This window comes from uncultured Winogradskyella sp., assembly GCF_947495255.1.
In the GTDB taxonomy this organism is placed as follows: domain Bacteria; phylum Bacteroidota; class Bacteroidia; order Flavobacteriales; family Flavobacteriaceae; genus Winogradskyella.
Genome location: NZ_CANLYI010000002.1, coordinates 288,357 through 346,027 on the forward strand (window position 1 = coordinate 288,357; position 57,671 = coordinate 346,027).

Sequence of the window (57,671 nt, forward strand, 5' to 3'; positions counted from 1 at the left end):
GGAAAATCATAACCAATTTGTCGTTTAGAGATTTCTAATAAACGCTTTGATACAAAAAATATATTTGAAGCTTTTTCACAAATCACTTTAATACTTTTAGCCACCTCAAAACCAAAATAACGATCTTCTGGATTTACATGTATTATTAAGCTAAATGGTATATTTAGATTATTAAAAAACTTTTGGTATAGTTTTATTTCTAACTCCGAAAAACTCCCCATACTTATCAAAATATGATTCGGTTTTGAGGTTTTTAATAGATGTGACAGTTCTAAAGGTGAAAAAAGGTACTTATTCAAAAGACCAATCGGTTTCTTATATAGTGTTGAATAATTTATCCGTCGTCGCTTAAAAGATTTAATCCCTAAATCCTCTAATGCTTTTATTTCTATAGGCTTACTCTGCCATCTGTAATAACTAATAAAAACGTCATGCTGTCCTTTTAGTGCTGTCTTTGCTAGTTCGCACCATAGATGCTCACTTCCACCCCAAGGATTTCCCCCCATCGTTGTCATTAAAAGTAATCTCATTTAGAAATATTTAATTTTTAAAGCTTCTAATTTATTCTTCAACTGAGCAACTTTAGACTCAATTATTTTATCATTTGACAAATAAAATTGATCTGCTTTTATTATTTGTTGAATTTTTCTCTTATAACTATGCACTCTAAATTTAGAAACTATTGGTGCTAAAAATTTCGCTATAAATGCTATTTTTATTTTATCCTTTATTATTTTCTCAAAAAAACTAATATCATGAAGTTTAGGAAGCTGATTAAATTTAAAGTTAGTTATTTCCATGGAACTTGTAAAATCACCCCACTTAAAATCATTAATAAAAGGATAACCTTTTGTAGGAATCCAGGGAACCCTAAAGGCATCTGCAACTATCGCACCATGCATAGCGTCAGTGATAACTTTCTCAGATTGGGCTAATTCTTTTAATACTTTTTTATAGGGATCTGCAGGACTAATAAATTTTATACCTAAGTCTGCAAAAACCTTTTTTAACTCTCTATACATGTCTTCACTTTTATGATGTGGCATGTAAGCATATTTGTATTTCTTCTTAACTGAGAAATCATAAAAATCATTAAGCAGGTAGGCACCATCACATACAGCATAAGAATTATTTATCCCTAAAAGTTCTGCAGTTTTTGGTCCTCTTACACAAAAAACATCATACGATTCATCTATTAATGGAGCTTTACCATAGGTGCCGTCATTACCTTTTGTAGCGCCAGAAGAAAATACAATTTTTAAAGCCTCTATTTTTTTAAGTCCAAGAATAGTACCTATTCCAATTAATTTCACATCTCCCGTTTCCGAGAAATTATCACCCAAATAATTTTCAAATATAAATGGATTTAAGGCATCCCCAAAGTTTTGTCCTTTATGATAAACGAGTTCAACTGTTTTTTTCATGGTTATTTTTTATATTCTGGAGTGCTTTCTCTCCCTTATTTTTTATACTATCCTTATTTTTTATGATATCGAGCACAATCTGATTTAATTCTTTTTTTACTGTTGAAGCAAATACAGTACGCTCATTTTCGGTAGCTAATGCACCATTTCTATCCTCATCCTTTGGCACTGTAATAACCCACCCCATTTCATTAGAGTTAATTTCTGGTATAGCTCTTATATCCGTTGTAATCACCGGACAACCGCAAGCCTGAGCCTCTAGAATAGAATACCCAAATGAATCCGCCCAAGTAGGTAATAAACCTACATGTGATGCTTTAAACAACTCCAAAACATCATCATTTTTTAAACGCTTAAAATGCTTAATATTATCTGGAAATTTTTCAATAATATTTTGAGCTCTTTTTAAATGACGTGTCTCTGTTCGTGTTGCATAATCCCCAAAATTCATGGTGCTTACAATATTAAGAAACAACTCCTTGTTTGATGGTATTAAGTTTTCGAAAACTTGCAAAACCTCTAAACCTCCTTTTCTAAAAAAATCTGAACCTACAATGGTAAAAATGATTTTATTGGTACTCAATATTTTCTCATTATAAGTTTTAATAAGACTTTTTTGAGGTGGTAACTGAACAATCATTTTACTTTTAATTACCTCTAAATATTGAGGGTAATTTTTTTCTAAATACTTTATTTGCAATTTATACGTACAAGTTGAAAGTGCTATTATTTGTTCACAATTTTTTGACGCCAATTTTTTAATAGCCACATCATAAACAAATTTAGGTGCATCACCTAATCTTGGCAATGTTGTTTCAAAATGAACTTTCCAAGGATTACGTCCTAAATTTATGGTATTAAAAAAGTGACAGCTTGTTTTGGAATCTAAAGGATTAAAAAAAAGCCCTTTCCAAAACGGGTGATAGCCCTTACCTGTAAATTTATGCATTAGTTTTAGACCTAAACTAAAAATATCCTTTTTGTGAATATAATTATGTTCAGTCGTAATTATATTTCTAACTTCAGCATAACCGTCAGGGTAATTATTAATAATATTTTTCATATTTATGGTACTATAACTTTTCCAAATAAAATGGTAGACATCATAAAATAGTAATTTTTTAACGATAAGTGCCAAGGCTTACAATACTTAAAAAAGTATTTAAACCCTTTTAATACATGTCTCTTTTTAAAATTTCTTAGTACAACAAATTTAAATATAAAATGAGTTCTTCCTTTAGTTGAGAGATAGTTTCTATACTGTTTAAACCAGTTTAAAGAATAAATCCATGTACCACCTTTATAATCTATATTATTTTCTTCCCAATGCACAATTACTGTAGGCTCTTTAGACCAAGCAAATTCGGCTTTAGCATGCTCTAGTTGTAAAAGAAAATCATAATCTTGGTGCCGTATTAAATCTTCATTAAATAAACATAATTTAGCCATTTCAGTTTTAACCATTAAACCAGAAGTTTGCATAAATCCCTCATCTGCAAAAAGGTATTCTCCGATATTTTTACTCGTTTTTAGAGCTTTTTTGGGAGTAGTGTAAGAAAACCTGTTCGCACTTAATACAGTACATGTTGTATAAACCGCCTCTGGTGATTCTGTTTTCAGTACTTCTATTAAATTATTTAAATGATTAGGCAACCATTCGTCGTCTGCATCTAAAAAAGCAATATACATTCCTTTACTTGCTTTTATTCCTGTATTCCTCGCGGCTGCACCATTTTTGTTTTTTTGATGAGTTAAGGTTTTTATTCTAGCATCTTTAAAACTTTCTATAATTGGTAAAGCTACATCCCAATCTGGAGAAGCATCATTGATAATTAATATTTCAAAATCTTGAAAAACCTGAGATATAACACTATTTAAAGTGTTTTCAATATTTTTCGCATTTTTAAAATAAGGTATTACTACTGAAATTTTCATTTATTTCCAATTCTTTTCATTTCTTAACACGCATCAGAGTGCTATAAAAATCGAGGCTATAATTAATATTTACTAGTTTGATTAAAATGCGGAAAATTTGCTTGTATGGGTGTTTTACCTAAAAACAATGCTAATTTCTCAAAACCTGTTTTATCCTTGACATCTAAAACTATAAATTGGTCCTTAGGGTGCGCCTTAAAATAATCAAGTACAAATGCCTCATGCTTTTTATAAGCCTCCCAACCTTCCTCTACATCTGGATATGCTCCCTTTGTTTTATATGTCCATTTGTAAAATGATTTTTTCCACGCGTGTTCTTCCCTCGTTAAATATATAAATTTACTCCCAGGAAAAGCCTTGTCTAACACAGGAATCATATCCTCTTTTAGCCAAGGTAAATCATCAAAGGATTCAAACTTTGATGTATAGTCTATTATTTTATTATACTTTGATTTTAAATAATACTTTCGATATATTTTTCTATCAAAAGAACTATGCTTATAACCCAACATTTTTAATGATTTACCTAAAGTAGTTGTTCCCGTTTTGTTGTAACCGATACAAAATATTTTAGGGCCGTATCTAGATTTACTAAAAAGTAATACCAGTAACTTTTTCCAATATCTTACTTTATTTATTGTTCGTCTAACTATTAGTTTTCTTTTCAAAATTCAAATTTTTCTATTATAATTATATTTTTTGGATAACCAATACAATTGTGACCGTAAGGATTAATTAAAAAACATAATTTCACTATTAAAAAGCTAAAAAAGTTACACTAAAAATAATTTTACAGCTATTAAAGAGAATCATATATTAATCTCAAACATTATTCTCAAACGTTTTAAGTTCGATATTTTGCATTATAGTCATAGAATTCTTAACTTTAATTTTACTCAGTAAGGTTCCATATGCAATTATACATTTATCGCCTATTTGAGTATCTTTTAAAATAACTACACTTTTTCCAATCCAATTGTCATCACCAATTAAAACTTGTTTTGTGTTCGGTTTTTCGTACTCATATCCAGAATGATATGATATAGTTAATTCTCTTCTCTTTTTTGCAGAATAAATATTATGCGTGTTTGTATCCCAAATCATGGTATCATAAGATATTTGATTAAAGTTACCAATAATTATTTCTTCATCACAACGAATTTGGCTACCTTTATTAATAACATTATAATTACCAATAATTAAATTAGAATGAAATCTTAATAGCATTGAACTTTCAACCTTATTATTATGGCCTATCCTTACAGAACCACTTATTAAATAGTTTATTTTTTGAAAATTATTTTTAACACCAATACTATTGTTTTCTCCAACAAAACATCTACCATTAACAACTAAATTCACATTAATTAACATACTATTGTCTCCAATTATTAATTCCGAATTAGGTCCAACAAATATATTTGAATTCCTGATTTTTACATTATTTCCAATTTCACACCTACTGTTAACAGCAATTCTTATCGTGTTTTTTTTAAATAAAAACTTGCGGTTAATTTTATAAAACCAAAAAAATCTATTTGATATTTTAGACGATAAACTCACTTCTTTTGTTTTAATAATAATGATTTTATTTTCGAAACCCCTAACTTTCTTTCATTTTTAGAAAAGGAAAATAAAAATGAACTTATCACAAAAATAATTGCTCCCGAGATAACAGTATAAAAAAATCGATACTCAAAATCTATTTTCATTTTAAATAATACCATCCATACTACAGTAATTATTGTTGGTATAGCAACTGGAATTATGACTGTTTTCACAAAATTAACCTTCTCAAATTTTATTAGTCCCTTAAAAATTTTATATCTTATTAATCCAACAATTATATCCACGAGTAAATATGAAAACATAATATATATAATAGTCAATTCAAAATATAATATAACGTACGCAATTGGAATTAACAAAAATTTTAAAAGCCCTCCAACAAGCATATACTTTCTTATATCTCCTATAGCATGTATTGCCGCATCCAGTCCTATCGTTATTTGATTAGTTAGCAAAGATAATATTAAACCAGTACAAATTATTACCGTAAATCTCGGTACTTCACCTAGCCAAAAAAGCAATACTTGATACATTTCAAATAATACTGGTATTGCAGCAAATGCCAATAACAAGTAACTAAATTTGCACAACACCAAAGACATAGAAATCATTTCAGTTCTCTTTCCTGCTCCTTCGTTTTTTACAATTTGTGGTCGAAACGTATTGAATATTGTCTGTGAAAAAAAATTAACTTGGTTTGACAATTGCCGAGATATTCCATATGCTGTATTTGCAACCGTTCCTAAAAATAAATTTAAAACAACACCAACCCCTTGACTTCTTGCCAAAAAACTAATCGTACCTAACAAATTCCATCTCGCAAAAGCAAACATTTCTTTAAACATAAAATGTTCTTTGAATTTATTAAAACTCAACTTCGATTCATTGTAATTTAATTTACAAAATACACTCCTAATAATTCGAGACAGAATAATCAAGAGCATATTTAAAAATCCAAAAGTTAACAATTTATCTTGAGAAGAATAAGTAATAAAAATTGCAATTCCTAATGTTACAAGTGTTTCAAAAACTCCTACAATAGCTAAAAATTTCATATCCTCATGTGCTTTGATTAGCGCATCATAAGGTGCCGCATTTATAGAGAAAAAAGTACTTACAATCACAAATTGAAAAATAACTTTAGCCGATTCTATTCTATCAATTGGAATATTTAAAAATCCATCAAATAAAAATAATCCAATAATCTCCAGTATAATAACTAAACAAATTGCTATTATTAAATGAAACAATACAGTCGTATGAAAAATAGAATTCAACTTATTATATTGACCTTTTCCTAAGAATATAGAAATGTACCGTTGAGTTGCTGAAGACATTGCCAAATTCAAGAAAATGAGCATAGAAATCACACCACCAATCAAGCTATAAATTCCATAATCCTCTACTCCCATCGCCTTAAGAATAAGACGTGTGGAGTACATAGTAATAAATACTGTTAAAATAGATTTACCATACAAAAAAATTGTATTCGTAAAAATTTTCTTATAACTCATATAGTATTAAATCTAATTTCTCATGTTAAGTAATCATAAACACTTTATTAATAATACGTTGTTAATCAACAGTTTACTTAAAAAAAATAGGATTAAAGACTTTCGATAATTTCTTAGCGCCTTCCTGTGTTAAGTGCTGATTATCATAATATAATGCAGTCTCTTCAAAATTAATCCTATAATGCATCTCTTCATTATCAAATAACAAATCGGAAGCATTTAAGACTTTTGCTCCTGCGAGTTCCAATTTATTCTGCACTAAATCAAAAAACCTATTTTGCTCGTTTAGCCCCTCTTTATTACATATATATTGAGAGATATTATCTCCAAATAATTCTTTTTTTATTAAAGCTTTTGGTACAGAAATATGATGACTAGGAACCTCTTTGAAAATCCAAACTTGTGCACCAGCATCATTTAGAGATTTTATGGTGTTCAAAAGATTCATATTAAAATTTCTAACTCCAATCGTATCTCCATTAAACTCCATCATTAATGAATTATAACAACTACTCCACCTAGCTGCAAGAACTACATTGGGAATCTTCTTATTTTTAACTTGTTCTAAAATAGCCTTTGACCATGAAGGACTTTGTTCCAAGAGTGAAAATTTTTGATATATTTTAGATGGTATATTATTAATAATTGGAGCTGTGCTGGTATACCAAGCAGCCGCTACTTTATTGTTTTTACCAGCAGCTTTTATAACTCCTGGCAGAATAGATCTTGCGTGAGAATCCCCCCACACCAAGACATCAATTACTTCTGAATCAGAATTACCGAAAACAGGAAAATTTCCAGATTTTGCTTCCTCCAAACTCAGAGGTAAACTAATTCTATTTTCAACTAAACCTTCTGATTTTGCATTATCATAAGCAATGACTTTTTCACTGTATCGATTTACAAAACCTTTATTTAGGTACAATGCAAATCCACATATTAAAAATATCATTGAAACTATTATTGAATAAGCGTATAATGATTTACTATTTTTGGCCAGTGTTTTTTTTCGGAAAGGTGTTTCTACAAAGCGCCAAGATGCGACTCCTAAAATAAAACTCAGTATAACTATACTCCATTTATACATTGTAGAAAACTCTTCAAGAGCCCAATAATTAGAAAATGCAATTAGCGGCCAATGCCATAAGTATAATGAATATGAAATAAGACCTATAAAAATAATTGGGCGCCACGTAAATATTTTAGCAGCTAATGGTAATCGATTATTATAATTAGGAGAAGCTCCTAATATAAACAATGCCGTACCTAAACATGGTGGTATCGCTAATAAACCAGGAAACAAAGTCTCCTTAGTATATAAGAAACATGGTAAAAGTATTCCTAATAATCCTATACTTACAATTAACTCTCTTACAACTTGTCGTTTTAACAAACTAATTATAGGAAGAAGTGCTACTAATGAACCAATTAATAGTTCCCATGCTCGAGTAGGAAGCATGTAGAACGTAAAGGCCTGCATTTTTGGCAATAAAAAAACACTTAGAGCCAAACTCATAAAAAAAGCTGTAGCCAATACTGTCATTAATTTTATTCTAGAACTTATTTTTGCCCATTTAATCAATGCCCATAATAACAAAGGAACTACCATATAGAATTGTTCCTCAACAGATAAAGACCATGTATGAAGTAAAGGTTGTAATTCTGCTGACTCTGCAAAATAATTGGTATTTCTCCAAAAATAAATATTAGAACTAAAAAAAGTCTGGCTTATCACCGACTTCCCTAATGCTATAAAATCAGATGGCAAAAGTAAAAACCATCCCATAACCATTGTTATAAGTACCATAGCAGCCGATGCAGGGAAAATTCGGCGAATTCGTCTACCGTAAAAATTAAGAAATGAAAATCTATTTTCTTGAAGTTCTTTTACAATTAATGAGGTTATGAGGTAACCGGATATCACAAAGAATATATCGACACCTATAAATCCACCAGGAAAACCAAGACCAACGTGATAAAATACAACTACCAAAACAGCAAGAGCTCTTAGTCCGTCAATTTCAGGTCTGTACTTAAAACCAGTTATTAGATTCATTTATTGATAATTAAGTAAAAATAGGGTTGATAAGTTAAGATGTTAAGCAGAGGACAAAATTATTTAAATAATTTTCACTTCCTTAATATTATCGATATGTTTCAAAAACCAGTCATAAGTCTTTTCGATTCCCATTCCTAACATTACTTTAGCCTTCCAACCTTCATTTTGAAGCTTAGAACTATCCATCAATTTACGTGGTGTACCATCTGGTTTGGTAATATCCCAAACTATTTCTCCTTTATGACCCACAATGTTCTGAATAGTCACCGCCAATTCTTTTATAGTAACATCAGTCCCAGTGCCCACATTGTATAAATGTTCTAGTAATATATTCTCAACAGCAAAAAGTACGGCTTGGGCTAAATCATCTACATGTAGAAACTCTCGCATTGGTGTACCACTTCCCCATAATTTTACAGGAGCGTTGGTTGCTTTAGCTTCATGAAACTTTCGCATCATAGCTGGCAACACGTGTGAGCTTTTTAAATCGAAATTATCATTTGGACCATACAAATTGGTTGGCATTAAGCTTACAAAGTCTTTGCCGTATTGTTTTCTAATAGCTTCACAAGCTTTAACACCTGCAATTTTTGCAATAGCGTACCATTCATTCGTTGGCTCTAAACTATCTGTCAGTAAATACTCTTCTTTTAAGGGTTGTGGTGCAAATTTTGGATAAATACAAGAACTTCCTAAAAATATAAATTTTTGAATATCTGCTTTATGAGCTGCATCGATTAAGTTATTTTGAATCTGCAAATTCTCCATTAAAAATGGATACGGATTTTCATTATTTGCTAAAATCCCACCAACTCTGGCTGCAGCATCTATAATGATATCTGGTTTCTCATTGTTTATAAAATCGATAACAGCTTGCTGATGTCGTAAATCGAGTTCGGCACTGGTCTTACCTATTATGGTTTTATAACCTTTAGCCTCTAGGGCTCGCCAAACAGAAGAACCTACCATTCCACGATGACCAGCAATGTATATTTTTGAATCTTTAGATATATTACTCAAAATAATTCATAGTTTTAAAACCTCCTTCATCAAGGTATTGTTGTTCTTTCATCACCTTAATATCACCTTGCATCATGTCTTTAACTAAAGCGGCTAAATCATATTTACATTCCCAACCTAATTTATTTTTTGCTTTAGAGGCATCACCTATCAGTAACTCTACTTCTGTTGGTCTAAAATAACGAGGGTCAACAGCTAAAACTTCTTTACCAATTTCAACTTGATACTTAGGGTTGTTACATTTTGTAACGTAAGCTTTTTCATCTTCGCCTTCACCTTTAAACTCTAACTCTATACCAACTTCTGCAAAACTCATATGAACGAAATCTCTAATTCTAGTCGTCTTACCTGTTGCAATCACCCAGTCTTCTGCCTCATCAGCTTGAAGAATCATCCACATCATACGAACATAATCTTTGGCGTGTCCCCAATCTCTTTGAGCATCTAAATTTCCTAAATGAAACTTATCTTGCAATCCTAATGCAATTCTAGATACTGCTCTTGTAATTTTACGTGTTACAAAAGTTTCGCCTCTAATTGGAGATTCGTGATTAAATAAAATACCATTACAAGCATACATACCATAAGCTTCTCGATAATTTACGGTTATCCAATAGGCATACATTTTTGCAACTGCATATGGTGACCTTGGATAAAATGGTGTTGTTTCTGACTGCGGCACTTCTTGTACTTTACCATATAACTCTGAAGTAGAAGCTTGGTATATTCTGGTTTTCTTCTCTAGGCCTAATAAACGTACGGCATCTAAAATACGTAACGTCCCTAAACCATCTGCATTCCCGGTATATTCTGGAATTTCAAATGACACAGCAACATGACTCATTGCTGCTAAGTTATAAATCTCATCTGGTTGAATTTCTTTTATCAATCGTATTAGATTGGTACTATCCGTCATATCACCATAGTGTAAATAGAAATTTTGATGATCTACATGTGGATCTTGATATAAGTGATCTATTCGGTCTGTATTAAATAAAGAAGAACGACGTTTTAATCCGTGAACTTCATATCCTTTTTTCAATAAAAACTCACTTAAATAGGCACCATCTTGCCCTGTAACTCCTGTGATAAATGCAACTTTACTCATTAAAATAATTCTCGATTTTCGTGCTTAAAACTGCACTTGATAATTTTGACACAAATTTAACTAAAATAGTAGGACTTTATAATTCTATTTGACTTTTTCAAAAATATAGCCCTATATATTACAATTTTACCTTCTCATTTATTTTACTAAAAACCAAGCATTTAATAACTCTTCTCGGTTATAAAGCATTCGTTTTTTAGTCTCCCAATCAATTACTTCGAAACCAGCGTGTTCACAAATTGCCTGACCTGCAGCTGTATCCCACTCCATCGTTGGTGCAAATCTAGGGTAGCAATCTGCCTGTCCTTCTGCAACCATACACAACTTTAACGAACTTCCTTTTGAGATTAAATTTACCTCGCCATGTTTTTGTCTCATGTCTGCAACATAAGTTTCTGTTTCTGGTGACATGTGAGACCGACTTGCTACAACAGTAAATGTTTTATCATTGCGCTCTAAAGGCAATTTCTGACCCAATTTTAATAAATCATCAATATTATAATCATCAATATCCACCTTAACTTTAAAAGCGCCTATTTCATTTGTTGAGAAATAAAGATCATTTAAAACTGGCACATAAATAACACCAATAACCGTTTTTTGATTTTCAATTAAAGCGATGTTAACCGTAAACTCACCATTTCTTTTTATAAACTCTTTGGTGCCATCAATTGGATCAACAATCCATAACTGATTCCAATCTTTTCTATCTAGGTATGGAATTGACCTGCCTTCTTCTGAAAGCACAGGAATATTAGTCGCACTTAAATGCGCCATTATAACATTATGAGATGCTAAATCTGCCTTAGTCAAAGGAGAATTATCACCTTTAAGCTCTACGCCAAAATCATCAGAATGATATATTTCTAAAATTTCTTTACCTGCTTCTAATGCTGCAGTAACAGCTATTTTTAAATTTTGAATCATCTAAAAAAATTATATAATCATTCCTGCTCCAATAGTTTCATTGGTTTGTTCGTCTATTATAATGATACTTCCGGTTTGTCTATTTCTTTTATAAGAATCATAAAACATTGGTTTAGCTGTTCTAATTGATAAACGTGCGATATCATTCATCTCGATCTTTTCAACATTCTCAATACGATGCAATGTATTAATATCAATCTTATATTTTAACTCTTTAACCATACCAACAGATTCATTCGTTGTATGTTTTACAACGACTTTGGTCCTAGCGTGAATTGGCTTTGTACTCATCCAAGTCACTAATACATCTAAATCTTGTCCGATTTCAGGAACATTATTTTCACGCACAATCATATCTCCACGACTGTTATCTATTTCATCTTCCAATGTCATTGTTACAGACATAGGTGCAAAAGCCTCAGCTATCTGTTCTCCATTAAGTTCTATAGTCTTAATTGTTGAAACAAATCCAGATGGTAAAGATTTCACTTTATCACCAGGCTTAAAAACACCACCATCAATACGACCTGCAAAACCTCTATAATCTTGATTTTCTAATGTGTGAGGACGAATAACTGATTGAATCGGAAAACGACAATCTACCAAGTTATAATCGCTAGAGATATGAACCGTCTCTAAATGATACATTAAAGTACTTCCTTGATACCAATCCATGTTCTCAGAACGATTCACCACATTATCACCATTTAATGCTGAAATAGGAATAAATTGAATATCGCTAATACCTAACTTAGAAGAAAAGGCATTAAAATCTGAAACTATTCCATTATATACATCTTCACTATAATCTACCAAGTCCATTTTATTTACACATACAATAGCATGAGGAATTCGTAAAAGTGAAGCAATAAATGCATGACGATGCGTTTGCTCCAACATTCCTTTTCTAGCATCAATTAGTATAATGGCTAAATTTGCAGTTGAAGCGCCTGTTACCATATTACGTGTGTATTGAATATGACCAGGTGTATCTGCAATAATAAATTTACGCTTAGGTGTTGCGAAATAACGATAAGCTACATCTATAGTAATACCTTGCTCGCGCTCTGACTTTAAACCATCCGTAAGTAACGATAAATCTACATAGTCAAAACCTTTAGATTTACTAGATTCTTCTACAGCATCTAATTGATCTTGAAAAATTGATTTACTATCATATAATAAACGTCCTATTAATGTACTCTTTCCATCATCTACACTACCTGCAGTTGTAAAACGCAATAATTCTATATCTTGATAATCCATTTTTTTTTAATAGTTGTTAGTAGTTAGTTATTGAACTTTAGTTTTTAGCAAACTTCTCTAAAGTCTAATTCTAATTTCTATGTTTTTTTTTCTAAAAGTAACCTTGTTTTTTACGATCTTCCATTGCTGTTTCTGCACGTTTATCATCGGCTCTTCCACCACGTTCAGTAGTACGAGTTGTGGCAATTTCTTCAATGATTTTTTCTAAATCATCTGCTTCGGATTCTACAGCTCCTGTTATTGGCATATCACCGCAAGTACGGTAACGAATTGTCATATTCACAACTTCTTCGCCTTCTTTTAATTTTATAAATTCTGAATTTGCCAAAATAACACCATCTCTTACTACACAATCGCGTTGATGAGAAAAGTAAAGTGATGGCAAATCAATATTTTCTAATTTAATATATTCCCAAACATCCATTTCTGTCCAGTTAGAAATAGGAAACACTCTAAAATGCTCGCCATAATTTTTGCGTCCATTAAATAGATTCCATAATTCTGGTCTTTGGTTTTTTGGATCCCATTGCCCAAACTCGTCTCTGTGAGAAAAGAAACGCTCTTTAGCACGGGCTTTTTCTTCATCTCTTCTTGCGCCACCCATTGCAGCATCAACTTTAAATTCCTCTAATGTATCTAAAAGCGAAACGATTTGAAGTGAATTACGAGAAGCATCTGCTCCAGTTTCTTCCTTAGCCCTACCTTTATCTATAGCTTCTTGCACAGAACCAACAATAAGTTTAACACCAAGTTTCTCAACTAATTCATCTCTAAAAGCAATTGTTTCAGGAAAATTATGACCAGTATCAATATGGATTAAAGGAAATGGTATTTTTGCTGGATAGAATGCTTTTTTTGCTAAATGAGTTAGCAAAATAGAATCCTTACCTCCTGAAAATAATAAAACTGGATTTTCAAATTGTGCTGCAATTTCTCTAATCACAAAAATCGCTTCCGATTCTAATTCTTTTAAATGATTAATTACGTAATTACTCATGTTATTTATTTTAATTTTTGAATAATAAAATCTTTAATAATTTCAACCGAAGACTCTATCGATTGATTATCTGTAATAATTTCTAAATCTGGATTAATAGGCGCTTCATAAGGTGCAGAAATTCCTGTCATGTTTTTAATTTCTCCGGTCCTTGCTTTTTTATACAAACCTTTTACATCTCTGCGTTCACATTCTTCTAAAGACGTATTAACGTATACCTCAATAAAATTTTCAACACCAACAATAGATTTTATATTTTCTCTATCCTTAATATATGGTGAAACAAACGCTGCCAATGTAACGACACCTGCATCTACCATGAGATGAGCGATTTCCGCAATTCTTCTAATATTTTCAGTTCGGTCCTCAGGCGCAAAACTAAGGTCTTTATTTATACCTTGTCTAATATTATCACCATCCAAACTAAAAGTAGATATTCCTTTTTTATGAAGTTCTAACTCAACTGCATTTGCTAAAGTAGATTTCCCAGAACCAGATAAACCCGTAAACCATAACAAAAAAGACCTATGTCCATTTCTTGTTTCACGATCAGCCTTCGTTATATTATAATCATGCCTTACTGTATTAATACTCATAATTCTCTTTGGGTCTTTAGCTTTTCCAATTTCTTTTTTCTAAATCTTTGGTCTAAGCCAAAATTAATTTTATACCATAACTTCTCATGACCAAAATACAATAACATTTTTGTAATTACCTCCGCACCACCAATCTTTACTCCTGTCATAGGATTCCCACTAATAATCCAACCTAATATTATAGTATCTAAAGTGCCAACACCTCTCCACGAAAATGTTTTTAACACATGACGTTTATTTGAGGATTTTATTGATGACTTAAACCAAATTCTTTCATGAATATAGTACAAAACCATCTTAGTAACCATCTCAAAAGCACCCATTTGCAATCCAATAGACAAATCACCAGAAATAAACCATGATAACAATAACGTATCTAAAGTACCTATAATGCGCCAAGTAATTGTTTTTGCTAGATGTCGTTTACTGAATTTCAAGACTTCATAATTTATTAAAAACCGATAAACTCATCATTTATATTGAGACACTTTTAAACAAGTGAGATTTTAAAATTTATTTACAAGTGTTAGACTTAACAACATTTCATGCTTTTCAGAAATAAATCCTTGTTTAATATCTAGAAATCTAAATTGCTTATATCTTTGTTTATTTGGAGCAAATATAAATAATAAGAAATTGACAGTACTAAATAGTCTCATATTTTAGAGATAAATATTTAATTTTAAATTTCCGGATTATCTCATTATTGAATTAACAATAAAACTCAAAAAAATTCATTTATAATTAATTTCAAACAAGGCGTTTGTATTAATAATATAATTCAGTAAGAAAAAAGCTACCTAAAAGACACCCTTTATCTATGAAATAATACCTTTTGTTTTTTTATTCACTTTTTTTGTTACCTTTGGCGAATCCAAAATTATCGAAAACACCTACTTATCAAGAAGATATATGTGTTTTACAAGATTTAATTTAAATTAATTATGAAAAAAAATTACATTTTATTGTTAATGGCCCTATCCATGCTATCCTTTGGATTTGGTCAGACTATTGCGACTATTGATCGCGACAATATTGTAGGACCTACAGCTACGTCTACCGTAGCTAACATGTCTTCTATTGGTCTAACCAGAGGGTCTGGTGTAGATCTAAGTACAACCAACACTAATTTCACATCGAGAAACTGGACTATCGGTGGAGATCAAGCAGCAGCAGAAGCAGCTAACGACTACATTCAATGGTCTATATCTGCAAACTCTGCCTTTGAAATAACTCTAACTGATTTAGACATAAGATTAAGAAGAAATGCAAATGGTCCATCTTCATGGCAGATATTTTACAGTTTAGATAATTTTGCAACAGCAGGTGTCGCATTGGATACACCTCAAACATTAGCATCATTAACAACAACAATTGGTGGCACCTCTGGATTAACAATTACATCTGGGGTTTCTGGAACTATCTCCTTTCGTTTATATGCTTGGGGAGCAACAACAAATGCTGGTTGGTTAAGAGTTCTTGGACAAACCGCATGGGCTTCTCCGTTAGCAATTACAAATCCTGGCGTACGCCTTTCTGGTAGTGTTTCTACATCATCTACAAATAGTATTGATTCGGATATTATTGCTTCAACATTCGCTTTATTCCCGGTGCAACAAAATATCGATTACAATTCTACGTACATCACTCCATCTGGACTTAATTTTAGTAATTCAGTTCCCTTAGGAGCATTTACTATTAGAGATGGTGGAATAGGAAGTGATACTGACACAGATGGTACTACTTTAACATCTATTGATTTTGAAGTTACAAATTCTGAAAATTTAGCTGCACTAGCTATTATAGATTTAGGTACATTTGCATCTGTTGCAGAAACAACATCAGTAACCCCTACTACAACTTTAGATGGATTTAGCATCACTGCTGCAGATGGAGGCACAAGACAATTTGTTGTTTTAGCATCTTTTAAATCTGTTGTAACCGATAACGAACAAATTCAACTAACAATTTCTAGCGCTACTGCACCTGCTGCAGGCAGCTCTCTTTTTACTAGTTACAATGCTGGAGGTGCACAAACATCAATAGTAGGTGACGACAACCGTATAGAAGTTATTGCTAGTAAATTCGAATTTACACAACAACCTACTGACGGGAATCAAAATGAAGTAATAGTTCCTTTTCCAATTATTAACGCTGTAGATGTTAATTCTAATATAGATTTAGATGCTAATATTACAGGGATTAGTGTCACCGCATCTCCTACTACTGGTATTATTGCAGAAACTTATGACATGACCAATGGTGAAGCAACATTAGATAACGTTGTATTTACAGAAACTATAACAGGCGTAAGTATTGTTGCTAGTTCAACTGATATCTCTGGCACAAGTGATACATTTGATATTAATGGCCCACTTCTTAGCATCGCTGGTCAAAACTTTGATTCAGCTACGGACTGGTCATATACAAGTAATACAGCATATTTTGGTACTGTTTCAGATTGGGGAGACACTGTAGGTTATTTTGGAGAAATCGCATTAGCAGATGCAGCGCCTCTAGATAATCCTCTTTTCGATAATGTAATTTTTGGAGAAAATGATTTAAATGACACCAGCAATCCTTTCGCTATATTAACTTTTGATAATACTGACGTAAGTACTTACACAGATTTACGTATAGAATTTGATTGGCAAGTAAATGGCTATGTAAATAATGCTAACGATATTCAATACCGCCTTTTCCTTAATGGAAGTGCTAGCGGTACTTGGGTAACCGTGTTTGACGGAAATGGCGATGTAAACGATGCTACAGGAAGAGTTAAAATATCTATACCAGACGGAAATTCTACGGTTGGTTTGCAAGTTAGATTAAGAAACAATCTAGATAATGGTTATTCTGGTTTTGACAACTTTAGATTAGTTAGCCAATTTAGCGGTTTAATTTATACAGCTAGTAATGGTTGGAAAGATAACATTGAGCCAGATGCTACAACAGGCGCTTTAGATGCTATTGTAATAGACGGAACATACGATGTATCAGGAAATGTACAATTAGATAACCTAATCATAAATGACGGTGCATCAACTGTTCTTGATTTTGGTGAATCTATAACAACAAACTCAAACATTGTTAATAATGGAGATTTAGAACTTAACTCAATAAGTAGTAGTTATTCTAGTTTAATCGTAAATGGTACAATTGCAAATGAGGTAACATACAATCGTCATGTAAATCAATTTGCTGATTCTGGTGCTACTACAGGTAAAAATGATTTAATATCTGCTCCTGTTACAAATAGCGCTCAAACTTTCAGTGCACTAAGAACTGCTAATACTCAAATACCATCAGGAACAATTGGTGGTGTGCCATCTTATTTATTTGGACCTTATGATATTAATACTGGTACTGGCGCATATGTTAATTACACTACAGCTGACGATGCTTCACTCGTAGAATCAGGTATTGGTTACAGAACAGCTTCAACGGATGCTGGAGGGTCTTCATTTAAATTTGTTGGAGATGTAGAAACAGGTGTTAAAAGTGTTGACATTAATGTAGGAACAGGAAGTATTCAAAACCTTATTGGTAACCCATACCCATCTTACATTCAATTATCTACTTTTTTATCTGAAAACAGTGCTGCTTTTAACCCTACAAACTACGGTGTTTATGGTTATAAAGGTGATGTAACAACAGGATTTGTAGTATGGAACCAAGCGTATTCTGATGCAAACCCAACAGCTAAATTGGCTCCTGGACAAGGTTTCTTTGTTGCTTCAAAAAGTGGAGGTGCTACAATTAACTTTACACCTGCAATGAGAACAACTGGTGCTTCTGATGATTTTATTGTTGGACGATCAGAAAACCAAAACTTAGCAAACTTAAGATTACAAGTTGCAAAAGAAGGAAACATATACACAACTGATTTATATTTCAACGATAATGCTTCTTTAAGCATGGATGCTGGATATGATTCTGAAATGTTTGAAACTAATGCTCCTGCATTCTCAATCTATTCTCACTTAGTACAAGATAATCTAAGTAAAAATATGGCTGCACAATCTGTTAGCTATTCTGACCTAGAAAATGTAACTATTCCATTAGGAATTAACATTGAACAAGGTGTACAAGGAACAGTAAGCATTAGCGAAAGTTTTATACCAGAAGGTATTGAAGTAACGTTAGAAGATAATGTAAATAATACATTTACTAACTTATTAGAAAGTGATTATGTATTCACACCAAGTACATCATTAACTGATACTGGTCGTTTTTACCTACACTTTACAACAGAAGCTGCACTGAGTGACTCTGATAATATATTAAATGGTTTAGAAATCTACGCTATCTCTAAAACAATTACAATAAAAGGATTATTAGAAAGCGATACAATGTTTAATTTATATGATGTACAAGGAAGACTTGTTAACACTACTGAATTAAATTCTAGAAACACACAAAATAGTGTTGATGTATCTAATCTTTCTGCTGGCATCTATGTTGTACAATTACAAAACAACGCAGGTACTAGAACCCAAAAAGTTATTATCAAATAATTGTAAAAGTTATATTTAAAAAAAGCGCATCTTTCTGAGATGCGCTTTTTTTATTTTTAATATTCTTATATTAAATTAAGTGCTTATAATTTCACATAGTACTTCTTAAAACACAATATCTCGCGTTTTCTTCTATTCTATAAAGTTTTACAACAAACTTTAAACGCTTTTCTAAGACCTAATTACCACATACACACTCAACAATTATTACACATTTTATTTGGCGTAAAAAACCATTGTAACTGATAACTGACCAGTGACAAAAAAAAACATCTAATATAATGATGTTAACGGTTTGTTAATATCTAAATATAGCATAAACTATCAGTTTTATTATATTTGCGACCCCTTATCATTACAGACTTAACCGTGTTTTTTACCAATTAACGATTAATAAACATTTTGCAACGATTTTACGCAAAAAACTGTAGGGTATTTCTTTTTAGTCTATTCTCATTTTTTCTTAAAACTTGCGTTTTAACTCTAATTAATTAATACAATGAGAAAATTTTACGCGTTTTTATTACTCCTTTTAATAGGGAATTTTGGATTTGGACAGACTACTATTTTTAGTGAATCTGGAGGCGGCTCTGAACCTACTGATTGGATTTTTCAAAATAACGTTACTTCCAACACTATAGATAAAGGAAGTTATTGGTTAGTCGATGCTGGAAGCCCTAGTGATTTTATAACAACAGCAACTTATGATTTATCGTCCTATACTGATGCAGAATTCACACTTGATGTTGCATCATTCAATTCAGGATCATATAATCCTGCTAAAATTGAAATATCTTTTGATGGTGGTTCAAATTATACGCAAACAGAAACTTCAAGTACAACAATTGGTTCATCATATATAGATGGAGGTACATTTATTTTAAATAGTGTTTCAAGCCAAGTAGTAATCCGAATATCAAACAATGGAACCTCTGGTAGAGGTGTAAGATTAAGAAACTTAAAATTAATAGCATCTGGCGTTGCATCTACTTGTACAGAACCAATAACAGCGGCAACAGGATACAACTCAACACTAATAGAATCAAATAGCGCAACTATAAACTGGACAAGAGGAGATGGTGACAATGTACTTGTTTTAATGAAAGAAGGTTCTGCTGTTGATGCTAGTCCTGTAAATGGAACGGCATACGCAGCAAATACGGCTTTTTCATTAGGTGATGAAATTGGGACAGGGAATTTTGTCGTTTATAATGGTACTGCAATTACTGAATCGATTACGGCACTAACTGAAAACACAAACTATCATGTAGCTATTTATGAGTACAATAATACAGATACTTGTTATATTTCTTCAGTAGAAATCGGCAATTTTACAACACTTGCAAATACGAGAGTGCAATTTACAGCAGCATCGGCTTCAGTTTCTGAAGGTATTGGAACTTATAATTTAGAATTTTCAATTTCAGATGAAGATGCTACTATAGATACAACTTTCGATATCGCCTTAGTTACAGGTGACCCAACGGATATAGACAACTATACAACGCAATCAGTGATCTTTTTATCTGGAACCAACACAAATCAAACAGTAGCAATAACAGTAACAGATGATGCTATTTTTGAAACCAATGAAACATTAGTATTTACTATTCAGAATGTTGCTGGTGGAAATAACGCAACGGTTGGTGGTATCAATACATTCGATTTAACCATTACTAACAACGATACAGCACCTCCAATTACACTTCCATACAATGAAGACTTCTCAAATTGTAGTGCAGCGGAATGGACACCCTTCGATGAAGCTGGTGATGATTCTTGGCTTTGCTCAGGAGGTGAATATGCTATCAATGGTTTTACTGGCTCAGATGATTTGGATTGGTTAATTTCTGATTTTACTATAGATTTTGATGCATACAACTCAGTATTAATTGATGTTACAACAAGAGAGCAGTATGGAAATACTTTAAATGAAGCTGGGGAATTTGAATTGAGGTACTCAACAAATTATTCTGGGTCTGGTGACCCTACACTAGCAACTTGGACAGCTTTAACTTTTGATCCAGAAAATAATTCTAGCGGAAATGGATTATCAACACCTTCAACATATACTATTAATGCATCAGGTATCACAGGAATAGCGTATTTAGCATTTTTCTATGACATGACCGCTGGGTCTGGTGCCGAAGATTGGAGAATAACTGAGGTCTCCATTGAAGAAACTACTGATGTAGATTCTGAAGCAGATGATTCTGGTTCTCAGCCTGCAACTACAACCATCAGTTCTTTAGCTGATACGCAAGCAGAAGCTATTGAAGTTTTTAATATGGACTTGTATGATTTTGGTACTAGTGATGGGCTTAATACCAACGTGACTAAAATTAGATTATACCCTCATTCTACTAATACAGCAGACTGGACAGATAACATACAAGGTGTAACCGTAAGTGACGGAAGTCCTATTACAGTGACTAGCGTAACTATAGACGATGCATTTATCGATATTAACTTTACATCAGGAGATTTAACCATTTTAGATAGTGATATTAGCTCTTTATCTATATCGGTCTATTTAAACACATCAAACATCACAGATGGTGGTATTTTATCTTTTATGGTGGATGTCGACAATCATGGTTTTGAAGCAGATCCTTCTGGTAGTACTTTTACATCTACTTTTTCTGGAAGTGATTTTAATTCTAATGATTTCACATTAAGTGTAGATGTTACTGAATTAGTATTTACTCAACAACCTCCATTAACAGTTGATATTAATACTACAATGCCAAGTGTTATTGTGCAGGCTCAAGATGAAAACGGAAATGTTGATATCGATTACAACCTAGATGTAGACATTACTTCTTCAGGTACATTAAGTGCTAGCCCAATAACTGAAACGTCAGTTTCTGGCGTGGCTACTTTTACAACTATAACACATACTGAATTGGGTACTGATTTAATTTTAACTGCTGATGATGGATTATTAACAGTAATCAACAGTACTAATTTTGATGTAATTGCTTTACCTGAATTTGGTTGGCAAATTACTGCAGAAAACACAGAGTTTGTTATTGATTTTGATAATACAGTTTTAAACGTTAACGAAGGACAATTTAATGGTTCTGGTATTGTACCAAGTCCATCTGCTGGTCAGTTAAATTCCAATGCTTGGGCAACAACAGGAATGTCTGATGGCAATACTGATTTTGGCGATTCTGATACCTCTGGAGATTATGCCCGAGGATCGGACTCTGGAGGTGTTAATAGCGGTGGTTTTTACGCTTTTGAAGTCAATTCAGGCAATTATGGTTTTGGAGCGCAACCAACAGGAAGTGATTGGACCCCTGGAGATATTGTATTGAAGTCCCAAAACAAAACCACTCAAGTCGTTACCAGTGTTCTAGTTGAATACACAGTTTATGTCTATAACAATGCAGGAAGGAGTACAGCTATTGATTTTTATTATGGTGAAGACGAAAATTTAGCAACTTATAATTATGTTGCAGGTTTAGATGTTATTACATCAGAAGTTGCAGATGCTAGCCCAATATGGGTAGCGGAGCAAAGAAGTACTACAATAACAGGTTTGAGTATTACAGAAAACAATTTCTTTTATTTAAACTGGTATGGTTATGATAACGGAGGTTCTGGAAGTAGAGATGAGTTTGCAATTGATGATATTAAAATAACCTTCAACCCACCAACAACCTATACCTATAATGGAATATGGTCACCAAGCGATCCAAATGGTGCTTCGTTATCTACAGAAGCTATAATTATAGAGTCTGGTAATACTTCAATTTCCACAAATACAGATATTAACACCATTACTATAAGTCCTGGCGCTGGCTTAACCATTGATTCAGGTGCTACGTTAACTGCTATTAATGGCATAACATTAGAGTCTAACGCTACAAGCTATTCTAGTTTAATTTTAGATGGAACTATAGCAGGTAATGTTGTTTACAAAAGACATGTAAATACATTTAATAACACAACAGGCAGTACAAATGGCCAAAATGACCTTATCTCTCCACCTGTTACTAATGCAAGTCAAGATTTTGGCACATTTAGAGGAATAAACACAAATATTCCTTCTGGTACTGTTGGTGGTGGTACAACAACATTTTACTTATTTGGACCATATGACAATAATGCAAATTCTTATACTTTATTTTCCGATGCTGACGACGCCACAGTCTTAACAGCTGGTGCGGGATACAGAGCAGCATCTACTGACACCTCTACATTTACATTTATGGGAGCTGTTTTATCCGAAACAGTACCTGTAACTATCACAACAGGTTCTGAAAACGCATGGAATTTAATTGGTAATCCATATCCATCCTATATTAACAGTACTGAATTCCTAACCTCAAATGTATCAAACTTAGATCAAGATGCTGTAGCTATTTATGGTTATGATGGAGATGCTCTAAATGGCTGGACTGTAATTAATTTAAATAACCCAGAAAATATAACACCAGGACAAGGCTTTATGGTTTTAGCTGATGCACCTAGCGCCGACTTAAACTTTACACCAACAATGCGAAGAGTATCAGGAGGTGACGATTTTATTTCAGGAAGAACTGAAAACACTAATGCTCATTTTAGTTTAAAAATAGAAAACAATAATACTAAATATAGTACAGATTTTTATTTTAACAACAACTCTACAAGAGGTTTAGATGAAGGATATGATGCTACAATCTTTACCAGTCAATTACCAGATCTTTACATGTATTCTCATTTAGTTGAAAATAATACTGGAAGAAAAATGACAATGCAGTCGTTAGGAGAAACTGACCTTACTGATGTTACTATTCCGTTAGGTGTTAACTCTAATCAATTAGAACAAATCACCTTTAGCATTGACGAATCTACATTACCAAATACCGTAGACGTTTATTTAGAAGATAATGTAGAAAATACATTTACCTTATTAACTTCTGGTGATTATACATTAACACCAAATGAAAACTTAAGCGGAACTGGTCGTTTTTACTTAAGGTTTACAACTACAGCATTGTCCATAGCAGAAACGACTTTAGATAATCTAAACATCTATAGTAATCCAAGTGATAAGACAATTGTGGTTACAGGCCAATTATTAGAGACTACTACAGCTAACTTATACGACTTACAAGGTCGATTAGTTAACTCTTCATTATTACTGAATACTGATAGATCACATTCTATTGATGTGAGTAATTTAAGTATTGGCGTTTATGTAGTAGAATTAATTAATGGAACTCAAAACAAAACTCAAAAAGTTATTTTGAGATAATAAAAAAACTAACGCTATTAAAAAAACGCACTAATTTATTTTAGTGCGTTTTTTTTATGAAAATTTTTAGTCATTCGATAATTTTTTATTTCAAATAAAAAAGCGTAAACTGTTTTAAGGGTAAATTAATTTTAATAAGTGACCATTTAAAAACTATGGTGTCCTATACATGGGAGCAATCGTATTTACTCTAATTACAGAAATAAAAATATAGATTGCCTATAATATTCTAGCACTAATAACTACAACCTGAATACAAAATGATGAAAAACTACTTTAAAAAATATCCAACCTTACTTTTTTTAAATCTTGCAATATTCTTTTTGTCAAACGAAAAAATATACGCTCAGTTTACAATAGCAACAGACAGCGCAAACGACCCTACATATAGTACCGATTTTAGCACTGGACAAAACGGCGGAAACGGATATACGGCATGGGCTATAACCAATGGTGCAGATACTGGTGCTTTTACTGGAGACCCAATAAATGATGGAATGTCTAATACAGACATAGGTACTAACGCATTTTCATTTTATGCTACAGGTGGAGATTACCTAAATGCAATTAGAGGTTTTGATGCCTTAGAATTAAATGATGAGTTAACTTTTTATTGGTCCATGAATTTTGACGCGAACTCTGGTAGTAAGGGTTTTGACTTGAGAAATAACGGCACAAACATTTTTAATGTAAATAATGCCTCGACTACAGAAATTACAACTACTAACGGAATTGCAACATCTGATTACGGAACCAATGCAATGCTTGTTACAATTAAGCGAATTACAGGTGATAACTATGAATTCTCTATGACATCTAAATCTGGTGGAACAACTTACACAACAACGTTTAACTCTAGTGTGACTATAGATGAAATTAACATCTATATAGGTAACCAAAATGATGCTACAGGAGAAAGAAACGTATACTTTAATAATTTTGAAATTAACAACGATGCGAATTTTAATATTACAACAGGAACTGAAACTTATACAAAAGATTTCATCGGTTCTGGATTACTAAACAAAATGGGCTCAGGGACTTTAGTACTTTCTGGAAATCATTCTTATACCGGGACCACAACAGTAGATGAAGGTACTTTAATATTAAATGGAAATTTAACCAATAGCGATGTTACTGTTAGATCTGGTGCAACACTAGAAATCAATGCTACTTCAACTGTAAAATCTATTAATGTGGAAGCAGGAGGATATTTACAAATAAACTCTGGGGTAACATTATCACTAACCAATGATCTAACCTTAAATACAACATCTACATCCTATTCTACTTTAATATCAAATGGAACAATTATAGGCACTATAAACTATAAAAGGTATGTGAATGGTGCTGCAGGTACAGGAACCACTACTGGAGCTAATGATTTAATTAGCCCTCCATTATCTGGGAGCACTTTTGGAATTCTAAGAAATAATGCAGATACAAATATTCTTTCTGGGAATATTAATGGTGAAGGACCATTTTACTTATTTGGCCCTTTTGATACCGCTTCAAATGGATACAATTTATTTAGTTCTGCAAACGATTCTGAAGTATTTACCGCTGGTAATGCCTACCGCTCAGGCTCCAATGGTGGAGGAACATATACTTTTACAGGTGCAGTGGAAAACGGAATAGTTACAAAAGATATTGTTGCACCTGCGGCTAGCATATGGAATCTTATCGGGAATCCTTATCCTTCATACATAAAAGTAAAAGAATTTCTTTTAGATAATCTTACTCAGTTTAATACAAGTAGCGCAGCCGTTTATGGATATGATGGAACCGCTTCAGATGGTTGGGTAACTTGGAATCTCGCCTATGCTTTTGACCCTATAAATTCTGAAGTTCTATTAACACCAGGACAAGGATTTTTTGTTGCATCAAAATCTCAAGGCGGTTTGGTCTCATTTGACCCTAGTTATAGAACAATAGGTGATTCTGACGACTTTATTGCAGGACGGAATTCCAACACCGTTACTAACCTTGAATTAACATTAACGAATACGACTACTGTATTTGAAACAGATATTTATTTTACTGAATTTTCTACGCAAGGTCTAGACCCAGGATTTGATAGTAGTTTATATGGTGCATCAGCTCCAGAGTTCTCATTATATTCTCATTTAGTAATGGATAATACAGGAATTCCGATGGCTATTCAGTCTTTAGGAGTAACAGATTATGGAAATGTTAGCATCCCTTTGGGTGTTAATTCTAACCAAGGCGAACAGATAACTTTTAGCATTACGGCGAATACGTTACCAGTAACCGCAGAGGTTTATTTAGATGATAATGTAGCTAATACTAGTACGTTATTGACTGCTAGTGATTATGTTATTACACCAAGTACAGATTTAAACGGAACAGGACGTTTCTATTTACGTATATCAGATAGCACTTTATCAATTGCTCAAAATGATTCTAATAATTTAAGCGTTTACAGTAACAAGCATGATAGTACTCTAGTTGTGTCTGGGACTTTATTAGAAAACACTACAGCTACGATATTTGACATACAAGGACGTATCGTTAACACATCTATTTTACAATCGCAAAATAGATTACAAAATATAGACGTTAGTCACCTTACACAAGGTGTATATATTGTACAACTTAATAACAGCAAACAAACTAAAAATCAAAAGGTAATTTTAGATTAAATAAATACTATTCTCCCACTCTATATTATAAAATCATGTAGTCTGGGAGTTACGTTTTTTTAGTTAAAAATATCTTAATTGAGAAAACCAAACATCTAAATACTACGTAAATAGGTTAGAATGATTTTTTTTCATTTTATTAAAATGTTAGGTACAAGGCGTATTTTAACGGTTTAAAAGAAAATCATCTAGTGAATTAATAAATTTTCTGTAAACCTTTTCGTATTTTACTTTAATAAATAAAATAATTTACTATTTTTGAACTCAAATTTAGGGCAAAAGCCATGAAGCAAGAAAACAATAAAGACAAAATCACACGTAAAGAAGCCATTTCTAAAATGGGAAAATATGCTGCATTAACAGCAGTAGGAACATTTGTGATATTAAATCCTCTTAAGGCCCAAGTATCATCTTTACCAGCAGATCCAGGGGGAAATCCTTTCGATTAATTTTCAATATTTATTTTGAATAATATCTTAGCGCCAACTTATGAAAAAAGTATTGGTGGGCTTTGGATATTGTGGTATTCGATATCTAACAGCTATAGCGTTATTGATGCCAATTTTAAATTCCTTATAGATTCTTATTTAGACGTAACCTCCAAAGCTGAATTTAGAGCATTAATTCTTGACGAAGATAAAAATGCTAATTATTCAGAAATTGAGAACACCATTTCGAGCTATTTATCAAACTGCAATATACCCACAACTCATGCTGAAGTTGATTTAACTTCTTTCGATTCTTCTCATAGAAATTTATCGAGATACTATAGTATCAATGGAAAAGTAATTCAAGTCAATTATGACTCTGAGCTTGTTTTAAAAACAGTTCACCCTTCTATTGCACATTGCTCTATATCAACTTACAAATCTGTTGATACAACTTTCGATATTTATTTAAAAAATGACAACTTATTTTTATTTAAAGATGAAAGCCTAATTACTAGTGCTCCTAAACTAGAGTATCATAAAATTCAAGGGAAGTTTATAATGCATATCTTATGCACTATTCACGATAAACCTGAAAGCGATTGGATTGGTACCTTCCATGGTTCTACCATAACAGATGGCAACTCCTCTATACTAATAGTTGGTGCATCTGGAAAAGGAAAAAGTACACTCTGTGCACTTTTAACTGCTAACGGTTTCAATTTACTGGCAGATGATGTTTCTCCAATGCTTTCAAAAAATAAAAATATATACTTTAATCCTGGTGCTATTTCCATAAAAAAAGGTGCATTTAAAATCCTTGAACCCATTATTAATAGTTTTAAAGACTTACCTCCTATAAATTTCAATAAATCAAAAGGCACTTTAAAATATTTGCCTTGTGCTATTCCTGAAAAATTGCATTATGCATGTCATGCAGTAATTTTAGTAAACTATAGAGACAAGTCTGATACAATAATAGAACAAGTCTCTGTAAAAAAAATGTTAGAAACACTAATCCCTGACTCTTGGTTGTCGCCAAATCCATATCACGCAAAACAATTTATAGATTGGTTAGGGCGTATTAAAATCTACGAATTAACTTATAGCGATATTAAGGAAGTTGCTAATGAAATTTCAATATTATTTAAATCACTGAATAATTAGCTTTTATATTCTATATTAGAAGTACATTAATAACCTATGGGTAATTACGCTAAAACATATCAACATATTGCTGATATTTTAAGTTTTGAAACTTCAAATAATACTTTAGAATCAACTTTAAAGAACCCAACATTTAATTGGGATAATATAGTTATTGAAGGAAGTAAATATTTAGTTCTTCCGGCTATATATTCCAGATTAAAATCTAGAGAACTTTTACACACGTTACCAGAAGAGTTAAATAATTATCTAGAAGAAATAGCTTCTGTAAATAGGAATAGAAATAAATCAATATTAAAACAAGTTCATTCTATTTCGAAAATTCTTAACGAGAATAATATAAATCATGTATTTTTAAAAGGAACAGCTCTTTTAGCATCTGGAAAATATAATGATATTGCGGAGCGTATGGTTGGTGATATTGACATTCTTGTTGAGAAAAGTCAAATTCATGAAGCATTTAACATTTTGAAATCTAATGGTTACAATAAAACTTTCGGGTTTGCTTATGAAACGAAAGATTTTAGACATTTAGATAGACTTATTTCAGAAAGCGAACTTGCAGCTATTGAAATACACTCAGATTTGCTAATAAAAAAACACAGATCCTTAATTGACATTTCTTCAGTTCTCAAATCTAAAATTGTAATTAATGATATAACAATACCAAATTCATATTATTTAAGTTTGCATCAAATATGGAGTTGGCAACTTAATGACAGAGGACATTATTATAATTTCCCAAGTTTAAAAGTACTTTATGATACTATTGTCGTTAAATCGTACACAGATGACAATCTAATCTCAAGCTTGTTAATATTAAAATATGGAAAATCATTTTTAGAATTAGCTAAGCATTATTTTCAGGAGTTTTCATTTATAGATTCAACTCTATATATGAAATATATTAAGTACTCTCATAAAATAACAATGTCAAACAAACTAGCTAGAGTAACATCAAACATTATAAAGGTAACTTATTTCAATATTAGCAAACGTCTACACCTTATATTCACCAACAGAAGTTATTTAAGGCATATCCTAAACATTTTATTTTCAAGGAAATAAACACAATATTTTGATTCAGTTAGAATAAATTTTATTAAATTTCGCACGAATTATATAGGACCTTTTATTTGAATTCTCTTACAATTCCTGATGAAGTAGTATAAAATAAAGATAACATTTAAGTTTTTAAATAAAAATTAACCTTATTTTATAAGTATTTCGAACAATTTTTAAATTATTAATGAAAATTCAGTAAAACTTTACTTCATTATTTGTTTTATAATGCATAAAGTTTACCTTTGGACAAATTATTTTAGCATGAAAAAATTATTTTTAATTGTATTATTAGTATCATTTAGTTTATCTTCTTTTGCCCAAAGACACGATGATGAGTGGCACTTAAGCATTGGTTTAAATGCTTTAAATAGTTTAGGGTCACAAAACCCTTTTCATAAACCAGGAGATTGGACATTTGAATTCCCTATTTCTGCAGCAGTTGAATTTAATTGGTCAGAAAAATTTGCAATTGAACAAGCTATTACATTTAATGGATTTGCAGAAGGTGCAGGCTTAGACGAGGCACCATTTCAAGAGGTAGAAAAAGATTATAATTATGTATCCTTAGACACGCATTTAAAATATTATTTTGGACGTCATATTGCACCCAACGATGATTGGTTTGACCTATATGCTAATGCTGGTGTCGGATTTTTTCACATAGATGAAACTAATATTTCATTTAACTTAGGTGGTGGAGTTTTATTTTGGCTAAATAGAAATAGATCTTTTGGATTAAGAGCTCAAACCATTGCTAAATTTGCTTTTAATCATAAAGATAGTGGATATGATAATAACCACTACCAATATCATTTACAAGCTATATTTAAATTATAATACTTAATTAATAAAGTATAAGATAAAAAAAAGAGAATCAATAATATTATTGGTTCTCTTTTTTATGCACCGTTTTTTATCTAGCCTTTATTAGCTAATTGCCCGCAAGCAGCATCAATATCTTTTCCTCTACTCCGTCTAACGGTAACGGTAATATTATTGGCTTCAAGAATGTTCACATACATATCTATCGCTTTAGAGCTTGCTTGCTGAAACTCTCCATCATCAATAGGATTATATTCTATAAGATTAACTTTACTTGGCGCAAATTTACAAAATTCAACTAATGCCTCAACGTCCTTACGCTTATCATTTATACCATCCCAAACCACATATTCATAAGTAATTCTGTTTTTTGTAGCGGTATACCAATATTCTAAAGCCTCTCTTAAATCACTTAAAGGAAACGTCTCATTAAAAGGCATTATAGACGTGCGTATTTCATCTATAGCAGAATGTAATGATACAGCTAACTTAAATTTAACGTTATCATCAGCCATCTTCTTAATCATTTTTGGGACTCCAGACGTTGACACTACAATTCGCTTTGGAGACATTCCTAATCCTTCTGGCGACGTAATTTTTTCAATAGCTTTAAGAACATTATTGTAATTCATTAATGGCTCTCCCATACCCATAAAAACAATATTACTCAAAGGCCTATTATGATACAATCTACTTTCGTTATCTATAGCAACTACTTGATCGTAAATCTCATCTGGATTCAGATTTCGCATACGTTTTAATCTTGACGTTGCACAAAATCTACAATCTAAGCTACAACCAACCTGCGAGGAAACACACGCAGTAGTTCTAGATGCTGTAGGGATTAAAACAGATTCTACAATTAAATCATCGTGTAAACGAACAGCATTTTTTATAGTCCCATCAGAGCTACGTTGCATTTGATCCACTTTGATATGATTAATAACAAAGTTATCTTCTAGCATTTGCCTCGTATCTAAGGACACATTTGTCATATCTTCAAAACTATAGGCAGATTTTTGCCATAGCCATTCATAGACCTGATTTCCTCTAAACGCTTTGTCTCCTTGTTTTACAAAGAATTCCCTAAGTTGCTCTTTGGTTAATGCTCGTATGTCTTTCTTTTTTACTTCCATTTGATGCAAAAGTACTTAAATGAATTTGGTTTTCTTCTATAATAAAAAAGCCTCAATTAAGAGGCTTTAAATTATAAGGATATATTCTCAACTTAGATGATTAACATTGCATCACCATAAGAATAGAATTTATATTTTTCTTTTACTGCTTCTTCGTAAGCTTTTTTCATAAAATCATGACCTGCAAATGCAGAAGTCATCATTAACAATGTTGATTTTGGTGTATGGAAATTAGTAATCATACAATTTGCAATACTAAAATCATAAGGAGGAAAAATAAATTTGTTAGTCCAACCTTCAAATTCATTTAATCTTCCGTTTGAAGACACTGAACTCTCTACTGTACGCATCGATGTTGTACCTACAGCACAAACACGTTTTTTATTTTCTATTCCTGTATTAACGATATCCGCAGCTTGCTTAGTGATAATTATTTCTTCACTATCCATTTTGTGCTTAGACAAATCTTCTACCTCAACCGGATTAAAAGTTCCTAAACCAACGTGTAAGGTTACTTCTGCTGTTTTAACACCTTTAATTTCTAATCTTTTTAATAAATGTTTAGAAAAATGCAAACCTGCTGTTGGCGCTGCTACTGCACCTTCATTTTTTGCATAAATGGTTTGGTAACGCTCTTCGTCTTCTGGCTCAACCTCTCTGTTAATATACTTAGGTAATGGCGTTTCTCCTAATTCCGTTAATTTTGTTCTAAAATCATGGTAAGAACCATCATAAAGAAAACGCAACGTTCTACCTCTAGAGGTTGTATTATCAATAACTTCTGCAACTAACGTTTCGTCATCACCAAAATATAATTTATTACCTATTCTTATTTTTCGTGCAGGATCTACTAACACATCCCAAAGGCGTTGCTCTTGGTTTAATTCACGTAATAAAAACACTTCGATACGTGCTCCAGTTTTCTCCTTATTACCATATAATCTAGCAGGAAAAACTTTAGTATCGTTCATTATCATCACATCACCTTCATCAAAATAATCTATAATATCTTTAAAAAGCTTGTGCTCTATAGTCTGCTTTGCTCTGTTAAGTACCATCAATCGCGACTCATCTCTGTGTTCTGCAGGATGCTCAGCAAGTAATTCGTCTGGAAGGTCAAAACTAAAGTGTGATAATTTCATGTATTTCTATTTTTTTTCGAATTGCAAATATACAATCTCAACATAGGCCTTGTCAAGTAAATGAACGTTTATTTTGAATTATAAAGCTTAAAAAGCCTTCTATTTTAATAAGCACACTAATGAAATGAATATTAAGCTAAACTTTTCTATTTTAAATGAAACCCAATGGCTTTAAAATCTTCCCAGAATTGTGGATAAGATTTACTGACAACATCAGCATTTTCAATTTTAATTGGCGTTTTTAAACCCAAAGGCGCAAAAGCCATTGCCATTCTATGATCGTTATAAGTTGCAATTGTTATATCAGTATTTATATTTTTTGATGATTCAAGGTGCAATGTTGCCTCTGTAATAATTACGTTCGCTCCCAACTTTTCTAATTCGGTTTTTAAGGCTACCAACCGATCCGTTTCTTTAATTTTTAGGGTATGCAAACCAATCATATAACATTCTAAACCTAAACCAAATGCTGTCACTGCAATAGTTTGGGCAATATCCGGTGCATTCTTTAAATCTAATTCAACCAAAGATTTTGAGTATATAAAATCTGTCTTCTTAAGTGTTATTTTTTGATTTGAAAAGCTAGTATTTACACCAAAACTTTTATAAATGGTTGCTAAAACCGAATCACCTTGTAAACTTTCTTCTTTATAAGACGAAATAGAAATTTCAGTACCAACCTCACTTAAAGCAATTAAGCTATAGAAATAAGATGCTGAGGACCAATCTGACTCCACAACAAGTGTTTGTTTTTCTATATTTTTTGTTATCGGTTTTACAGTGATAACATTACCAACAAAACTTGTCTCTATACCTATAGAGTCTAATAAACTTAAGGTCATCTTTATATAAGGTATAGATGTTATAGTCCCTTCTAAGGTTAACTCTAAGCCATTTTCTAATTTTGAAGCAATAAGTATTAATGCTGAGATATATTGACTACTTACATTGGCTTGTAGATTCACTTTACTAACCGTTAGCTTTTTACCTGATATTTTTAATGGTGGAAAACCATCATTTTCTAAATATGATATGTCTGCTCCTAAGGTTCTTAAGGCATCAACCAAAATTTTAATTGGTCGTTCTTTCATGCGTGAAGAACCCGTAATTGTTATTTCCCTTTCGTTTTGAATTGAAAAATAAGCCGTAAGAAATCGCATTGCCGTACCAGCATGATGAATATCAATTAGCGAATCTTTAGATGCTAAGGCTTTTTGCATCAAAACAGAATCATCTGAATTAGACACATTTTCTATTTCAATTTGCGGATACAAAGCTTGCAGTAATAGCAAACGATTAGATTCACTTTTTGAACCTGTAATTTGAACGCTTTGATGATTTTTTAACTTTGATAATTGGATACTAATGTCCATAAAAAGGTGTTTACGTATAAAAGTGTTGCCGAGAAATTCACTTGAATTTTCTAATAAAACGCCAAGATAGTAAAAGTGTAAAGAAATATAGTTAGGAATTTAAGAAGGCATAAATTAAAAAGGTTGAGAATCAAGATTATATTCTAATTACCAACTCTGCTTCTTTCCACCACTACTTCCCGGATATAGCAACGTACGATTGTAATGCAGATTTTTATTAAATGTAGCTTCTTTTAATTTTTTCAATTCTGGAAAATCTAAAATTTTCGAATTTACAACGCTAATTATTTCCTCTAATTGGTTAGCAAGAAGAAATTTATTATAAATTAATTGAGTTCCGTAAATATCAATTCCTTTTATATCATTTAAAGATTTTGCTTTTAAGAATTGTCGCCAATGTTTTTCCAAGTTCTCTTTATCCTTAAACCTGTCTTTAAAAAGAAAAAAATAACCAGTTAAAGCAATAAAAACAATACTACCTAATACATAGAATAACACCATAGTGTTTGAAAATTATTACTTTAGCTTCTCATTATTATGATGACGGTTATGATCTCGTTTTGTCTTTTTATTCATCTTTTTATCAAAAGCATCTTGTAAGTCTATTCCTGTTTGGTTTGCTAAGCACAACACTACAAACATAACATCAGAGAGTTCTTCTCCTAAGTCTTTATCTTTATCGCTCTCTTTTTCGCTTTGTTCTCCATAACGTCTTGCAATTATACGAGCAACCTCACCTACTTCTTCCGTTAATTGAGCCATATTGGTAAGTTCGTTAAAATAACGAACACCATGTTCATTTATCCAGTTGTCAACTTCTTTTTGTGCGTTTTTAATATACATAATTAGACTTTGTTTAATACAATTTGTTCGGCTTGTTTCTCTACAATTTTACTGTAAAAAGCTTTAAAATCCTTATAATCTTTTGGTAAAATTAACGGATTAACAATATCTAATTGTGCTTTTAATTGTAAAAAATCACCATTTTGTTGAATTAGATAAGTAAACTTTACATTTGCATCTTTAAACTCTAACCCTTCAGAATTCGGTAATGATTCTACAGTATAACCTTCTGGTAATTTTATATTTACCATATACTTTTCAGAATAAGGAATTACAAAATCTATAGGATATTGACGCTCTTCTAGTTTAAATGGATTTTCTTTAGTTGCAAAAAATAACATTGGAGAAAAATAAATTTTATCTCCTACTTCTTCAATACCATCCGATAATTCATATTCGTAACTCACCTTAATTGGATGCGTAGCATTTTTCACATTATCTATACTTAACTCATTTATTTCTATAGCACCTTTATCTTTTTCTAACGATTTTATGTGATCTTCATTTGTCATTGAAGCATACTTGTTTCTATAAGAATAAGCGATGTAGTTTGTGAGATGTTTTACTACTTTCCCCGAAACCGTAAAATCATCATCAATGGTAACGTTAAGCATAGTGGATTCTACAGAATTTTTACTTGGCTTCATGTTAATCCATCGAGATACTTTTTCATTTTCTATTAATCTTCCTTGCCAATTTAACACACGTTTTGGTAAAACATTATTAGTACTATACTGTTCTGTTGCATCAATTAACAACATTTCACCATCGTTTTCCACACTACAAATTACATAGTTAAATCCTTCTCGTGTTGGAAATAGAGGAGTTCCATTATTTCTAGTACTTAATATCACCGGATTTGCATTAACACCCTGAGAACGTAACATTGATACTACCATTAAGTTAATATCAGCAACATTTCCGTCATGTTCTTTATATGCCAATCTAATTCCTTTTTGAGCATATTTACCATAGGAACCATTCCACTTGACTCTAGATTTCACAAAATTTTCAACTAAAAAGGCTTTTTCAAAATCATCAGTCACACCAGCTAATATAGCTTCTAAATCATCTTTATAAATACTAAAATCACCTAACTGACCTCCAAAATCAGGGCTCTCATAAATAGTTTTTGCTACTTTTTCCCAGCTTGTCGCATAAGACTTTTCTAAATAACCTTCTATTGATAATTTAGCTTCCAATTCTAAACTTAATTTGGCTTTATAATTATTAATACTTCCTGCAAATGACTCAGCTCTTAATGATGGTATATTTTCTTCTGACAAAACTATTTTGTTATCAAAATATGTAATTTTATTTTTTGATATTGTTGAGCCATTCCCTAACTGGTTAACACCAGATTTTGGAGAATTATTTGAAACTCTTTGAGTCATAGAAATAGTCTTATATATCTTTTTCTCAATATAACTAGGCGTATAAAAAGCCTTAGGATTTAAAAGCTTTTTATAATTGTAAAATTGTGGTGTAAAAATATTTACATCAAGTTTTTTAACAGGAATACTAAATTGAAGTTCTACATCATCTATTTGAATAAATGGCGACCTAATAACATACCTATATTCTACAATAGAACCTGCTTTAACATTAGGAAGAGTAAAAGAACTGATAGAATATAAATTCGTTGCTTTCTCTGTGAAGATTCCTTCATTCTTCAATTTGTCTTTTTTAATTTTTCCCTCTTCTAAATTATAAGTATAGCCTTTAATACCCTTTATACTTATATTATTTCCTGACCTGCCTTGGTATAAAATTATTTTTTCGTTTGCCCAATCAAGCCCTTCTTTATTATAAATTTTTATTTTCATAATGATTTCCTTTAACTGAGTAAAACCATTATTTTGACTAAACTCAAAACTAATATTCTCATTTCTATATAAGATTGCCGCATTAGCTGCTGAGTCCATTGGGTAATATTTTTCTTGCAACTCTAGTTTTGAAATCTCCCCAAACTTATAATCTTGACAATTTATTGAGTTTAAAGTGATAATTGATAAAATAATAATTAAAAAATGTTTCATTAATGAGTTTTTATTTATTGATAATTTGATTGATTTATATCGTAGAAATTATAAATTTTTGACTAAAATAATTTTAGATTTATCGTGTTTTACTATTTGTTTTCTAAAAGTTCTAAACGCTTTGTAATCTTCTTTAGGATAATTTCCTTTTAACAAAATGTAAGTCCTTGTGTATTTTAATTTATTGTCCTCTAAAGCTTCAAGTTTAAATTTATAACTACCAAATTTGGTTTTTACTTCTTTTGAATCTGTCATAGCTTCAACTTTTAAGCCTTCAGGAAGTTGAATAATAAACTCGTCTGTATCTTTAAAAGCGCGATCAATTTTAAACTCTAATTTACGACTTGTGTATCTTGGCGGAATGTTAGTAACTTTATTAAATATATTTGGTTGAAAAATCAATCGTGTTCCACTTTTTGAAGCATAATTAACTGAAGACAATTTAACGTTCTCACTATAAAGAACCTCATCCTTATTATTTTCAATTTTAATATTATCAATTGTTAAATTATTGATATTATCCCAATAATCTTTGTAATATAATTGCTGATCTCTTTCTGTTTTAATTTCAATGCCTTCATGAATACTGTATTGAAATCCTGTAGTTTCAATACTCACATCTGCTGTAAAACTTCCGGTAGCGTCCATTTGTATATTGGCTGTAGTTTTTTGGACACTATCATCCGCACCATAAATCTTTGTGTGCACAATTTCACCGCCTTCAGGCTTTACCAACAAAACCTTTCTGTCATCTGTGAAACCAGCAGTAAATCCAAAAGGATTGGTTTGGCTTGTGCACTCTAAAAAAATATTTCCTCCTTCATTTGGCACACATAAAATAGCATGATTTCCTTGTGTCGAAGAAAACTCACTATCAATATCTCTAAGGCTTCGTCCGCCATAAACCAAAGTGTAATACGAAGGTACATCTACAGCTTCTAACAATGCTTTTGTGTAGTTAGTTAAACCTTTACAATCTGCATACCCTAATTTATCGACATCGTTAGCAAGCATAGGTTTCCAGCCACCAATACCAACCTGTATACTTATATAACGCGTTTTATCTTGCATATACTTGTAAACGATTTTAGCACGTTCTATTTTATCATCTACTCCTGCTGTAAGCTGCTTTACATGGCTTTTTGTTTCTTCGGGAATGAAATCTGTACCTGTCAATAATTCATCATACATCCACTTACCAAAATCATTCCAATCATTATTGATACCTTCTACACCAACCATTTCAAATTTTTTGAGTGCGACTTTATAATGCGGAATCATATTCTGAAAATCTGGTGTATAAGCTTCATATTTTATACCTTCTATATTATCCGCTACAAAATGGTATTCAGATATTTCTTTAATATTGTAATTGCCAAAATTTTCTTTTTTGGTTTTTAGTTCAATTCCAGCTGTATTAATAATCTCGTAATCAGAATGCTGAATACCCACATAATACCCATCAATAGGGTACCAATTTGGAAAAAAGGCAGTGCTGTTATATACAATTTCGGAAGTATACTCTACAGTATATGGATACTTTAAAGGAATATGATCTAGATATTTAACGCGATCATCTTCGTAAATTGAAAAATCACTAACGGCACTTACATCTACAAAATCTCTCTTCTTTACTTTTTTAATTTCCTCTCCAAACTCATCATAAATAAGAGCCTGCATTTCCTGAATATCTCTAGTCCCATCATAATAGGCAACAGCATTAACATGTCGTTTTCCACTTTTATTGTATACCGTCGTAATTCGTTTATTAGTAACTTTAATCTTATCTAGACTTAAAATTTCAACTGTTTGCTTCTGAAATCTAACAACAGCATTGGCCTTTTCTTTTAACTCTATAGGAACCAAAAATGCTGAATAAACATCATCTGATTGCGAAAAACTAAAAACTGAAACAAATAAAAAAAAGGAAACAAGCGTAAGCTTTAATTGAGGCATAATGTAGAATGTAATTGGTTAGGTGCTACAATATAAAAAGTAAATTTATTTCTGCAAATGATTTTTATCATAAAATTCCTACGAGTAACATCTTTTCTATAATCTACAGCACTGATTATGAGATATAATCTTTATGAACTTCCTTTTTTCCAAACGGAAAGTACAACCAATACAATTAAACATGGTATGCCAATATATTGAAGTTCGCTAAGGATAACATTAATTCCCCACTCTGAAAAAAATTCTTTAATACCAATTGGAGATACTTTTACAGGTCTAAATGGAAAGAAATATCTTGAGTTATCTATAGGAATAAAAAAACCAACACCTTTCCCTCCAGTAGTCATAGCATCTAAAAGTCCATGAGAAATAGTGGCTAAAAATAAGACTATTGTAAATATCAGTTTTCTCGATTTACCAAAAGCAAAGGCTAATAACAAACTCCAAAGTATAGCGAATATAATAGAATGGGTAAATCCTCTATGACCAAATGGATGCTCGTAAGTTATTCCTAACTTAAAAGCTAACACATCTAAGTCTGGCAACATAGCAGAACCAATAGCTAAAAATAAAAGTAATTTATTAGACTTTGAATCTATAACTTTTGCAACTGTATATGCCACAAAACCATGACCAAAAATTGAAGCCATTAGTCTTTATTTTTAGAATCGATAATGATGGTTACAGGACCATCGTTGAGTAAACTCACTTTCATATCTGCTCCAAAATCACCAGTTTGAATTGGCTTTTGTAATACATTTTGAAGTGTATCTATAAATTTTTCATATAAAGGAATTGCAACATCTGGTTTTGCTGCTTTTATATAACTTGGACGATTTCCTTTTTTTGTACTTGCATGAAGCGTAAATTGACTTACCAAAATTACATCACCACCAGAAGCTTTTAATGAGGTATTCATAACACCATTTTTATCAGGAAAAATACGAAGATTGACTATTTTATTGCATAACCAATCAATATCTTCTTGTGAGTCTTCATTAATAATACCTAGCAGTATAAGAAGACCATTTTTTATAGAAGCAACTTCAGAGTTATTAATCACAACAGAAGCTTCAGACACTCTTTGTATTACAATTTTCATTCGTTATCGTAATTATCAGTCCTATAGTGTTCATCTTCGCCTTCTAAAATCTGAACATAACTCTTATATCTAGAGTAAGAAACCTCATCAGCTTCTAAAGCATCTTTAACTGCACATTTTGGTTCGTTTAAATGAATACAATTATTAAACTTACAGTCTTGTTTTAGTGCGAAAAATTCAGGGAAATAATCACCAACTTCTTCCTTTTCCATATCTACAACACCAAAACCTTTAATACCAGGTGTATCTATAATTTTAGCATCAAAACTTAAATCGAACATCTCAGCAAAGGTTGTAGTATGTTGCCCTTGACTATGTTGTGTGGAAATGGCTTTTGTTTTTAAGTCTAATGAAGGCTCAATGGCATTGACTAAAGTAGATTTTCCAACACCAGAATGACCAGCAAACATACTCACCTTACCAATCATTAAAGCTTTTACTTTATCAATATTTTTACCTGTTGTTGCAGATATACCAACACATTCATAACCAATATCACGATAAATACTTGCGAGATATTTCACCTCAAACATAGTTTCTTCATCGTAAGAATCGACCTTATTAAATAACAAAACAGCTTTAATCCCATAAGCTTCTGAAGTCACCAAAAATCGATCTATAAATGTGGTGAATGTGGGAGGATTATCAATAGTGACCAACAAAAATACCTGATCAATATTTGAAGCGATAATATGTGTTTGCTTCGAGAGATTAACCGATTTACGAACGATATAATTTTTACGCTCTTCAATGCGATGTATTACACCTGTTTCAGTATTATTCTTTGTTTCTAGCTCAAACTCTACTATATCACCAACAGCAATTGGGTTAGTACTCTTAATACCTTGCAACCTAAAACGTCCTTTAATTCTACATTCATAGAATTTACCGTTCAAGGTTTTTACCGTGTACCAACTGCCTGTAGATTTATATACTGTTCCTGTCATTACTACAAAGATGGTCATTATTAGTGTGTAATACAACAAAAAAAGGCTACCAATTGGTAGCCTTTTTTTTGTTGTATAAAAATTATTCGATATTTAATTTTTCTAAATGAATATCTAAAGTTTTTTCTTTTCTATTATATTCTAATAACATTACATGACCCAATTTTGCAGGTAAAACTCTATAACTAATTTTACCTTTTGATCTTTGCAGATAAATTTTATCCTCAGATAATGTGCCTTCATTATACATTATTGATTTAAACGCTAGTTTATTTTTTTCACCTTTCAATCTCTCATAATCAATAAAAGTAGCATAGAAACGATCTCTATCCGTATCAATTTGAGTGAATTCATAATCAAAAGCACCATAAGATTTTAATGCATGCGCATTAAGTTGAGGGCTACCAAAATCTGTTAAACTCGGTGCTCTAGATTTTCCTTTTTTATAATTTGTAATATCTTTTAGTTTAAAGCTACTATCAAATTCAAAAATTACGGCATCTGTAATTGTTAGTTGTGTAACAGAACCTCCTCCTCCAAGTGCAGCAGCTGCTATTCCCATACCACTTGCTGTTTTTCTAAAACGCTCACCTACACAATAATAAGACCCTGTTTGAGTACGGATAATATCATGAAAATAAACATAACCTCTCTTTTTCTTTCCGTCAGAATCCGCAGGCATCATTTTATCAATCTCATTTTCCCAGCTTACTTTACTATCAGAAATTGTTTTTCCATCTAAGGTAGTTACTTCCGCAAAAATCCCTTCGCTTTTAGCTTTAATAACATTATCTCCTTTTTCAAAATATTCACCTAACAAAACCAATTCCTTATCATCAGTTAAAAAAGCATTTGTAATTAATCTTGGATTATTCTCTCTATCGTACTCCTTTTCAAATAACAATTTCCCTGTTTTAATATCAATAACTAAAACTTTAAATTTAAGTGTTTGGCTCATTAAAGACTTCTTAGAGGTCTCAATAGCAACAACTACTTCTTCATTAACCTCAATTGGGTTAATTGACATAATTTCCTTTATCTCATCTGGAGAATTAAAATCCCACGCTGTACCTCCATCTGTTGGAATATACTTTAAACCATAACCGATTTTTTTGTTGTCGCGCACATAGTTGAATAAAAAACCCTTATTATCTACAGGTAATAACAAGTTAAAACTTCCTGACTTTACCATATAAGACAACCATTTTAACTCTTTCTTATTTACAGGTATCACAATATCTTTACCTTGATTTCCTTGTCGATCAAAAGAAACTAATTTGTACTGTCTCTCTTTAACATTAACCATTGCAAACATTAACTGTTGATTGTTAAATTTACTATTTGCAAGTACTGTATTTTTATCATCGATATAAGATTTTGTTGCAATATCATTTAAGTTATTGTCTAACATCTTAATTGCATACTCTCTTTTTCCTTTTTTAAGTTTATCTACTTGGTAATAAAAATAATAACCATCCACGTCGTTATTTTTATCCATTAAAGGTCCTGAGTTTTTAATTTTAAAAGATGTAATCTCATTTAGCGCTTTCTGCTGAGCAGATATAGCAATACTAAAGAGACATAAAAATGCTAGTCCTAAGATGTTTTTCATATTGTAATTGTTAAAGATTAATAATTATTGATTAATTGATTTAAAAAATTCATGGGTAGTTCGCATTGTTTCATAGTTTTCCATATCATCCTTATGGAATTCACAAAACGCAAGCCCTATCTTTTTTGTTTCGTTAAGTTCTAAATTATGGAGAAACAACCTAATTGTATTTAATTGCTTTTCATCAGAAAAATTATTTTTAGGGGGAACATATTTACCCAATTGATGACGTTTCTTAGCCTCATAGATTGACTTTAAAACTTTTGCCATTGTGCTACAATAATAATCTGATGATATTTTGTGGCTTTGATACTTTTCAATTAACTGATAAATTGCCAAGTCTAATAACTTTAAATCAATAGCACTTTTTATACTTTGAGGGTTCGCAACCTTTTTAATTTCATTGATTTCAGTCCTCGAACCGGTAACCATTTCGTCTTTGATGCTAAAATCTTCTCTTAGTTTATTTATTCTAAACTCAATTTCTGGATGCGTTTTTAATGTGTCTGATGAAAGTTTAAATTCATTAATTTTTTCGTCCGAATCAAAAAGTGAAACTGTTTCCTTTAACCAATATTTTTTAAAAGGGTAAGATTCAAAATTAAAAACACTATCAATATTCACATTGTGATGTAATACCATATCATCAACAGCCTTTAACTTACTTAAAGAGCTCATTGCTTTAGACTTATAATATTTAGTTTTAGAAAAAAACACAAATCCTAAAGAATCAGCTTCGGCTTCAACCTCTTTAGAATGGTCTAAAATATCGATGCTTAAATCATCTATAACAGATAATGCAGCTCTTGTTTGTCCGTATTTCTGTCTTTTTATTTTTCTTACTTTCTTTTTTGTCTCTTTAGAGTTGATTGTTGCAATTACATTTGAAACATTTTTTAAAGAATGGTCTAAATATTTATGCGCTATCTCATGACAAATTACAAATGCTAACTCATCATCTGATTCTAGTGTTGTAAATAATCCCAAATTTATTTGAAACATACCATCTCCATAACAAGCAGCATTAGGCAGCATGGAATTATTAATTAAAAAGCTAAAATCTGAAGTATCTATTTCTGGATTAGCAGTGTAAATATTAGAAAGGATAAGATCTAAATGCGCCTTGATTTCTGGAATAAACACATAACTACTATCCTTTATAGATTTTAAGACTTTTTCATCTCTATCTTTAAATACTTTCTTCACTTTTGAAGAAAAAGGACCACTTATTCGGTTAGTGTAATTTGAATTAATTCTCTTAAGATAACGTTCTATTTCGTCAAGATCCTCAGGTACATACTCATTAACAACTGTTTGAGCCTTTGTAAATTGAAAAACCACTAAAAACAATAATAGCAGAAAATATTTAGATTTCATTAACAAGTAATTTCGTGTTAATTCAAAAATAGCTTATTTATGTTACCAACAAAGAATATTTGAGAACTAATACTGCTTCTAAAATTATCTGCATTAATTTAACTACTTTCTGATTAAACACTAAACAATCAAGGTTTATCAATTTCATTTAACTTCTTACAGCTTTAATAGCTTCCAACGGTTTACTATCTGCAATAATATTCACAATGTAAATCCCTGCAGAATATTCTGATAAATCTATATCTATTTTACTTCCAAATTTTTGAAATTTTGAATTTTGAATAATTCGCCCAGACATATTTGCTATCGCGATTTTTACCTCGTCATAATCTTCAACTAATTTTAATTGAAAAATGCCGTTTAAAGATGGATTTGGGAAGAGTTTGTTATTCTCTAAATTAGTTTCCCAATATCTTTCATAAGTTATACAAATTCCACAACCTGTTGTCCAACAGCGATGACCACTATAAGCTACAACCACAACTTCATTTAAAGTATCTTCTTTAAGCTTAATCTCAATTTTTTCCGTTTTATTTATAACAAACTCTTGAGGTTATAACCTAAATATGAAACCGATAACGTATCACCTTTTTTGGCTTCAAGTTTAAACTCACCTTTGTTGTTGGTTGCTACTCCTTTTAAAGAATTTTTAATAATAACACTTGCAGATTCTAACGGAATGGAATCATTTATTACAACACCAGATACAGAAATTTGAGCCGTTGTAATTAAAGTAAAACAAACGGCAATACTAAATAGAGTCATTTTTTTCATGAGTGATTGGTTTTGGTTAATACACCAAACTTATCATGAAAATTCATTTCTAAAAATCAATAATGAGTAAAGACGGCATTTCGCTTAGTAAACGCTCCAAGTAAAAAAGGCTCGCAAATTGCGAGCCTTTAAATAAAATACTAATTCTACTTAACCATTAATAATCTGTTCTTGACGATTAATAGATTCTTGATGAACAGCTTTAAACATACGTAAAATAAACTCTTCACTTAAACCTCTTTCTTCACCTTCTAATACCATTTTACCTAAAATCTCATTCCAACGTTTGCTTTGTAAAACAGCAACATTCTTTTGCTTCTTAAGTCCTCCTATTCCATCAGCAACTTTCATTCGTTTGCCTAATAAATCTAGAATTTGATTATCTACAACATCAATCTGAGCTCTTAAATTATTCAATTCAGAATTATATGCTGCCTCAGAGTCTGTTTCTTTTCTAATTTTTAAATCGGTCATGATCTGCACTAGAGCACTTGGTGTAACTTGCTGTGCAGCATCACTCCATGCATTCTCTGGGTCAAAATGTGTTTCAATCATTAGACCATCAAAATTAAGATCTAATGCCGTTTGAGATACATCAAAAATCATATCTCTATTACCTGTAATATGCGAAGGGTCGTTAATTAAAGGTAAATCAGGAAACTTATTCTGAAACTCAATAGCTATTTGCCATTCTGGTATATTTCTATATTTAGATTTCTCATATGTAGAGAATCCTCTGTGAATTGCACCTAAATTTTTAATACCTGCAGAATATAATCTTTCAATACCACCTAACCATAAAGATAAATCTGGGTTTACAGGATTTTTAACCAATACAATTTTATCAGTTCCTTGTAAAGCATCTGCAATTTCTTGCATTATAAATGGACTAACAGTAGAACGTGCACCAATCCATAATAAATCTACATCATTTTCTAAAGCTAACTTTACATGCGCAGCATTTGCAACTTCAGTACAAGTTTTCATACCTGTTTCTGCCTTTACTTTCTGCAACCACTTTAAACCTAATGCACCAACACCTTCAAAATTCCCTGGTCTTGTTCTTGGCTTCCAAATACCTGCTCTAAAATAATTAACATCAGTATCCTTTAGCTCGTGTGCTATTTTTAATACTTGCTCTTCCGTTTCCGCGCTGCATGGTCCTGCTATTACTAATGGATGATCTAGATTCATATCATCCAACCATGTTCTCATTTCTTTTTTGTTTTCCATTTTCTATTAATCTATTTACTATTGTATTCCGTTTAATATGTCTTTTATATAATTTGTTGATTCCATTTCCTCATAAACTGCTTCAAAATTATCTTCTTCCATAAGTTTTTTGAAGTGATTTAAATTTGAAATAAACTCATCTAACGTTTCAATTACGTTGGTTTTATTCTGTTGAAAAATTGGTGTCCACATGGCTGGCGAACTTTTTGCCAAACGTACTGTACTTTCAAATCCACTGCCTGCCATATCAAAAATATCGCGTTCGTTTTTCTCCTTATCTATTACCGTTTTACCAAGCATAAATGCACTGATATGCGATAAATGAGACACGTAAGCAATATGTTTATCGTGTGCTTTTGGGTTCATATATCTTATTCTCATACCTAAATCTGAAAATAATTTCAATGCTTTTTCTTGAAGCTTAAAAGCCGTTTCTTCTACTTCGCAAATAATATTTGTTTTGTTCTTATACAAACCATTAAGTGCTGCTTTTGGACCAGAATGTTCCGTACCTGCAATAGGATGCACAGCTAAATAATTTCTACGATTTGCATGGTTTTTTACTTTATCACAAATATCTTCTTTGGTAGACCCAACATCAAACACAATTGCGTTATCAGAAACATGGTCTAAGACCTTTGGTAAAACATTAATGGCAGCATCTACAGGAATTGATAATATTACCAAATCTGCTTTTTCTAAATCTTCAAATTCTGCCGCTTTATCTATGACATTAAGAGCAATTGCTTCTGTTAAATGCGCTTCATTTTTGTCAATACCATAAATGGTGCTTTCCGGATGTAATTTCTTGATATCCAAAGCAAAGCTTCCGCCAATTAACCCAACTCCTATGATAAAAATATTTTTCATTCTAACTAAACTCTTGCGATTGCTTCTTTAATAATTTCTTCTGATGCACATAATGAAAAACGCACATAACCTTCTCCATTACTACCAAAAACGGTTCCTGGTGTTATAAATATGGAATGTTCTTTTAATACCATATCTGTAAATTCTTCGGACTTAATATGTGGTGGCAACTTTGCCCAAACAAATAATCCTGATGCATCTTTATCATACGTACAATTAAGACGTTCTGCTAATTCCCAAATTAAATCTCGCCTCGTTTGGTAAACACTATTTAAACTTTGAAACCACATATCTGAGCATTTTAAAGCTTCAATAGCTCCTTTTTGAATACCATAAAACATACCGGAATCCATATTGCTTTTTACACGTAAAACAGCACTTACAAAATCGTAATTACCAGCTAACATACCAACGCGCCAACCTGCCATATTAAATGTTTTACTCAATGAATTTAACTCTAAACACACATCTTTCGCATCTTTATATCTAAGAATACTTATAGGTTTATCGTTGAGTATAAAACTGTACGGATTGTCATTTACTATTAAGATATCATGTCTTTTACCAAAGGCAATTATCTTATCGTAAAATTTATTATCTGCGTTACTACCTGTTGGCATGTGCGGATAATTAATCCACATAATTTTTACACGCTTTAAATCTAAACGCTCTAAAGCTTTAAAATCGGGTTGCCAATTATTTTTTTCCTTTAAGTCGTAATAAATTGGTTTTGCTTCCAATAATTTAGTCACCGACGAATACGTTGGATAACCAGGATTGGGTACTAACACTTTATCTCCTTTATTTAAAAAAGCCATAGAGATATGCATAATACCTTCCTTACTTCCCATTAATGGTAAAACTTCAGTTTGAGAACTAAGATTTACTTTGTACTGTCTCTTATAGAAGTTTACAATTTCTTCTCGTAATTCTGGTAAACCTTGGTAGCTTTGGTACTGGTGCGCTTTTTCATCCGCTAAGCTATCTTGAAGCGCCATGGATGCTTTAAAAGGTGGTTCTAAATCTGGACTTCCAATTCCTAAATTAATGATAGGTTTTCCTTGTGCTTTTAAAAGCGCAACTTCCCTCAACTTTTTAGAAAAGTAGTATTCTTCTACATTTTGTAAACGTTTTGCTACCTCTATCATTGTCTTGCATTTTTATATTCGCCCAAAATCTTGAAATTCTCAGCCATTAAATTCAAAATAGCTATTGCTTTTTCGTAATCTTTATAAGCTTCAAAAGTGACATCTACGAAAAAGGCATATTTCCAAGGTGTTTCAATTTTTGGTAATGATTGTATTTTAGTAAGGTTTAATTTGCAATCACTTATTACATTTAAAATGGTTGCTAAACTTCCTCGTTTATGATCTAACTCAAACTTTAAAGACGCTTTGTTAATTGCACTAACATCTTTTTGGTCATTTTCTCGTTTTACAATTACAAAACGTGTTTCGTTATGCTTTATAGTCTGAATACTTTCGGCTAAAAGATTTATACCATATAATTCTGCCGCATTTTTACTTGCTATAGCTGCAATACCTTTAATATTTTGCTCAGAAATTTGCTTAGCAACATCTGCAGTATCTTTAGCTTCCACTAATTTTATGTGAGGATATGCTTTAAAAAACACCTTACATTGTAACAACGCCATTGGGTGAGAATGCACCTCTTTAATATCTTCAATAGTTTGGCCAGTTGAAGCCATTAAACAATGCTCAATACCTAAATAATATTCACCAACGATACTTAAATTATGACTATCGATTAAAGCATAATTAGGAATTATTGAACCTGCAATTGAGTTTTCTAAAGCCATTACAACCTCATCTGTCTCTTTTTCTAAAAGTGAATCTACAACACCATCAAACGACATACATTCTACAACTTCAGAATCTATATTAAAATAATTCTGAACCACTAGATGGTGAAATGACCCTTTAATTCCTTGTATTGCAATTGGTTTCTTCAATTTTTACTGTCTTATAAATTTAAATCTCGAATCAATTTCAAGATTATAATATGCTTCATATTTGCACAAAAAAAAGTCTCGATTAAATCGAGACTTTATAATTTATATTTAAATAATACATATTCAGTCTCGTTCCTTTAGCTAAAAAAGAAATAAAACCAGTTATAATATGCTTTAGATATGTTCATTATTGTAATTATAATGCTAATGTAATTATTATTTTCACAAATCAAAATTGTTGCATTGATTTTTTAGGGAATTCTTCAAAGTTTTAAAGATTTAATAAAATAAGTGGTTCAATATTCTGATTTACCTATTTTTGACTAAAATTATTTTTTATGGCTATTGAAGTTCAAAACATCACCAAGCAATATAAAGACCAAAAGGCACTTAACAATGTCTCTTTTAAAGTTAAAGATGCTGAGATAGTTGGTTTCTTAGGACCAAATGGTGCAGGAAAGTCTACTATGATGAAAATCTTAACCACTTATATTGAAGCCTCTGAAGGTTCTGCAACCGTGAATGGTTTTGATGTAACTTCTGATAAAAAGAATGTACAAAGTAGTGTTGGTTATTTACCAGAACACAACCCACTTTACACAGACTTATATGTTAAAGAGTATTTAAATTTTAATGCTAACGTTTATGGCACACCAAAATCTCGTATTGAGGAAGTCATTGAATTAACCGGTTTAAAACCAGAAGCTCATAAAAAAATAAGTCAACTTTCTAAAGGTTATAGACAACGTGTAGGTTTAGCAAATGCAATGTTGCATAATCCTGATGTTTTAATTTTAGATGAACCAACAACAGGTTTAGACCCAAATCAGTTAGTTGATATTAGAAATCTTATAAAAACCATTGGTAAAGAAAAAACAGTATTTCTTTCTACACATATTATGCAGGAGGTCGAAGCCATGTGCGATCGTGTGATAATTATAAACAAAGGTGAAGTTGTCGCAGACAAATACTTGAAAGATTTAAGAGACGGCCAAGAACAAATTGTTATTGTTGAGTTTGACTTTAGAGTTGAAGATGCTTTTCTTTTAAAACTACCAAAAGTAACTTCTGTAAAAAACACACATAGTTTTGTTTATGAAATTACCTTTTCTACAAAAGAAGATATGCGATCTCATGTGTTTGATTTTGCGCACGATAATGAATTGAAAATTCTACAATTAAATCAGAAAAACGCAAGTTTAGAGAGTTTGTTTAGAGAAATGACGAGTTAAAATTGTGGGAGAAGCTATACTTGAAGCTATATTTTCTGGAATCATTGAATCGCTTCCTAAATTTTTAGGAACAACAATTAGATGGTTTTTTTATTTAGGTAAAAAGAGTTTTAGTACTGTGGCAAAAGAAGACTGGAATAAACGAGTTGGTCTTTTAGCAATTGCATTTATTATTTTAATTATAGTTACTATCTACTATTAATTCTTTATTCAAAAATTAAAGCACCTATATAAAAACGTTCCACATCTACAACTGTTGGTTGGTTTACCGATATTAAATTTCCTGTTCCTCTAAGTTCTCCTGTTAAGGATTGTTGCGGATTTACAACCACATCATTACTACTACGATGAAACACATTAACATTTTGTGCTATGAGGTTTTCACCTTCAAAACGCCCAACACCAGAATAAAAACCCACTGATAAAGCTTCAACTATACCATCTATATAGAAGAAAGATAAATTATTAGAAACTACATTAAGCGTATTTGAATCAACGGTTAATCTAAAATCGCCAATTGTGAATTCACTTCCACCATTAAAATCTTCTGACAATAAGGTTAAAGCATCATAATCTAAAACTCCGATTGAAGAAATTTCATATTGCGAGGATGTTCTAATCTCTGTAAGGTTTGGTGCTTCAATATAAACCTTTGTGATGCCATAATTTCTTACGTAATTACAAGAATTATTATCCGTTAAGATTAATTGATTATCGATAATCACAGCACTTACATCGCTTATTAAATTCTCACCTGTTTCTACTACAACTTTATAATCTGGAGCTGATTTTACAATTAATTCAATATCTCTGTTGACTAGGATGCGACTAAAACTTGAAACTGCAATTTCTTGTTCTATAATTTCTCCTGAAGTTTGAAAGCAATCATTAACCTCTTCACTGTTACAAGCAAAGAGAAGCAATACTAGAACATAAACTATTTTCTTCATTTAATTATTTATAAAATGGACACTTCCACTACGTTCAGTGTGACATTTAGTAACACTTTTATAATCTAACTCCAATTCCAAATGCCACGGATTCAGCTTTTGCACCATGCGATTTTAAGGTTACAGCTCCAAATAATTTGTTACCAAAATAACGTTTAAGCCCCACTCTTATATAAGTTCGCCCTTCAAAATCATAAGGATAATACACGTAGTAACCCAATTGAGAAACTACAGACAATTTATTAATAAACAATTCATGACCAACAAAAAGTCCGACACGCTTATAGTCCTCATCTCCACTTACATCTTCTTCTGGAAAAGCAACCGATTTATAATAAATTAGTTCTTTTAAAAAGTTTGAAAAAAATACGTCTGCTCCAAATTGTAATGCACTTAAATTACTTAAGCGTTTATCTGCATAACCCGAAAATATATAAAATGGAAATTGACCGCTACCTATAATATCACTTTGGTTAATTCCGGAACGAAAAGCAAAATTAAATTTTATGTTTTCTGTGAATTTATCATCACCTAGATTATCTATATATTCTTGCTTTTCATCATCCAAATTATAAGTTAACCCAACATTTAGAGCTATAGTGTTAACACTGGTATTTGGTGCTTTTACATTGGCATTAGAATAATGTGTTAACGTTAAGCCACCTTGTAAACCAAACCGATTAAAAAGTCGTTCTTTTTTATAGTTAAACATGAGATAGGTTGCGCTCAAAATATCAGAACCAAAAGCAATATTCTTAGGATTCTCTATTTTATCATAAGGGTTAGTACTGTAGGCCAAACCTTGTGCTAGACGCAACATAAGGTTGCGTTTAAAAAAATAGAAATTATAGTGTGCATACAATGCGTAATTGTTACCTAAAATTTCATTTTTAAAATCTTGATATGCGAAAGAAACACCATAATCTGGATAACCGTAGCGCTGTTCCCAAGCTTCGTTTCCAAAGGTTTTTTTATTATAACTTAGAATAAAACCTTCTGGATGACCTTTTATTAAATGAAGAATATCATTATTATGAAGTGCAATATTACCTCCAAAATAATTAAAATCTAAATACGAGTTATTTGTTTCTTTTTGAGCACTAAGTACTATTGAAGAAACTAATAAAATTGAAACAAATAAATTTCGCATTGGTAATTATTGAGCCGTAAAAATAGTCAATAATTACAATTAATTGCTCTCGGAGAAAAATAGTCTATTTTACAAAAAATGCAATAACTAAAGATATTGCTGTTAGCATTAAAATCTGCACAGCAAACCGAAACTCTGACTTATTCTTTTTAAGTAATTTCATCTTTTTTGGGGTTTTAAATTATGGTGCTAATTACCAATTTTGAAATGACTTCGCTGTTAACTTAAATCAAACAAATTGTTATTATACCTCATCAAAAAGAGTTGAAGACAAGTAACGATCTCCTCTATCACAAATAATAGCCACAACGACACCTTGGTCTATTGTTTCTATGAGCTTTAATGCTGTTGCTACTGAACCACCACTGCTCATACCTGCAAAAACACCTTCTTCTTTTGCTAATCTTTGAGTTGTTGCTCTTGCCACTTGCTCACTTACTTCTATAACCTTATCTACTTTTGATCTATCAAAAATACTAGGCACATACTCTGGTGACCATTTTCTAATACCAGGAATACGTGATCCATCTTCTGGTTGCGCTCCAATAATTTGAATTTTATTGTTTTGTTCTTTAAGAAAAGTAGACGTTCCCATTATGGTTCCTGTGGTTCCCATTGCTGAAACAAAATGTGTTATTTCTCCATTGGTATCTTTCCAGATTTCTGGCCCTGTAGTTTTATAATGTGCTAACCAATTATCATTATTCTCAAACTGATTGAGCAGCGTATAACCTTCATTATCTCGCATATTAAAAGCAACATCTCTAGAACCTTCAATGCCTTTTTCTGCAGATGTTAAAATAACCTCAGCACCATAAGCTCTCATAGTTTTAACACGTTCTTCAGTTGAATTCTCTGGCATTACTAAGGACATTTTTAATCCAAAAGATTGTGCCACATAAGCTAGAGCAATGCCCGTGTTTCCACTTGTTGCTTCAACTAAACAATCTCCTTTTTTTATATCACCTCGTTTTATGGCTTCAGAAATCATGTTAAAAGCTGGTCTGTCTTTTACACTTCCACCAGGATTATTTCCTTCTAACTTTAAAAGTAATTTTACATTAGGTTTAGTAACTAAACTTGTAGTTTCTAACAATGGTGTATTTCCTATTAGATTTAATATGCTCATTCTTCTTTTTTATTGGTAATTCTTATATCTGATTTATAAGTTACTGTAGAATCTTCTGGTATAGATTGCGTTATCCAAACATTGGCACCAATAACGCTATTTGCACCTATTACAACATCACCTCCTAGAATTGTAGCATTAGCATAAATGGTTACATTATCCATTATGGTTGGATGTCGTTTTATGCCTTTCAAAGCTTTTTCTACTTTAATTCCTCCTAAGGTAACACCTTGATAAATTGTAACATTATTATGAATTACTGCCGTCTCACCTATAACAACACCAGTTGCGTGATCTATAAAAAATGACTTACCTATTTCTGCTCCAGGATGAATATCTGTACCTGTTACACTATGTGCATATTCACTAATCATTCTTGGCAAAACAGGAATGTCTAAGTCCCATAAAATATGACTTATACGATACATTGTGATAGCATAAAAACCAGGATATGCCAAATAAACTTCTCTCAAACTTTTTGCCGCAGGATCATTATTATAAGCTGCCTGTGCATCTAAACGTAATATTGGTTTTAATGTTTTTAACTCCGTTTTAAATTGCGACCATTTAGTTTCACAAACACCACACTCTAATCCTTCTGAAATTTTGAAAAAAGAATCTTTTAATAATTCTAATTGCAAATCTTGATTTACGTCTGATTCTACTACCAAATAGAACAAATCTTTAGCCAAATCTTCTACGTCTTCCTTAAATCTTTTGGGTATATGCAATGACGAATTCATATTTTAATATCTGGTATTTAATTTTCGATTTTAACTCTGTCGATAATTATAGTCATAAATTACTAATATCAAATTGGGGCAAATTTATCGACACGCAAAAATAATATATAAAACAATAGAACAGAGAACCAAAAAGCCAGTAACTCAATTAAATGATTACTGGCTTAATATGATATTTTTTTTTAAAATTTAAACGTCTGGCGCTAATTCAATTTCCAAGCCATTTAATGCTTCTGTAATTGGAATTTGACAACTTAATCTGCTATTATCTTTAACATTAAACGCTTCAGACAACATAGCATCTTCTTCGTCTTCCATTGCATTTAACTTATGGTCGGAATTCACGTAACATTGACAAGATGCGCACATTGCCATGCCACCACAAACTCCAATGGTGCCCTCTGGCGCTATCTCATAAGAGCGTAGAACTTCCATTAAATTCATAGCCATGTCAGTTGGCGCTAAAACTTTATGTGTTTCTCCTTCACGGTCTGTAATATGTATAACAACATCTTGCATTAAACTATAGCTTTTACAACAGCTTTTGGAGACTCTTTTCTGGTACCATCAAAACCATTAATACCACTTACAGTTGTATATTTTAATACAAATTTCTTTCCTGGATTTAGTCTTTTATAAGCGGATTGACACATTAATGTTGCTTCATGAAAACCACAAAGTATCAACTTTAATTTCCCTTCATAAATATTTACATCACCAATGGCATAAATACCAGGAATGTTAGTTTGATAATCTAAAGTATCTACTTTAATAGCATTCTTTTCAATCTCAAGTCCCCAATCTCCTATTGGACCTAATTTTGGAGATAACCCAAAAAGTGGAATAAATTCATCCGCTTCTAAAATCTCAGTATTACCCTCCTTAGTTATAGAAACACCTTCTATATGATTATCACCATGTAAAGCTGTAATTTCAGCTGGTGTTATTAAATTAATTTTATTGAGTAACTTTAATTCCTGTACTTTTTCTACTGAATCTAAAGCACCTCTAAATTCATTTCTTCTATGAACTAAAGTCACTTCTGAAGCTACATCTGCCAAGAAAATACTCCAATCTAAAGCAGAATCTCCACCACCTGCAATCACTACTTTTTTATCGCGATACACTTCTGGGTCTTTAATAAAATAAGCGACCCCTTTATCTTCATATTTTTCAATATCTTCTAACTTAGGCTTTCTTGGTTCAAAACTTCCTAAACCGCCAGCTATTGCAATAATTGGTGCATGATGTTGTGTTCCTTTATTAGTAGTAACAATAAAACTACCATCGTCTTGTTTCTCTATAGTTTCTGCACGTTCACCTAAGGTAAAACCAGGTTGAAACTGTTTACCTTGCTCTAATAAATTAGAGGTTAAATCACCTGCTAATATTTCTGGAAATCCAGGAATATCATATATAGGTTTTTTAGGATATAACTCAGAACATTGACCACCAGGTTGTGGTAATGCATCAATTAAATGGCACTTTAATTTTAACAAGCCAGCTTCAAATACTGTAAATAAACCTGTTGGTCCTGCTCCAATGATTAGTATATCTGTTTTAATCATAATTTTTAATTTTTATTTAGAATAGCTTTATGAAAAGTACGTTTCAATAGTACTTAACTATGCGCTTCGCTTTCTTGTATTTTGTTGCGCTAAATCTGCTCTTTCGTATATATTAGAAAGGTCTACACGCTGATTAACGACCTCTCCAATAATAATTATAGCAGGATTAGATAATTGTTTTTCTTCTACAATTGATTCTATATTTGAAATGGTTCCAACACCTACTTTTTCATTAGCTCTAGTTCCATTTTGAATGATTGCTATCGCAGTTTCAGATTTTCCTTCATTTGAAAAAATTTGAACAATTTCTGAAAGCTTACTCATTCCCATTAAAATAACAACTGTTGCTGTAGATTGAGCTGCCAAAGCAATATCGCCTGATATTTTATGAGATTTTGTAGTACCTGTAATCACCCAAAAACTTTCAGATGCATTACGCTTTGTCAAGGGAATACCTATAGAAGCTGGCACAGCAGCTGAAGAAGATACACCAGGTACAAAAGCAACTTCAATTGCATATTCTTTGGCATATTCTAACTCTTCCGCACCACGACCAAATACAAATGGATCACCACCTTTTAAACGAACCACATGTCCGCATTTTAAAGCCCGTTCTACGATTAACTCATTAATTTGGTTTTGATGATAGGCATAACATCCTTTTCGTTTTCCAACAAAGATTAATTCTGCTTTTGGTGATGCATATTCCAACAATTCTACATTTACAAGTGCATCATATAAAATGACATTTGCAGATTTTATTGCTTTAATTGCCTTAACAGTAATTAATTCTACATCTCCTGGTCCTGCGCCTACAATAGTTAATCTTGGTGTCATAATTTTTAATTTTTAATAGCGACCTCTTTTTCTCTAAAAGCTCTTACACTTTTTAAGAATTGTTGCGCTGTATTTATATAATTACTCGCGAAATCTTCCGTTGGTGGACATATTTTTATTTGATAAATAATATCTGAGAATGAAGCACCTAAATCTATTCGTTTAGTGTCTACAAAAAGTTCATCAAATTGTTTAATGATACCTGCTTGCGTGTTAGTCTTTATATCTTCTGAAAGTAAAATAGCTTTTGCCGAATTCACCATAGAGCGATAAGCCTCATAAATAGCTCCAGAATACACCTTATTATTAAAAGCTTCTTGAGCTTCTTCTATTTTTTCATCGCTTTCTAAGAAAAGCGTTGCAATTAAATCTATAACAACACCTGCACATTCTCCAATTCCGATAGCTTTTACATATTGTTCTTCTGTTCCCCAATCAATAAAATCTTCTTGACTAAGGTTTTCAATATTTGATAAATCGGTTAGTAATTGGTAGAAATATTTTTCTCCCTTTTCTTTATAATAGTCAACAAAAAGTTTTCCATTTGCATTGTCTTCAAAATCATTTAAAATTCTTCGTAACGCTTCTGGTCCTCTTCTACTTGGAATTTTAACAACCTTATCTGCAAAATAAGCGTTTCCATCACCTAAGTTTCCACCACCTAATAATACTTGTAAAGCTGGTGCTACCAATTTATCTTTAGTACGGATTGACATGCCTTGAAAACCAATATTTGCCATATTGTGTTGTCCACAAGCATTCATACAACCACTAATTTTAATCACTAAATCCGTGTTTTGTAAATACTGAGGATATTCAGCTTTAATAACGCGTTCTAATTCTTCAGCGATTCCTGTACTGCTTGAAATTCCCAGGTTACAAGTATCTGTACCAGGACAAGCTGTAATATCTACTGCTTTATTATAACCAGCTTCTACAAAACCTAATTTTGCTAATTCTATATAGAAAAACGGAAGTAAATCTTCTTTTACAAAAGGAATTAATATATTCTGACGTAAGCTCAATCTTATTTCACCAGCCGCATTTTCTTCAACTAAATCAGCTAATAAACGTGCTTTATCTGTATAGAAATCACCTAGTAAAACTTTTATTCCGATGGCAACATATCCTTCCTGTTTCTGAGGAATAACATTAGTTGATTTCCATAAGTTATAAGCTTCAACATCTTTAATTTCCACTTTTGGTGCTGATACAGTAACTGGCGTTGAAGCAGTATAATTGGCTTCATCTATAGTAACCGTTTTAAACTCTATAGCATTTTGCTCTTCTTCAACCAATTGTTTAAAAGCCTCTAAACCTATATCTTTTAATAAGAATTTAAGACGTGCTTTGGCTCTACT

At 31.6% G+C, this 57,671-nt stretch carries 50 protein-coding genes (2 of these 50 cut by a window edge); 9 read left to right on the forward strand and 41 right to left on the reverse strand.

The window, feature by feature from the left end; genetic code table 11:
- The 15 genes from Q0807_RS04035 to Q0807_RS04105 all read right to left on the reverse strand — a co-directional run.
- On the reverse strand, nucleotides 1-530 hold the beginning of the coding sequence (locus Q0807_RS04035) for a glycosyltransferase (protein ID WP_299106668.1). Its footprint begins 601 nt before the window's first position; the window shows 530 of its 1,131 coding nt (coding positions 1-530); its start codon is at nucleotides 528-530; its stop codon lies off the left edge, out of view.
- A complete protein-coding gene (locus tag Q0807_RS04040) occupies nucleotides 531-1,424 on the reverse strand; it encodes a polysaccharide pyruvyl transferase family protein (RefSeq protein WP_299106670.1) in 894 nt (297 codons plus the stop codon).
- The gene (locus tag Q0807_RS04045; RefSeq protein WP_299106672.1) at nucleotides 1,408-2,487 is read right to left on the reverse strand and encodes a glycosyltransferase family 4 protein; all 1,080 of its coding nucleotides are present in this window, start codon (nucleotides 2,485-2,487) and stop codon (nucleotides 1,408-1,410) included. Before Q0807_RS04045 ends, Q0807_RS04040 begins: the two co-directional genes overlap by 17 nt.
- Nucleotides 2,488-2,489: 2 nt before the next feature.
- Complete coding sequence (locus Q0807_RS04050) at nucleotides 2,490-3,359, reverse strand: glycosyltransferase family 2 protein (protein ID WP_299106674.1); 870 nt, start codon at nucleotides 3,357-3,359, stop codon at nucleotides 2,490-2,492.
- Nucleotides 3,360-3,421: 62 nt separating this feature from the next.
- Nucleotides 3,422-4,027: a sulfotransferase gene (locus Q0807_RS04055; RefSeq protein WP_299106678.1), complete on the reverse strand. Its 606-nt coding sequence runs from the start codon at nucleotides 4,025-4,027 to the stop codon at nucleotides 3,422-3,424.
- A 154-nt stretch (nucleotides 4,028-4,181) separates the two neighbouring features.
- Entirely contained in the window at nucleotides 4,182-4,721 is a 540-nt protein-coding gene (locus tag Q0807_RS04060; protein WP_299106680.1) for a hypothetical protein, read from the reverse strand.
- Nucleotides 4,722-4,918: 197 nt separating this feature from the next.
- Entirely contained in the window at nucleotides 4,919-6,442 is a 1,524-nt protein-coding gene (locus tag Q0807_RS04065) for an MATE family efflux transporter (protein ID WP_299106682.1), read from the reverse strand.
- A 73-nt stretch (nucleotides 6,443-6,515) separates the two neighbouring features.
- Nucleotides 6,516-8,498 (reverse strand): acyltransferase family protein, encoded by a 1,983-nt coding sequence (locus Q0807_RS04070; protein WP_299106684.1) that lies wholly within the window; start codon nucleotides 8,496-8,498, stop codon nucleotides 6,516-6,518.
- Between the two features lie 63 nt (nucleotides 8,499-8,561).
- Nucleotides 8,562-9,512: a GDP-L-fucose synthase gene (locus tag Q0807_RS04075; protein WP_299106986.1), complete on the reverse strand. Its 951-nt coding sequence runs from the start codon at nucleotides 9,510-9,512 to the stop codon at nucleotides 8,562-8,564.
- A 1-nt stretch (nucleotide 9,513) separates the two neighbouring features.
- Nucleotides 9,514-10,629 carry a GDP-mannose 4,6-dehydratase gene (gene gmd / locus Q0807_RS04080; protein WP_299106686.1) on the reverse strand — a complete coding sequence of 372 codons (1,116 nt, stop codon included), beginning with the start codon at nucleotides 10,627-10,629 and terminating at the stop codon, nucleotides 9,514-9,516.
- Between the two features lie 138 nt (nucleotides 10,630-10,767).
- Nucleotides 10,768-11,556, reverse strand: a complete 789-nt coding sequence (gene cysQ, locus Q0807_RS04085) for a 3'(2'),5'-bisphosphate nucleotidase CysQ (protein WP_299106688.1) — start codon at nucleotides 11,554-11,556, stop codon at nucleotides 10,768-10,770.
- A 9-nt stretch (nucleotides 11,557-11,565) separates the two neighbouring features.
- Nucleotides 11,566-12,822 (reverse strand): GTP-binding protein, encoded by a 1,257-nt coding sequence (locus Q0807_RS04090; protein WP_299106690.1) that lies wholly within the window; start codon nucleotides 12,820-12,822, stop codon nucleotides 11,566-11,568.
- Between the two features lie 91 nt (nucleotides 12,823-12,913).
- Nucleotides 12,914-13,819 (reverse strand): sulfate adenylyltransferase subunit CysD, encoded by a 906-nt coding sequence (gene cysD, locus Q0807_RS04095; protein ID WP_299106692.1) that lies wholly within the window; start codon nucleotides 13,817-13,819, stop codon nucleotides 12,914-12,916.
- 5 nt (nucleotides 13,820-13,824) lie between these two features.
- Entirely contained in the window at nucleotides 13,825-14,415 is a 591-nt protein-coding gene (cysC, locus tag Q0807_RS04100) for an adenylyl-sulfate kinase (RefSeq protein WP_299106694.1), read from the reverse strand.
- The gene (locus tag Q0807_RS04105; protein ID WP_299106696.1) at nucleotides 14,412-14,852 is read right to left on the reverse strand and encodes a DUF2061 domain-containing protein; all 441 of its coding nucleotides are present in this window, start codon (nucleotides 14,850-14,852) and stop codon (nucleotides 14,412-14,414) included. The genes cysC and Q0807_RS04105 overlap by 4 nt, the downstream gene beginning before the upstream one ends.
- Before the next feature lie 507 nt (nucleotides 14,853-15,359).
- Between Q0807_RS04105 and Q0807_RS04110 the strand changes: the two genes are divergently transcribed.
- The 7 genes from Q0807_RS04110 (at nucleotide 15,360) to Q0807_RS04140 (ending at nucleotide 30,340) form a co-directional block, all read left to right on the forward strand.
- A complete protein-coding gene (locus Q0807_RS04110) occupies nucleotides 15,360-18,932 on the forward strand; it encodes a T9SS type A sorting domain-containing protein (protein ID WP_299106698.1) in 3,573 nt (1,190 codons plus the stop codon).
- 499 nt (nucleotides 18,933-19,431) lie between these two features.
- Entirely contained in the window at nucleotides 19,432-24,180 is a 4,749-nt protein-coding gene (locus tag Q0807_RS04115) for an S-layer family protein (RefSeq protein WP_299106700.1), read from the forward strand.
- Nucleotides 24,181-24,503: 323 nt separating this feature from the next.
- Nucleotides 24,504-26,843 carry a T9SS type A sorting domain-containing protein gene (locus Q0807_RS04120; RefSeq protein WP_299106702.1) on the forward strand — a complete coding sequence of 780 codons (2,340 nt, stop codon included), beginning with the start codon at nucleotides 24,504-24,506 and terminating at the stop codon, nucleotides 26,841-26,843.
- 284 nt (nucleotides 26,844-27,127) lie between these two features.
- Complete coding sequence (locus Q0807_RS04125) at nucleotides 27,128-27,292, forward strand: hypothetical protein (protein ID WP_299106704.1); 165 nt, start codon at nucleotides 27,128-27,130, stop codon at nucleotides 27,290-27,292.
- A gap of 15 nt (nucleotides 27,293-27,307) precedes the next feature.
- Entirely contained in the window at nucleotides 27,308-28,438 is a 1,131-nt protein-coding gene (locus Q0807_RS04130; protein ID WP_299106707.1) for a hypothetical protein, read from the forward strand.
- Between the two features lie 36 nt (nucleotides 28,439-28,474).
- Nucleotides 28,475-29,506, forward strand: coding sequence for a nucleotidyltransferase family protein (locus Q0807_RS04135; protein WP_299106709.1), 1,032 nt, complete (start codon nucleotides 28,475-28,477; stop codon nucleotides 29,504-29,506).
- A 258-nt stretch (nucleotides 29,507-29,764) separates the two neighbouring features.
- Nucleotides 29,765-30,340 (forward strand): outer membrane beta-barrel protein, encoded by a 576-nt coding sequence (locus Q0807_RS04140; protein WP_299106711.1) that lies wholly within the window; start codon nucleotides 29,765-29,767, stop codon nucleotides 30,338-30,340.
- Nucleotides 30,341-30,420: 80 nt separating this feature from the next.
- Here Q0807_RS04140 and rlmN read toward each other — a convergent pair whose 3' ends face one another.
- From rlmN to Q0807_RS04230, 18 genes are all read right to left on the reverse strand, one after another.
- Nucleotides 30,421-31,461 carry a 23S rRNA (adenine(2503)-C(2))-methyltransferase RlmN gene (rlmN, locus tag Q0807_RS04145; protein ID WP_299106713.1) on the reverse strand — a complete coding sequence of 347 codons (1,041 nt, stop codon included), beginning with the start codon at nucleotides 31,459-31,461 and terminating at the stop codon, nucleotides 30,421-30,423.
- 92 nt (nucleotides 31,462-31,553) lie between these two features.
- The gene (gene queA / locus Q0807_RS04150; protein ID WP_299106715.1) at nucleotides 31,554-32,603 is read right to left on the reverse strand and encodes a tRNA preQ1(34) S-adenosylmethionine ribosyltransferase-isomerase QueA; all 1,050 of its coding nucleotides are present in this window, start codon (nucleotides 32,601-32,603) and stop codon (nucleotides 31,554-31,556) included.
- Nucleotides 32,604-32,749: 146 nt separating this feature from the next.
- Nucleotides 32,750-33,976, reverse strand: a complete 1,227-nt coding sequence (locus Q0807_RS04155) for a 3-phosphoshikimate 1-carboxyvinyltransferase (protein WP_299106717.1) — start codon at nucleotides 33,974-33,976, stop codon at nucleotides 32,750-32,752.
- 147 nt (nucleotides 33,977-34,123) lie between these two features.
- Nucleotides 34,124-34,477 carry a hypothetical protein gene (locus tag Q0807_RS04160; protein ID WP_299106720.1) on the reverse strand — a complete coding sequence of 118 codons (354 nt, stop codon included), beginning with the start codon at nucleotides 34,475-34,477 and terminating at the stop codon, nucleotides 34,124-34,126.
- Between the two features lie 15 nt (nucleotides 34,478-34,492).
- On the reverse strand, nucleotides 34,493-34,819 hold the full coding sequence (locus Q0807_RS04165) for a nucleotide pyrophosphohydrolase (protein ID WP_299106723.1): 327 nt from the start codon (nucleotides 34,817-34,819) through the stop codon (nucleotides 34,493-34,495).
- 2 nt (nucleotides 34,820-34,821) lie between these two features.
- Complete coding sequence (locus tag Q0807_RS04170) at nucleotides 34,822-36,858, reverse strand: hypothetical protein (RefSeq protein ID WP_299106725.1); 2,037 nt, start codon at nucleotides 36,856-36,858, stop codon at nucleotides 34,822-34,824.
- A gap of 48 nt (nucleotides 36,859-36,906) precedes the next feature.
- Nucleotides 36,907-38,814: a DUF3857 domain-containing protein gene (locus tag Q0807_RS04175; RefSeq protein ID WP_299106727.1), complete on the reverse strand. Its 1,908-nt coding sequence runs from the start codon at nucleotides 38,812-38,814 to the stop codon at nucleotides 36,907-36,909.
- A gap of 131 nt (nucleotides 38,815-38,945) precedes the next feature.
- Nucleotides 38,946-39,464, reverse strand: coding sequence for a metal-dependent hydrolase (locus Q0807_RS04180; RefSeq protein ID WP_299106729.1), 519 nt, complete (start codon nucleotides 39,462-39,464; stop codon nucleotides 38,946-38,948).
- Complete coding sequence (dtd, locus tag Q0807_RS04185) at nucleotides 39,464-39,916, reverse strand: D-aminoacyl-tRNA deacylase (RefSeq protein WP_299106731.1); 453 nt, start codon at nucleotides 39,914-39,916, stop codon at nucleotides 39,464-39,466. The genes Q0807_RS04180 and dtd overlap by 1 nt, the downstream gene beginning before the upstream one ends.
- Complete coding sequence (gene rsgA, locus Q0807_RS04190; protein WP_299106988.1) at nucleotides 39,913-40,863, reverse strand: ribosome small subunit-dependent GTPase A; 951 nt, start codon at nucleotides 40,861-40,863, stop codon at nucleotides 39,913-39,915. Before rsgA ends, dtd begins: the two co-directional genes overlap by 4 nt.
- An 82-nt stretch (nucleotides 40,864-40,945) precedes the next feature.
- Complete coding sequence (locus Q0807_RS04195; RefSeq protein WP_299106733.1) at nucleotides 40,946-42,475, reverse strand: DUF6770 family protein; 1,530 nt, start codon at nucleotides 42,473-42,475, stop codon at nucleotides 40,946-40,948.
- A 24-nt stretch (nucleotides 42,476-42,499) separates the two neighbouring features.
- Entirely contained in the window at nucleotides 42,500-43,852 is a 1,353-nt protein-coding gene (locus Q0807_RS04200) for a M48 family metalloprotease (RefSeq protein ID WP_299106736.1), read from the reverse strand.
- 148 nt (nucleotides 43,853-44,000) lie between these two features.
- Nucleotides 44,001-44,333 (reverse strand): T9SS type A sorting domain-containing protein, encoded by a 333-nt coding sequence (locus tag Q0807_RS04205; RefSeq protein WP_299106739.1) that lies wholly within the window; start codon nucleotides 44,331-44,333, stop codon nucleotides 44,001-44,003.
- A 53-nt stretch (nucleotides 44,334-44,386) separates the two neighbouring features.
- Complete coding sequence (locus Q0807_RS04210; protein ID WP_299106741.1) at nucleotides 44,387-44,626, reverse strand: carboxypeptidase-like regulatory domain-containing protein; 240 nt, start codon at nucleotides 44,624-44,626, stop codon at nucleotides 44,387-44,389.
- 150 nt (nucleotides 44,627-44,776) lie between these two features.
- Nucleotides 44,777-45,859: a bifunctional 3-deoxy-7-phosphoheptulonate synthase/chorismate mutase type II gene (locus Q0807_RS04215; protein ID WP_299106743.1), complete on the reverse strand. Its 1,083-nt coding sequence runs from the start codon at nucleotides 45,857-45,859 to the stop codon at nucleotides 44,777-44,779.
- A gap of 18 nt (nucleotides 45,860-45,877) precedes the next feature.
- Nucleotides 45,878-46,729 carry a prephenate dehydrogenase gene (locus Q0807_RS04220; RefSeq protein WP_299106745.1) on the reverse strand — a complete coding sequence of 284 codons (852 nt, stop codon included), beginning with the start codon at nucleotides 46,727-46,729 and terminating at the stop codon, nucleotides 45,878-45,880.
- Nucleotides 46,730-46,734: 5 nt separating this feature from the next.
- Nucleotides 46,735-47,877 (reverse strand): pyridoxal phosphate-dependent aminotransferase, encoded by a 1,143-nt coding sequence (locus Q0807_RS04225; RefSeq protein ID WP_299106747.1) that lies wholly within the window; start codon nucleotides 47,875-47,877, stop codon nucleotides 46,735-46,737.
- Complete coding sequence (locus tag Q0807_RS04230; protein ID WP_299106749.1) at nucleotides 47,874-48,701, reverse strand: prephenate dehydratase; 828 nt, start codon at nucleotides 48,699-48,701, stop codon at nucleotides 47,874-47,876. Before Q0807_RS04230 ends, Q0807_RS04225 begins: the two co-directional genes overlap by 4 nt.
- A gap of 338 nt (nucleotides 48,702-49,039) precedes the next feature.
- Between Q0807_RS04230 and gldA the strand changes: the two genes are divergently transcribed.
- Both gldA and Q0807_RS04240 read left to right on the forward strand, forming a co-directional pair.
- Nucleotides 49,040-49,933: a gliding motility-associated ABC transporter ATP-binding subunit GldA gene (gene gldA, locus Q0807_RS04235; RefSeq protein ID WP_299106751.1), complete on the forward strand. Its 894-nt coding sequence runs from the start codon at nucleotides 49,040-49,042 to the stop codon at nucleotides 49,931-49,933.
- A gap of 4 nt (nucleotides 49,934-49,937) precedes the next feature.
- Nucleotides 49,938-50,135, forward strand: a complete 198-nt coding sequence (locus Q0807_RS04240) for a hypothetical protein (protein ID WP_299106753.1) — start codon at nucleotides 49,938-49,940, stop codon at nucleotides 50,133-50,135.
- 4 nt (nucleotides 50,136-50,139) lie between these two features.
- On the opposite strand, the gene Q0807_RS04245 is transcribed toward Q0807_RS04240, so the two are convergent.
- The 8 genes from Q0807_RS04245 to Q0807_RS04280 form a co-directional block, all read right to left on the reverse strand.
- Entirely contained in the window at nucleotides 50,140-50,883 is a 744-nt protein-coding gene (locus Q0807_RS04245; protein WP_299106756.1) for a head GIN domain-containing protein, read from the reverse strand.
- Between the two features lie 58 nt (nucleotides 50,884-50,941).
- A complete protein-coding gene (locus Q0807_RS04250) occupies nucleotides 50,942-52,033 on the reverse strand; it encodes an acyloxyacyl hydrolase (protein ID WP_299106758.1) in 1,092 nt (363 codons plus the stop codon).
- A 244-nt stretch (nucleotides 52,034-52,277) separates the two neighbouring features.
- Nucleotides 52,278-53,162, reverse strand: coding sequence for a cysteine synthase CysM (gene cysM / locus Q0807_RS04255; RefSeq protein WP_299106760.1), 885 nt, complete (start codon nucleotides 53,160-53,162; stop codon nucleotides 52,278-52,280).
- On the reverse strand, nucleotides 53,159-53,905 hold the full coding sequence (gene epsC / locus Q0807_RS04260) for a serine O-acetyltransferase EpsC (protein ID WP_299106763.1): 747 nt from the start codon (nucleotides 53,903-53,905) through the stop codon (nucleotides 53,159-53,161). The genes cysM and epsC overlap by 4 nt, the downstream gene beginning before the upstream one ends.
- A 189-nt stretch (nucleotides 53,906-54,094) precedes the next feature.
- Nucleotides 54,095-54,424 (reverse strand): 2Fe-2S iron-sulfur cluster-binding protein, encoded by a 330-nt coding sequence (locus Q0807_RS04265; RefSeq protein WP_299106766.1) that lies wholly within the window; start codon nucleotides 54,422-54,424, stop codon nucleotides 54,095-54,097.
- Entirely contained in the window at nucleotides 54,424-55,473 is a 1,050-nt protein-coding gene (locus tag Q0807_RS04270) for an NAD(P)/FAD-dependent oxidoreductase (protein ID WP_299106768.1), read from the reverse strand. The genes Q0807_RS04265 and Q0807_RS04270 overlap by 1 nt, the downstream gene beginning before the upstream one ends.
- A gap of 57 nt (nucleotides 55,474-55,530) precedes the next feature.
- Nucleotides 55,531-56,310 (reverse strand): uroporphyrinogen-III C-methyltransferase, encoded by a 780-nt coding sequence (cobA, locus tag Q0807_RS04275; RefSeq protein WP_299106770.1) that lies wholly within the window; start codon nucleotides 56,308-56,310, stop codon nucleotides 55,531-55,533.
- Between the two features lie 5 nt (nucleotides 56,311-56,315).
- Nucleotides 56,316-57,671 carry the 3' portion of a HEPN domain-containing protein gene (locus tag Q0807_RS04280; RefSeq protein ID WP_299106772.1) on the reverse strand. 738 nt of this gene lie beyond the right edge of the window, so 1,356 of the gene's 2,094 nt are visible here — the last part of the coding sequence; its start codon lies beyond the right edge, outside the window; the stop codon is at nucleotides 56,316-56,318.

Coding starts and splice junctions, on each gene's coding strand:
- Q0807_RS04040 (WP_299106670.1), bottom strand. CDS start 1,424: ATGAAAAAAACAGTTGAACTCGTTTATCATAAAGGACAAAACTTTGGG.
- Q0807_RS04045 (WP_299106672.1), bottom strand. CDS start 2,487: ATGAAAAATATTATTAATAATTACCCTGACGGTTATGCTGAAGTTAGA.
- Q0807_RS04050 (WP_299106674.1), bottom strand. CDS start 3,359: ATGAAAATTTCAGTAGTAATACCTTATTTTAAAAATGCGAAAAATATT.
- Q0807_RS04065 (WP_299106682.1), bottom strand. CDS start 6,442: ATGAGTTATAAGAAAATTTTTACGAATACAATTTTTTTGTATGGTAAA.
- Q0807_RS04070 (WP_299106684.1), bottom strand. CDS start 8,498: ATGAATCTAATAACTGGTTTTAAGTACAGACCTGAAATTGACGGACTA.
- gmd (WP_299106686.1), bottom strand. CDS start 10,629: ATGAGTAAAGTTGCATTTATCACAGGAGTTACAGGGCAAGATGGTGCC.
- cysQ (WP_299106688.1), bottom strand. CDS start 11,556: ATGATTCAAAATTTAAAAATAGCTGTTACTGCAGCATTAGAAGCAGGT.
- Q0807_RS04090 (WP_299106690.1), bottom strand. CDS start 12,822: ATGGATTATCAAGATATAGAATTATTGCGTTTTACAACTGCAGGTAGT.
- cysD (WP_299106692.1), bottom strand. CDS start 13,819: ATGAGTAATTACGTAATTAATCATTTAAAAGAATTAGAATCGGAAGCG.
- cysC (WP_299106694.1), bottom strand. CDS start 14,415: ATGAGTATTAATACAGTAAGGCATGATTATAATATAACGAAGGCTGAT.
- Q0807_RS04110 (WP_299106698.1), top strand. CDS start 15,360: ATGAAAAAAAATTACATTTTATTGTTAATGGCCCTATCCATGCTATCC.
- Q0807_RS04115 (WP_299106700.1), top strand. CDS start 19,432: ATGAGAAAATTTTACGCGTTTTTATTACTCCTTTTAATAGGGAATTTT.
- Q0807_RS04125 (WP_299106704.1), top strand. CDS start 27,128: ATGAAGCAAGAAAACAATAAAGACAAAATCACACGTAAAGAAGCCATT.
- Q0807_RS04135 (WP_299106709.1), top strand. CDS start 28,475: ATGGGTAATTACGCTAAAACATATCAACATATTGCTGATATTTTAAGT.
- Q0807_RS04140 (WP_299106711.1), top strand. CDS start 29,765: ATGAAAAAATTATTTTTAATTGTATTATTAGTATCATTTAGTTTATCT.
- rlmN (WP_299106713.1), bottom strand. CDS start 31,461: ATGGAAGTAAAAAAGAAAGACATACGAGCATTAACCAAAGAGCAACTT.
- queA (WP_299106715.1), bottom strand. CDS start 32,603: ATGAAATTATCACACTTTAGTTTTGACCTTCCAGACGAATTACTTGCT.
- Q0807_RS04155 (WP_299106717.1), bottom strand. CDS start 33,976: ATGGACATTAGTATCCAATTATCAAAGTTAAAAAATCATCAAAGCGTT.
- Q0807_RS04160 (WP_299106720.1), bottom strand. CDS start 34,477: ATGGTGTTATTCTATGTATTAGGTAGTATTGTTTTTATTGCTTTAACT.
- Q0807_RS04165 (WP_299106723.1), bottom strand. CDS start 34,819: ATGTATATTAAAAACGCACAAAAAGAAGTTGACAACTGGATAAATGAA.
- Q0807_RS04170 (WP_299106725.1), bottom strand. CDS start 36,858: ATGAAACATTTTTTAATTATTATTTTATCAATTATCACTTTAAACTCA.
- Q0807_RS04175 (WP_299106727.1), bottom strand. CDS start 38,814: ATGCCTCAATTAAAGCTTACGCTTGTTTCCTTTTTTTTATTTGTTTCA.
- Q0807_RS04180 (WP_299106729.1), bottom strand. CDS start 39,464: ATGGCTTCAATTTTTGGTCATGGTTTTGTGGCATATACAGTTGCAAAA.
- dtd (WP_299106731.1), bottom strand. CDS start 39,916: ATGAAAATTGTAATACAAAGAGTGTCTGAAGCTTCTGTTGTGATTAAT.
- rsgA (WP_299106988.1), bottom strand. CDS start 40,863: ATGACAGGAACAGTATATAAATCTACAGGCAGTTGGTACACGGTAAAA.
- Q0807_RS04195 (WP_299106733.1), bottom strand. CDS start 42,475: ATGAAAAACATCTTAGGACTAGCATTTTTATGTCTCTTTAGTATTGCT.
- Q0807_RS04200 (WP_299106736.1), bottom strand. CDS start 43,852: ATGAAATCTAAATATTTTCTGCTATTATTGTTTTTAGTGGTTTTTCAA.
- Q0807_RS04210 (WP_299106741.1), bottom strand. CDS start 44,626: ATGAAAAAAATGACTCTATTTAGTATTGCCGTTTGTTTTACTTTAATT.
- Q0807_RS04215 (WP_299106743.1), bottom strand. CDS start 45,859: ATGGAAAACAAAAAAGAAATGAGAACATGGTTGGATGATATGAATCTA.
- Q0807_RS04220 (WP_299106745.1), bottom strand. CDS start 46,729: ATGAAAAATATTTTTATCATAGGAGTTGGGTTAATTGGCGGAAGCTTT.
- Q0807_RS04225 (WP_299106747.1), bottom strand. CDS start 47,877: ATGATAGAGGTAGCAAAACGTTTACAAAATGTAGAAGAATACTACTTT.
- gldA (WP_299106751.1), top strand. CDS start 49,040: ATGGCTATTGAAGTTCAAAACATCACCAAGCAATATAAAGACCAAAAG.
- Q0807_RS04245 (WP_299106756.1), bottom strand. CDS start 50,883: ATGAAGAAAATAGTTTATGTTCTAGTATTGCTTCTCTTTGCTTGTAAC.
- Q0807_RS04250 (WP_299106758.1), bottom strand. CDS start 52,033: ATGCGAAATTTATTTGTTTCAATTTTATTAGTTTCTTCAATAGTACTT.
- cysM (WP_299106760.1), bottom strand. CDS start 53,162: ATGAGCATATTAAATCTAATAGGAAATACACCATTGTTAGAAACTACA.
- epsC (WP_299106763.1), bottom strand. CDS start 53,905: ATGAATTCGTCATTGCATATACCCAAAAGATTTAAGGAAGACGTAGAA.
- Q0807_RS04265 (WP_299106766.1), bottom strand. CDS start 54,424: ATGCAAGATGTTGTTATACATATTACAGACCGTGAAGGAGAAACACAT.
- Q0807_RS04270 (WP_299106768.1), bottom strand. CDS start 55,473: ATGATTAAAACAGATATACTAATCATTGGAGCAGGACCAACAGGTTTA.
- cobA (WP_299106770.1), bottom strand. CDS start 56,310: ATGACACCAAGATTAACTATTGTAGGCGCAGGACCAGGAGATGTAGAA.